Source organism: Faecalicatena orotica (assembly GCF_003149245.1).
Classification (GTDB): domain Bacteria; phylum Bacillota; class Clostridia; order Lachnospirales; family Lachnospiraceae; genus Faecalicatena_A; species Faecalicatena_A orotica.
The window spans coordinates 133,667-191,337 of sequence record NZ_QGDL01000011.1 but is presented as its reverse complement, the minus strand read 5'-3'; the positions used below and the strand labels follow the sequence as shown (position 1 = coordinate 191,337).

Sequence of the window (57,671 nt, the reverse complement as noted above, 5' to 3'; positions counted from 1 at the left end):
TTTGAGAAGACAGGCACAGACATCTATAAAATCATGAATGAGAATCTTTTGCCTGCATGTGAAGGTATCCGCTGCGGTGCGGACTGGAAACTGATTCCGGATTTTTCCAGAAATGATGCGTGGATGACGAGGCAGCTCGATCTTGTGAAACGGATACTGGACAAGTGTGAACCGGGACACTATACAATGGGGACACTCCACGGGATCGTGGCTTCCAGCCTGCACCTCATCGAGAAGACATACGGATACGATACGGGACGTCTGGTCATGCCGGAACATCTGCGGCAGGATAAAGACGCTGTGTTTGATGTATATAAACGGGTTGCCGATATCATGTGTGTGCTGGCCGAAGAATACATAAAGGCCGGGCTGGATTCTGTCTATTATGCGGCTCTGGGCGGAGAGTACCGTTACTATACGGATGAGGAATTCGAGACTTACATCGCACCTCTTGACAAACAGGTCATGTCAGCCATCAGGGAAAGCGGGGGTACTTGTTTCCTCCACATCTGCAAGGACAGACTGAATATGCAGCGCTATGCCGGTTATGGCAGGTACGCGGATGTTGTGAACTGGGGGATCTATGAGGCGCCGTTTACGATCGCACAGGCAAAGGAGCTATTTCCGGAGCCGGCTATCATGGGAGGCCTTGCAAACAGAAGCGGTGTACTCGTTGAAGGTACGGAGGAAGAGATCCGGACGGAGGTAAGAAAGATTATTCAGGAGAATGGAAAGACGGGCTTTATTCTGGGCGCGGACTGCACCATTCCTACAGAGATCGAGTGCTGGAGGGTAAAAGCGGCGGCAGAGGCGGCCAGAGAATAGGAGGAACGTGTATGTCATACAGATTAGCAGCGGATGTGGGCGGAACCTTTACAGATATTGTTTTGCTGAATGATGACACAGGCGTCTATGAGACAACAAAGGTGCTGACGACTCCGGACGCTCTGGAAAAAGGGATACTAAAGGGCTTTGATGAACTGGCCGGAGATAAGTACGGCCAGATAACCAGTATCGTACATGGTACGACATCAGGTTTGAATTCTGTAATCGAGAGAAGGGGCGCCCATTGCGCCCTCGTGACAACGAAGGGGTTCAGGGATGTATATGAGATAGCAAGGGCGAACCGGCCGGAGATCTATAATATCCGGTATCATAAGCCGGAGCCCCTGATACCGAGGAAAGATATCTATGAGATAGACGAGCGGGTTTCTTTTGAGGGGACGATTGAAAAGAAAGTTACAAAAGAGATGATGCGTGAAGTCATAGTGGCACTAAAAGGAAAATATGACTCCGTGGCGGTATGCCTGATCAACAGCTATGCAAATACGAAAAATGAGAAAGAGGTATGCAGGATTCTGGAGGAAGAGCTGGACGAAGGAACCATTATTACGGCGTCCCATGAGATCGCTAAAGAGTCAAGGGAATACGAGAGAGTCAGTACTTCTGTACTCAACGCCTACGTTGCGCCGAGTACAAGGAGACATGTCTTTGCACTATCAGAGGAGCTTCTGAAAAGAGGTTTCGGTGGAACTCTCTATATGATGCAGTCGAGCGGCGGTGTGATCCGTGCAGAGATGGCATCGTCCACGGCGGTATACACCCTGATGTCCGGACCTGTAGGAGGCGCTATCGGGGCGAGTGTGATTGACCGGGAAAATATCATCGGTTTTGATATTGGCGGCACAAGCTTTGATGTGAGTATTGTAGTGAATAACCGGATGGAAACCACGGTAGAAGCAGAAATCGAGGGATTTCCGGTACTGGCGCCGACTGTAAATGTGTTCAGTATCGGTGCAGGCGGCGGGAGCATTGCATGGAATGAGGCAGGCGGAATGCGTGTCGGCCCGCAGAGTGCCGGGGCGGCCCCGGGGCCGGTGTGCTATGGCCGGGGCGGAGAGAAGCCGACACTTACAGATGCGAATCTTGTGCTGGGACATATGTCTCCGGAGCATTTTTTAGGCGGCAGGATGCAGATTGATGCAGAAAAGACAATGGCTGCTTTTGAAGCGTACGGCAGGCAGTTTGGACTGGATGCGGAGGCTGCGGCTGAAGGGGTATGTGAGATTGCGAATCATAAGATGGCGGATGCCATCCGGGAACTTACGGTAAAGAGGGGGATCGACCCAAGGAACTTCTCGATCCTCGCATTCGGCGGTGCAGGCCCGATGCATGCGGCACTGATTGCAGAGATGCTGGATATAAAAGAAGTCATCGTCCCGGCGAACCCGGGTGTATTTTCCGCATGGGGCATGCTGCACGCGGACATACGGCATGATACGGGGCACACGAAGGTATGCCTGCTGTCTTCGCTTACAGAAGAGGACTTCCACCAGAACTTTGCAGAACTGAAGAAGGAACTGGATGAGGTGCTTCTGAAAGAAGGGCTGCAGAATGAGGAGAGAAACTATATCTGTGCGCTCGATATGCGCTATTTTGGTCAGGAGTATACCATTTCCGTAGATATCCCGGATGAAACGGTATTTGACAGGGAAGAGATCGAACAGGCCTACAGTGACATTTATGAAAGACTTTACGGCCACCACTCTCCGGACAATATAGTGGAACTGGTGAATTACAGGATGACCGTACTCGTGCCGGTAAATAAGGCAGCGGTAAAGAGGCGCTTAAGTGACAGCCCGGCAGAACCGGTCGGGACACTGCAGGGATATTTCAGCAGCAAAAAGTATGACATTGATATATATGCAAGAGAATGTCTTGTGACAGGAAGAAAAATCTCCGGTCCGGCAATCGTTACAGAACTGACATCTACTACGATCGTGCCGCCGGGGTGGGAGTTAACGGTTGACGAGGCAGACAGCATGGTGATGAGAAGAGGAAACGGAGGTACAGAAGATGGCAGATAGAGTGAATCCGATTGTCGTAGAAATTATCCGCAATGCGGTAAATTCAGCCGCAAGGGAAATGAACAGCTGTCTGATCAAGAGTGCATTCGGACCCGGCATCTATGAGATGAAAGACTGCAGCGTGGGGATCTTTGACAGAGAGGCAAGGCTTCTGGGACAGTCTTCCGGGCTTCCAATCTTTCTTGGAAATCTGGAAATCTGTATCCAGATCGTGACAGATAAAATTGGGCTCGGGGGTTACAGAAAAGGCGATGTATTTGTCATGAATGATCCGTATCTGCAGGGGACACATGCCGCTGATATAACCGTGTTTTCGCCGATCTTCTATGAAGGCAGGCTGGAAGGATTTTCGGCTGTCCGTGCGGCGATGCAGGATATGGGCGGAAAGAACCCGATGGGGTGTTCGGACAGTACAGAGGTTTATCAGGAAGGCTTGAGAATCCCGCCGGTCAGGCTGTGTAGTGAAGGGAAGATATGTGAGGATGTCATGGACCTTCTGACGATCAACAGCAGATACCATGCCATGATGAGAGGAGATTTGAACGCCTGTATCTCAGCCTGCTATACCGGAGAGACAAGGATGGGGGAACTCTATAGGCGTTACGGCACAAAAACAGTGCAGGAGGCGGCACTTGAGATATTCCGGCAGTCCGAACTGCTGGACCGACAGGCCGTGGCGGCCATACCGGATGGGGAGTATTTTGCAGAAGGGTGTCTTGACAATGACGGAATTACACAGGAAGAACGTCCACTTAAGGTAAAAGTTACGATTCAGGGGGAAGAGATGACGATTGACCTAAGTGGAAGTTCAAAGATGGGAATCGGTCCGATCAACTGCGGCGAGGCGCAGACAATTGCAGCCTGCCGTGTAGGATATAAAGAAGTCATTAATCCGGAAAGCCAGGTATCAGGCGGAACCTTCCGCAACCTCAAAGTGATCGTTGAGAAGGGCAGTTTTCTGGCGGCGGAGGAACCCGCACCGTGCGGCTGGTATTTTACGGGACTGGGGCTTTTGATCGACCTGATCATCAAGGCGCTGGCACCAGTGATCCCGCAGCAGGCGGCGGCCGCACATTACGGTGATTCCAACGTCATCCTGTTCAGCGGCTATGACAGCATCCGTAAGAAACAGTTTGCAATCTGCGAGGCAACGGCAGGAGGCTGGGGAGCATATGATGGCGGGGACGGACAGAACGGAATGATCAATGTGGTGAACGGTGACCTGAAGAACTGGGGGATCGAATTTATTGAGAGTAAATACCCTCTGAGAATTCTGTCTTACAAGGTGAGGCCTGATTCGGAAGGCGCCGGGAAATACCGGGGCGGTCTTGGCCTGGAACGTACTTACCGTGTGGAAACCGAAGAGGAATGTAACCTGATGCTTTGGGTGGAACGCTCCAAAACTACGGCGTGGGGCCTCCTTGGCGGGCATGCGGCGCAGGCACCCGATGTGGTCGTGAATCCGGGAACACCCGAAGAAAAACATTATCTTAAGACAAACATGCTCCCTGTGAAGAAGGGGGACATCATAAAAATAAGTACAGGCGGAGGAGGTGGATACGGAGATCCGGGAGAGAGAAGCCAGAAAGCAATTGAGTCAGATATTGAGAATGGATACCTGACACTGGAACATGTTCAGAGATTGTACAGGAGGTAAGTTTATGAAAAAGAATTTGAAGAAGGCGGCTGCATTTGTTGTAATACTGACTATGCTCATGAGCCTTGGAGCATGCGGTAAGTCTGAGGATAAAAAGGAAGACAAAAAAGATTCCACGAATGCGGTCAGTGATGAAGACAAAACATTTACCGCAGCATTAGGTGTCATGCCATCCAATTTTGACCCGACGAATCTGGTAGGGGCCGGTGATATGAATGCATCCAGAACCTGTTACGAACCCCTCGTCGAGGAAGTGCGCGGGACGACAGAACTGGAACCGTGGCTGGCAGAGAGTTACGAGGTGCCGGATGCGAAGACATACATATTCAAGTTGCGTGAAGGTGTGAAATTTGCTGACGGAACAGATTTAAATGCAGAAGCAGTCGTATATTCCTACAATCGTGCGATGGCATTTGTAAGCTCCATATCGACTCTGGTACAGGAGATAGAGAGTGTAGAAGCGACTGATGATATGACAGTTACTATCAAATTAAAAAGCGATAACTCAGGATTTTTGTACAACGTAGCAAAAATCGGGATCATTTCCCCGACCTGGTGCAAAGAGAACGAATCTGACGGCGACTGGGCACAGGCATATTGTGCACGCCATTCCTGCGGTACGGGCGCATACCAGATTTCCGGTTATGAGGAAGACCAGTATTATACGATGGAAAAATTCGAGGATTACTGGGGCGGCTGGAAAGATAACCAGATCGACACGATCCAGACATTGATCGTAAAAGACAATGCGACCCAGATTCAGATGCTGAACTCCGGTGAAGTAGACAAACTCCAGATTCCCATCACGGAAAATCTTGACATTCTGGAAGCGAATGAAAATATCGACGTGCTGACAGAAGAATCACTGCAGACGAATATCTTTACATTTAATACGAAAAAAGCTCCTTTTGATAACCTTCTGGTGAGGCAGGCCGTGACTCTTGCAATGGATTATGAGGGCGTAAAAGATAATGTTTATAATGGAAAGGCTACGGTTCCAAGCGGATTCATGCCGGCAAAATTTGCAGAACATGATGACAGTATCCCACAGCAGTCCCAGAATCTGGAGAAGGCGAAAGAACTGATGGAGCAGTCAGGCGTGGGTGAGTGTAATATTTCGGTACATCTGTGTGAAGGAAGTGACGACCAGGTCCAGATGGCCCAGATTCTTCAGGCTAATCTGGCGGAAATCGGAATTACTCTGGAAGTAAAAGTAATGCCGTGGCTTTCTATGGTAGAAGAAAACTCTTCACCGGATACTGCACCGGAACTATCAGCGCTTAACATGGGTGCTTTTACAGGGGATTCTGTCTTCTTCCTGAAACAGAATTTCCACAGTATGTACAGCGGCCAGCCGTACAACTGGAGCTTTTATGAAAATCCGAAATTTGATGAGGCAATTGATAAGGCAACAGCAACCGTAGATGAAAAAGAAAAACAGGAATATCTGAATACGGCCCAGAATATCCTCGTGGATGACTGCGCGGCACTTTATATCACATCCCCGGATTCAGTAGAGGCTATTAACAATAAATATCAGGGCTTTAAGATTCATCCGCTGGATTACTATTATTCCATCCGGTTCTACCAGATCAGTATCGGAGAATAATACATACTCATCCGGAAGGTTAAGGGGGCAGGTTATGGCTAAATTTTTGGCGAAAAGGGCGTTATCCTTAATATTCGTCGTAATCGGAATTACGTTAATTGTGTTCATAGCGACACACTGTCTTCCGGCTGATCCTGCGCGGGCGGCTGCCGGGCCGTCCGCTTCAAAGGAACAGGTTGAAGAAAAGAGAGTGGAGCTGGGACTGGACCGGCCCGTATACGTCCAGTATCTGGATTATATGAAAGGGCTTCTGCATTTTGATATGGGTAAATCCTATAAAAGTAAACAGCCGGTCACACAGGAAATATCTTCCAGACTGGCAGCCACAATGGAGCTTACTGTTTTATCCCTGATTATATTCTTTATCATCGCACTCTTAATGGGAAGTATTGCGGCACTGAAACGAAACAGGGTGATCGACCATATCATCCGTTTCCTTTCGGTCGGCAGTATGGCTGTGCCGCCATACTGGCTGGCCCTGCTGCTCCAGTACTTTCTATATTATAAAGCACAGTGGTTCCCGTCAGGCTACAGGCTCCCGGCAGGAATGGCCGGCCCGGATACCGTGACCGGATTTTACCTTCTGGACAGCGCGATCCAGGGGAACTGGACACTGTTTGCATTGTCCGCGAAGCATTTGTTCCTCCCGGTATTGAGTCTGGTCATCGGCTACTGCGGCATTACTACAAGAATGATGCGCACACAGCTGCTTCAGGAACTGCGTCAGGATTATATCCGGACGGCCAGGTCAAAGGGCATTCAGGAACGTACTGTAATCAGGCGCCATGCCATGAAAAATGCAATCTCCCCGATTCTGACGATGCTGGGAATGCAGGCGGGAGGCATGATCGGAGGAACAGTCCTGATTGAGAAGATATTCAGCTGGCCGGGACTCGGTTCTTATGCACTGGAGGCGATCATGTCTATGGACCTGCTTGTCATAGCGGGAATTACGACGGTAATGGCTGTCATTTTCATACTAATTAACCTGATTGTAGATATTTCCTATGTACTCATAGATCCGAGAGTGAGGTTATCATGATGAAAACGATAAAAAAATACTTTTTCAGAGATATTCCATCTGCAATGGGAACTGTGATATCGCTGGGAATCCTCCTGTTTATGATCATAGGGCCTTTTGTAACGAAATTTGACCCGCTGACTGTGGATATGGGGGCAAAACTCGTGAAACCGGGAAGTGCACATATTTTCGGGACGGATGAAATGGGGCGGGATATCTTCTCAAGGCTTGCATACGGGGCGTGGTATTCGATGGGAACCGCACTGGCGGTTGTTCTGCTGGCCGCACTGGCAGGAATCATCATTGGAGGGATAGCCGGATATGTGGGAGGCTGGTTTGACAATCTGGTCATGCGTATCTGTGACGTGTTCCTGTCATTTCCGCAGGTATTTCTGGCTATGATCATCGCGGCGGCAATAGGCGCCGGCATCGGGCCCACGATTTTTGCGCTGGCCGTTTCCTGGTGGCCCAATTATGCCAGAATGGTACGGGGGATGGTGATCGTAATCAAGGAAAAGCTGTATGTGGAATCGGCGAAATCCATTGGGATGCATCCTTTAAGAATCATTTTTACGATTATCATTCCGCAGACGATGTCGATGGTAATCCCCCAGATTACGATGGGGATCGGCAATGCGCTGATTGCGGCGTCCGGGTTTTCTTTCATAGGGCTGGGGGCACAAATGCCTACGCCGGAGTGGGGGGCAATGATATCGCAGGGCAGCAGGTTTATATTTAACGCACCGTATTATGTTATTATTCCGGGAATCTTCATTTTCCTTGCAGTGCTGGGGTTCAGTCTTCTCGGGGATTCCCTGCAGGAAGCGACGAACCCGGAATTGAAAAATTTGTAAACATCCGTTAGGAGAACAGTTATGGATATTACTAAAAAATTCGAAGAAGCAAGAAGTATCATGAAAAACTGTGGGAAGGACTGTATCGTACTGGCCCCTTCCACCGATCTTTCCTATCTGACCGGATTCCGTGGAATATCACTGGAACGCCCTATCTTTCTGGCGCTGACACAGCAGAAGGCATTCTTTGTTCTTCCGGAATTCGAGCTGGATAATCTGGACAGGGACCTGAAGGCCGCCGTAGTTCCGGTGCCCTGGAAGGAACAGGAAGACCCGTACGAAAAAGCCGCACAGGTGCTCTCTTTAGAGAAGGTCAGCCGTGCAGTCTTTGGCAATCAGATGCAGGCGGTTATGTTTTACCGGCTGAGAGAAACATTTCCGGACTGGCAGTGGGAACCGGCCGGAACCATTATGGCCCGCCTTCGTTCCATAAAAGATGAAGAAGAGTACCAGTGTCTGAAAACAGCACAGAAACTTTCCGGCCAGGCGCTGCTGTCCCTTTTAAAAGAGGGGCTTTCCGGAAAAACAGAACTGGAGGCTGCCCTGAGGCTTAATGACCTCATGAGGGAAGCGGGACTAGAATGCCCCGGGACGCCGCTGGTGGCGGCGGGCGCAAATGGTGCACTGCCACATCATGGTGCAGACAATACAGTTATCCAAAAAGGGGATACTGTTATTATAGATTTCGGAGGCTGTTACAAAGGATATTACGCAGATATTACGAGGACAGCTGCGGTCGGGGACATACCAAAACAATTTGCAGAGATTTACCAGATTGTGAGGGCGGCCAATGAGGCTTCCGCTAAAGCGGCGAGGCCTGGCATGACCGGAGAAGCGCTGGATGCAGCGGCGCGCAGTGTCATTGAAAAGGCCGGGTATGGAGCATTTTTTACGCACCGGCTGGGGCATGGGATTGGAATGGATGTCCATGAAGAGCCGTATATCGTAAAAGGAAATCAGGTTCCGCTTTCCAGTGGAAATGTGTTTTCAAACGAACCGGGAATCTATCTTCCGGGAAAATTCGGCATCCGGCTGGAAGACGTGCTTTTCCTGAGGGAAGATAAGGCTGAATGCCTGACAGAGCTTACACATGATATTCTGACGACAGAGTAGGAAATACGTTACTGTTCACAGTCATGCCTGTAAACAGTAACGGAAATACTCTTGGAAAGAGGTGAGGAATATGTCTAAAGAAATACTGCGGGTGAACAATCTGGTCACGGAGTTCTGGGGGGAAGACCATCCTACAAAGGCTGTGGACGAAGTTTCCTTCCATGTAAATGAAGGCGAGGTTCTGGGAATCGTAGGGGAATCCGGCTGCGGAAAAAGTGTGACATCCATGTCTGTCATGCGTCTGATTCCTGAACAGGCCGGAGGAGTAACCGGCGGTGAGATTCTATTTGACGGGAAAGATATTCTTTCTATGGGCAAAAAAGAGTTCTCAAAAATTGTAGGAAAAGATCTGACTATGATATTTCAGGAGCCGCTATCTTCGCTCAACCCGCTGCTTACCTGCGGATATCAGATTGTAGAATCTATCAGGTACCATGAAAAGATCGGGAAAAAAGAGGCATGGGCAAAGGCAGAACAGCTTCTTGAAATGGTCGGGATTCCATTGCCGGAAAAACGTGTGAAGGAGTACCCGCACCAACTCTCCGGGGGAATGCGCCAGAGAGTCATGATTGCGATGGCGATAGCATGCAATCCGAAGCTATTGATTGCGGATGAACCGACCACGGCACTGGATGTGACAATACAGGCGCAGATACTGGACATTTTGAAGAAGCTCCAGCGGGAAAGAAACATGGCGGTTATGTTTATTACCCATGATATGGGGGTGATTGCAGACATTTCTGACAGAGTGATTGTAATGTATGCGGGAAACGTGGTAGAGGAAGCTCCGGTCAGACAGTTTTTCAGGAATCCACTCCATCCATACACAAAAGGGCTTCTGAAGGCCATCCCCAGACCGGATACAAAGAAGGAACGGCTGTATATGATCGAGGGGACCGTGCCGGGGCCGGAAGAACAGTATAAGATGAAGGGATGTAAATTCTGCGACAGGTGTGAGTATGCACTTCCAAGATGCAGGGAAGAAAGACCGGGAATGAAAGATATGGGAGACGGGCAGAAGACTGCGTGCTGGCTTTATGCGAAAGACTGACCGGACGCGTCTGACACCGGGAGAGGAGTTAGAGAGAATGGAACCACTTTTTGATATTCGCCATATTTCCAAATATTATTCTGCCAAATCCGGAGCATTTTCACTGGACAAACGGGTGGTCAAGGCTGTGGATGACATCAGCTTTCAGATTTTCAGGGGAGAGACGATAGGAGTGGTCGGTGAGTCCGGCTGCGGAAAGACAACTCTCGGGAAACTGATCCTGCATTTGTTTGAACCTACATCCGGGGAAATTCTGTTTCAGGAACAGGATATTCTGAAATTAAAAGGAAAGGAACTGCGCCAGTTCAGAAAACATGCCCAGATCGTCTATCAGGACCCTTATACATCTCTGAACCCAAGGATGAGGATTGGTGAGATCATCGGAGAGCCATTAAAGATACAGAACCTTGGCAGTAAAGAAGAGATCAGGAAGAGAGTTCTTGAAATGCTGGATGTTGTCGGGCTCGTAAGGGATTTCTACGGGAAATACCCGTTTGAATGTTCGGGAGGCCAGCGGCAGAGGGTCGGGATCGCCAGGGCACTTATTCTGAAACCAGAGCTGATTGTGTGTGACGAGGCGGTTTCGGCTCTGGATGTTTCCACACAGTCGCAGATTATCAACCTCCTTGAAGATATTCAGAAAGAATTTGGCCTGACTTACCTTTTTATTTCACATGGCCTGTCGGTTGTAAGGCATATCTGCAGCAGGGTCATCGTCATGTATCTGGGACAGGTTGTGGAGATGGCAGACTGTGAGGAGCTGTATGAAAATCCTCTGCATCCTTATACGCAGGCGTTGTTTTCTGCGATTCCGCTTCCTGATCCGGAGCAGGAAAAGAACAGGATCATGCTGGCGGGTGATGTCCCGAACCCGGTAAATATACCGAAAGGGTGTGCATTTCATACAAGGTGCAGGTATGCAACAGATCGTTGTAAAACGGAACGGCCGAAACTGAATGATGTGAAGAATGCCCATCTGGTATCCTGTCATTTGGCTGAAAACCGCGTATTTCCGAAAGAGGAATGAACTTAATTGAGCAGATTTGTATATGAGGGAGAAATATGGATATAAAGAAAATAAGAGAGGATACCCCCTGCGGCAATATTTATATGAATCACGCATCGACTTCGGTTCCGCCGCTTCCGGTGACAGAAGCCGCGCAGGAATATTACAGGATGATCATGAAATATGGGGCGACCAGCCGGCAGGCGGAAGAGATGACCGCATGTATATGTGGGCGTGCCGTGCAGAACATGGCAGAATTTCTTCATGCGGACGCAGAGGAAATCATGTTCGTGCCTAACGGTACTGTGGGGATCGATATGGCAGCCAGGGGGCTGCGCTTTAAAAAGGGACAGAATATCCTGCTGGATTCTATGAGTTTCGTCAGTAATGCAGCCCCCTGGATAGAGGCGGCCGGACTGTATGGGCTGGAGATCCGTTATATACCGGCTGTATTGCCGGGATATCTGGATCTGGAGGAACTGGAGCATTTGATCGATGAAAATACGGCATTAATCAGTGTGACCCATGCAGCCAATAGCCTTGGTGTTCTTCAGGAGGTCGAAAAGATCGGTGAACTGGCACAAAAATATGGGATCCCCTATCTGGTTGATGCAGCGGGGACGATGGGCGCGGTTTCTCTGGATGTGAAGAAAATAGGATGTGATTTTCTTACTGCCTCCGGCAGGAAATATCTGAGGGGGCCGTCCGGGACAGGCATCCTGTATGTGAAAAAGGAAATGACAGAGAAGTTAAAAGGATATGTGCCGGCGTGGAACAGCGGGAACTGGGATTATCAAAGAAATGAGTTTACATTTCACGGGGATATCCGTAAGCTGGAGTTCGGGGAGAAAAACTTTCCGGGGATATTCGGACTTTCGAAGGCTGTTGAATATATAGGTGAAATCGGTGGAATGCAGGATGTTGAAGCAAGAATCCGTAAACTGACGTGTTACCTGTTCGAAAAACTGAAGGTAATAAAGGGTGTACGGATCATCGGACCGGAGGATGCGTCATGCCGATGCGGAACACTGGGATTTGTCATGGCAGGGAAAATGTGCGGGGAGATCGCGGCTTATTTGAATCAAAACGGAGTCGGAATGATGGGCCACCACTTTTTCTGCCCCGGTGTTACAGAGCTCTTTGGTATAGAAGGGACGGCGCGGCTGTCGGTCCATTACTGGAACACGGAAGAGGAGATTGACTTGGTAACGGAGCTGTTGGAAAACATGCAGGGTGAATCATATGGAGAGACATAATCAGCAATATATCAGGCTGTTGGAAAAAGAACTGGTCCCGGCCCTCGGGTGTACAGAGCCGATCGCCATTGCCTATGCAGCGGCGTACGCAAGAGAAGTACTGGGGGCAATGCCTAAAGAAGTTGACGTTAAGGTCAGCAGCAATATTATTAAGAACGTAAAAAGTGTTACGATACCGAATACGGGCGGAATGAAGGGAATAGAAGCTGCTGCTGCGGCCGGCATCGCGGCCGGGGACCCGCAGAAGAAACTGGAAGTAATCTCGGCTGTCACTGAAGAACAGATTCCTTTCATCAGAAAATATTTAGAACAGGTGCCTGTCAGGGTATCTGCGAGCGAAAATGATGAGGTCTTTGACATCAGGGTTTCCGTAAAAGACAATGAGAAACAGGCGCTTGTCCGTATTGTCAGAGAGCATATGAATATCGTATATGTGGAAAAAGACGGGAAGACTGTATTTCAAAAAACGGAAGAAACAGGGCTCGAAAACACGGAGACTGCTCTTACAATCGAGCAGATTGTTGAATTTGCGGACGAGGCAGCAATCGATGAAATCAGACCCCTTATCCGCAGGCAGATAGATTTTAACATGGCAATTGCCAGGGAAGGAATTGCACACGAATATGGAGGCTCTGTGGGTCGGACCATATTGTCCCATTCTGCACAGACACCGGCAGATAAGGCGAGGGCCTATGCAGCGGCCGGGTCGGATGCACGGATGAGCGGCTGTACACTTCCGGTCATTATCGTGTCGGGCAGCGGGAACCAGGGGATTACTGCTTCTGTTCCGATTGCCGTATATGCGGCAGAAAAAGGATTCGATGAGGAGAAGATGATCCGCGCGGTTGCACTTTCGGACCTGCTTACCATATATCAGAGGCAGTTCATTGGCAGGCTGTCGGCCTACTGTGGTGCCGTCAATGCAGGGTGTGCCAGCGCGGCAGGGATTGCATATCTGGAGGGCGGGGGCTTTGAGGAAGTCGCCCACACCCTGATTAACTCACTGGCTGCGGTATCCGGCGTGATCTGTGATGGGGCAAAACCCTCCTGTGCGGCCAAGATCGCGGCATCAGTCGAGGCAGGCCTGCTCGGATATGATATGTTCAGGGATAAGAAAGAATTTGTCGGCGGTGACGGCATTGTAACGTGTGATGCGGATGAAACGATCAAGAACGTAGGTATTCTGGGGAAAGAGGGAATGAGGCAGACTGACCGCAAGATTATCGAAATCATGCTGCAAAGGACAGAAAGCAGAAATCACCGCTGTGCACGGGGAACCTGTGAATAGAAGTAAGAAATCAGATGCAGGAGACTTCCAAAATATGGTATACTATTTGTATTTACCACCTCAAATATAATAGATCGGGGAGAAACTTATGGCGGAAACGATAAAACTGAAAGACCAGATATATGAGAAGGTTTTGAATGAGATTACAGAAGGTTATTATCAGCAGAATGAAATTATCACGGAGCGGGAATTGATCGAAAAGTATGGAGTCAGCAAATCTCCGGTCAGGGAGGCACTGATTGAACTCTGTAATGAAAAGGTTTTAGAAAGCCGTCCCCGTATGGGCTACCAGATACGTCCCATTTCGATGAAGGAGATATCCGATATCGTGGAACTGCGTGTGATTCTGGAGCTGGCGGCACTGCGAAAGACATTTACGATTCTGGACGAGCACCATATCCGGCTGCTGAAAGAAAATATTTCTGAGGCGAATGAGATCCATGAAGGGAAAAACATGATGAAGCACTGGAAAAGCAACATCAGCTTCCATCTGCTCCTATGCAGTTTCTGCGGAAATACACAGATCACCACAGAGGTAGAGAGGGCCCTGAAGTTTTCCTACCGCGGAGCGATCCAGTACTTTTCCGTGTCATGGAACCGGCGTCATGATACGAAGGCACAGCGGCACAAGAAACTAATTGAGGCGATGTCAGAGCGTAATCTGGAACTGTCTCTGGATATCCTGAAAGAAGATATTGAAGATCTGAAGCGGGAGATTATCGAGGAATTCAGGTAAGAGGAGCTTGTCCGGTGTATGGAAATGGCTTAAGGGGAACCGGCGTGGCACAGGTCACGCCGGTTTTGCCATGTCCGGGCTGCTGTATTTGAAATTTGGGTGGATGTAATCTGTGAAAAATCGTATAATGGTAAAAAGGGATTTCATTGCGGGAGGCTTTTCACGCAGAGAAAGAAGGAGCGCTTTATGCGGATAACCAGTTTAAGAATCCGGAATTTTAAATCAATTCAGAACATGTATCTGGATGACATTGATAATGCCCTGATTCTCGTGGGTCAGAATAATACAGGAAAAACGGCGGTTCTGGACGCTATACGTGCAGTCGGGGGATCCTACTGTATCCGGCCGGAGGATTTTCAGGAAAATTTTCCGAATATTGAGGTGTTTGTGACGCTGCAGTTCGAGGAGCAGGATTTACTGCGCCTGCATGAGCGCGGGATTGTGAGCCAGTACAGGCGGCTGGAGGCATGGCAGAAGGATTTTAGGAGGAAACTGCCCTCCTTTGACGACAAGGGGGTGCTGTCCTTTGAATTTTCTGCAAATAAAGACGGGCGCATCCGGTATCATGACGGGGTTCAGAAAAATAACCCCTATATTAAAGAAGTGTTTCCACAGATTTACTATATGGATACGCAGAGGGACTTAGACCAGCTCCAGGAGGATCTGCTGATGCTTCAGGAGGATGAGCTTCTGAAAAAAATGAGGCGTGACTGCTGTATATTTGACCAGTCAAAGACATGCAACCACTGCTTTGCCTGTATCGGGCTGATTAACCAGAAAAAACCCGAAGAGCTGGATGCATTTGAGACGGCGAAGCTTTTGGACTATAAGCTTTACCAGCTGAATCTGGGTGATTTTGCGAAGCGGGTGAACGAGAATTTTAAGAAGAACGGCGGGCAGGAAGAGATCATTTATTCCATGAACCGGGATGTAGAACGGATGCTCCTTGTTACTGCGGAGATCAGGAACCGGGAGAAAAGCGCCACTCGCCCGATCGGCCAGATGGGAAAGGGCATGCGCAGTGTCTATATGCTGTCCCTTCTGGAAACCTATGCTGAGGGGGAGGACCGGGTGCCAAGTATTATCATGGTGGAGGACCCTGAGATATTCCTCCATCCGAGGCTTCAGAAAGTGTCCGGGGAGATCCTTTACCGCTTGTCGAGGAAAAACCAGGTTATATTTTCGACACATTCACCGAATCTCCTCGCCAATTTCAGCAGCAGGCAGATCCGGCAGACCGTGCTGGATGAAGAGGGATTTTCAACGGTTCGCGAAAAGACCGACATCAGTGCAATTCTGGATGATCTGGGATATACGGCAAATGATCTGATGAACGTGAACTTTGTCTTTATAGTCGAAGGCAAACAGGATAAGAGCAGGCTCCCGCTGCTGATCAGGAAATATTACTCGGAAACATTTGACGAGGAGGGCAACCTGTTCCGAATCGCGATTATCACTACAAACAGCTGTACGAATATCAAGACTTACGCGAATCTGAAATACATGAACCAGATATATTTAAGGGACCAGTTTCTGATGATCCGCGACGGGGACGGTGATGACCCGGAAAAGTTGAAGCACCAGCTCTGCAGGTATTATGAGGAGCGGAACAAGGAAGATATTGATAAGCTTCCGCGGGTCATGCCCCAGAATGTCCTGATCCTTCACTACTATTCTTTCGAAAACTATTTTCTGAACCCGAAGATTATGGTACAGCTCGGGGTGATTGGGTCGGAAGAGGAATTTTATGAGATTTTTATTCAGAAATGGAAAGAATATCTTTACAAGATCAGAAGCGGCAGGCATCTGCGTGAGGTTCTGGGGAAGGATCTTGAGACGGCCGGGGACGTGAAGATGCATATGGAAGAGATCCGGGTCTATCTGCGCGGGCATAACCTGTATGATATATTTTATGGAAGATATAAGGCGCAGGAACAGGAACTGCTGACGAGATACATCGAACTGGCGCCGAGGGAGGATTTTAAAGATATACTCGACTCCATTGACAGATTCATTTATTTCGAGAGCAGAAAAAAACAGAAACTTTAGGAGGAGAAAAGGGATGCTGACATGTACTTATATAGTAGAAAGAATTGACGGCGATTATGCTTTGCTGCGAAGGACGGATGAGACAGACCCGAAAGCGGAGCCGAAGCTGGTGGCGAGGGTGCTTTTGCCTATGGAGATTAGGGAGGGCAGTAGGCTGTTGTACGAATATCTCCAGTACAGCATTATTGATTAGTACACCCCATGTTAGAGGGAGGAATGGTAAAAATGGCAGATAGACAGGGTGCAGACAGGGACGTGGCAGCGTTTTGTGATTGGTTTCAAAGGAACAGCGGGGAGATGATACGGACGGCGGATGATATTTTCCGGCATCCGGAGCTTTCCGGGGAGGAGGTTTATTCTTCCAGACGTCTGGCGGATTTCCTTGAGGAAAGAGGGTTTGAGATCAGGTGGAATGTTGCAGGATTCGAGACTGCGTTTATCGCGGAGTGGGGCAGCGGGAAGCCGGTGATCGGATTTCTGGCTGAATACGATGCTCTCCCCGGACTGGGACAGGAACCGGTGGCTGAATACGAGCCGTCCGGCGGGCCGGGACACGGGTGTGGCCACAATCTTCTTGGTACGGCATGTGCCGGGGCCGCCTGTGCACTAAAAGAGCAGATGGAAAACAGCGGTACTGCTGGAACGGTCCGGGTGTATGGATGTCCGGCGGAGGAAATCGTAATCGGTAAGATTCAGATGAATGAGGCCGGTGTATTTGATGACCTTTCCGTGGCTGTGACATGGCATCCTTTTGACAGGAACCGGGTGAGCTACGATATCTGGCAGGCGCAGGATGTAAAAAATTATAAGTTTTACGGGACGGCGGCCCATGCGTCAAAACATCCCGAGCTGGGGCGCAGCGCGCTTGACGCGGCTGAACTTATGAATGTGGGCGTGAATTATCTGCGGGAACATGTGGCAGATGATGTGCGGATGCACTACACGTACACAAATACAGACGGACCAGCCAACATTGTCCCGGATTATGCTGCAACAAATTATTTCATCCGTTCCGGCAAACGTTCCCGGACGGAAAATGCGTCCATGCGTGTGGATGACTGTGCAAAGGGCGCGGCACTGATGACCGGTACGAGAGTGGAAATCGAGCTTGTGACGAGTAATAAAGAAATGAAGGTGAACCGGACACTTTCGGAAATATTTTTCCATGTTATGGAGCAGGTTCCGGTACCGGAGTACACGAAGGAGGAAGTTCAGTTTGCAAAGAAGGTAAGCCAGGCGGCAGGCCTTGAGAATGACGGTGTCTATTTTTCGGGGCTGGAGCCTCTGGAGGAGGAACCGGTATTGCTGTCTATCGGAACCGATGTTTCTGATGTGAGCCATACCGTGCCGACGGTCATGTTAAGCGCCCAGGCGATGTGCAAGGGGACGCCGCTCCACCACTGGTCCGCTGCGGCTCAGGCCGGGATGGGCATCGGGCAGAAGGGGATGCTGTATGTGGCGGAGTGTATGGCACTTGGCAGCTGGATTCTGGTGAAGCATCCCGAAAAAATCGAAGAAGCGTGGAAGGAAATGTAAAGGACAGATACTCTCGATTCATTATTCACAAAGGAGGTCATGTTATGGGGATTACTGCAGCATTTATGGTACCGCATCCGCCGCTGATTGTGCCGGATATCGGGCGGGGGGAAGAGCAGAAGATTAAAAGGACAATTGATGCTTACCGGAAGATTGCGGAACGGATCGGGCAGCTCCAGCCGGAGACGATCGTTTTGACAACACCGCATCAGGTTATGTATGCCGATTATTTCCACATTTCCCCGGGAAAAGGTGCGAAGGGAGATTTCGGACAGTTTGGCGCAGGGCATGTTAAAATGGAAGTCCGGTATGACGAAGCGTTTGTGGAACATCTCTGTGGACTGGCCGATGCACATGACCTGAATGCGGGGACGCTGGGGGAGCGGGACAAACGTCTGGATCACGGAACGATGGTACCGCTTTACTTTGTAAATCAGTTCTGGAAAGAATATAAACTTGTCCGGATCGGTTTATCAGGCCTTCCTCTCACAAAGCACTATGAACTTGGACAGTGTATCAAAGAAACAACGGAGACACTGGGGAGAAACGTCGTACTGATAGCAAGCGGTGATTTATCACACCATCTGAAGGAGGAAGGACCTTACGGATACAGGAAAGAGGGACCGGAATATGATGCGCGGATCATGGAGGTAATGGGGCGCGGAGAATTCGGGGAACTGCTGGAATTTTCGGAAGATTTTTGTGAGAAGGCGGGAGAGTGCGGACACCGGTCGTTTACTATTATGGCCGGAGCGCTGGATGCGGCCGAAGTGGTTGCAGAGAGGCTGTCTTATGAGGGCCCGTTTGGTGTAGGATATGGTGTCTGCGGTTATGCAGTCTGCGGAAGAAATCAGGAACGGAATTATAAGGATCAGTATGAAAAGAAGGAGCGGGAGCGTGTGCTTGCCGGACAGAAGAAAGAGGATGCTTATGTGCAGCTTGCGCGCAGGACGATTGAGGCGTATGTGCGTACAGGGGAAATGATTCCGGTTCCGGAAGGGCTGCCGGAGGAAATGTACAGAAAGAGGGCGGGAGTATTTGTTTCGATCAAGGAGGAGGGTCGGCTGAGGGGCTGTATCGGAACAATTCAGGCGGCGCAGCCTTCCCTTGTGCAGGAGATCATTGAGAATGCAGTCAGTGCATGTTCGCGGGATCCGAGGTTTCCTGCGATAGGACGGGAGGAGCTGGATAAACTGTCAATCAGCGTGGATGTCCTCGGAGATACAGAAAAGATCAGTTCTGCAGAGGAACTGGACGTAAAGCGCTATGGCGTTGTTGTGACCAGAGGGTATAAAAGAGGGCTCCTGCTTCCGAATCTGGACGGTGTGGATACGGTTGAGGAGCAGATTGCGATTGCAAAAAGGAAAGCGGGGATCGGAGAAAATGACGGGGTGAAGCTGGAACGTTTTGAGGTTGTACGGCATTACTGATTTGAAAAGGGGGATGAATGGACGATGAAAGTAATCTGTCAGGTATGTATGCACCACTGCCAGCTTGAAGAAGGCAAAAGCGGTATCTGCAAGGCAAGAAAGAACGAAGGTGGAAGTATCGTTTGTTCAAACTATGGGCAGGTGACATCACTTGCCCTTGACCCGATTGAGAAGAAGCCCCTCCGTATGTTCCGTCCCGGGACGATGATTTTGTCGGCCGGAAGCTACGGATGTAATCTGCGGTGTCCGTTTTGCCAGAACCATGAGATATCAATGGCTGGGGAAATAGATTCAGAGACTTTGTACCTCTCTCCACAGGATCTGGCAGATAAGGCGGCGGAATACAGATCAATCGGCAATATAGGAATTGCCTACACATACAATGAACCACTGGTCGGCTATGAATATGTGCGGGACACGTCCAGACTGGTAAAGGAGGCGGGGATGGTAAATGTTCTGGTAACCAATGGTTCTGCGAGCCTTCCGGTGTTGGAAGAGATTCTTCCATATATCGATGCCATGAACATCGACCTGAAGGGTTTTTCACAGGAATATTACCGGAAACTGGGCGGTGATCTTGAGACGGTAAAGAACTTTATCGAACGGTCCGCACAAACCTGCCATGTGGAACTCACGACGCTGATCGTCCCGGGGGAGAATGACAGCACCCGTGAAATGGAAGCAGAAGCCGGGTGGATCGCCTCCCTGAATGCAGAAATCCCCCTCCACGTGACACGTTTTTTCCCGCAGTACCATATGAAAGACCGCCCGGCGACTGATGTCGAAAGGGTATATGAGCTGGCGGATACGGCACGGAAGTATTTGAAACATGTATTTGTAGGGAATTGTTAAAGAAAGGTGGAAAATGAAGATCATCGTAGACGCAGATGCCTGCCCGGTGGTAGGCATCGTTGAGAAAACCGCTGAAAAAGAAAACATACCGGTTATATTAGTCTGTGACACGGCGCATATCTTCCAGACTTCATACAGTCAGGTAGTAACCGTAGAAAAAGGAGCCGATTCCGCAGACTTTAAAATCGTTACCCTGTCAGAAAAAGGAGACATCGTAGTCACCCAGGATTACGGCGTAGCCTCCATGTGCCTTGGAAAAGGCGTGTTTCCTATACATCAGAGCGGAAAGTGGTATACACTGGAAAACATAGACCAGATGATGTTTGAACGCCATATCGCGAAAGAAGTCCGCAGGAAGTCAAAGAAAAATCACTTAAAAGGACCAAGGAAACGAACGAAGGAAGACGATGAACATTTTGAAGAATCACTAATCCGGCTGATCGGAAAAGTTCAGAATATTCAGAAAACGGACCGCAAAAGGGTCTGACCCCTTTGCGGAAAACAGCCGTTTTAGGCAGAGAGGAATTGAAAATAGGGATGGAATTGTTTGATATTACGAGAGAATTGTTCAGTTCAAGGGTTTATCCGGGAGACCCGGCCCCGGAGTATGACAGGATTATGGAAGTGAAGAATGGGGATGCCTGTAATCTGACTTATCTGAAAATGTGCGCGCATAACGGCACGCATATGGATGCACCGAGGCATTTTCTGGATGAGGGGAAATCGATTGATGAGTTGCCGCTTGAGCAGGTGATGGGTGCCTGCCATGTGCTAAGGTATGATGGAGAACTGGATGGGGAAACTGCAAAAATGCTAATATCGGGCAGGGGGAAGAAAATTCTCTGGAAGGGAGATGTGGTTTTTTCGGAGGATGCAGCCGGGGCATTTGCGGAAGCGGGACTTGAACTGGTAGGAGTTGAGAGCCAGACTGTGGGACCGGTGGACGATACGGAAGGCGTGCATAAGATCCTGCTTGGGGCCGGTATGGCTATTTTAGAAGGACTTGATCTGGAAGAGGTGGAAGAGGGAGCATATTTCCTGTGTGCCCAGCCGCTGAAATTAGCGGGATGCGACGGGGCGCCGTGCAGGGCGGTGTTGGTCAAAGAATGATGAGCGGCAGGTGTGCCCGCCGCTCTATAGTGTAAGGTCCTCATCCTTTTTATCTTTGGTTTTCAAAAATATGTATTCACTGTCATTGGAAAGGTCTTTCGAAAATGCATAGCCGAGCCGGTCAAATTCCCGGACGCCGGTTATTTTAGTTACTTGATTTTCGGCCATCCAGCGCACCATCTCCCCGCGGGCCATTTTTGCCTGGGTTCCCTTTACTTTTACTTTCCCGTTTGTCTCTTCGCCGAATATGCAGGTGACGCAGGATACGGGGGGAGCGATATAAGGAAGGACTGCCTTGCTGTATTCAGCGGATGCCAGATTGAGTATCTGGAGATCACTGGCGTCTGTATCTTGTACCAGTTTGTCGTAAATCTTATTTTCCCAGAATTGATAGAGATCTTTTTTATCATCTGTCTTTAACTTTGCCTGCATTTCCAGACGGTAGGGAATGACTCCGTCCGTGGGAGCGAGGATTCCGTAGAACCCGGATAAAATGCGGAGATGTTCAGAGACGTAATTCCATTGTGCATCTGAAAAGATGTGGGGTGCCATGTACTGGTACTGAATCCCCTCGTAGGCAATAAGCGCCGGGGTGAGGTTTTTGTTCAGATTGTATGTATGGAGGCGCTCATAATTTAAGTCGGCCAGCTTATCGCTGCACTGCCATAACTTCTTCAGGTCTTCGCGCGCCATTTCCTTCAGCATGCTTTGGATCAACCTTGTCTCTTCCATAAATACCGGCAGGGTAAGCGTACAGTCATATTCGTCGATGATATTCATTTTTTTGGCAGGCGAAATAATAATTTTTATCATAAGTTTATCCTTTCTCTTTGTCAGTCCTCATCGGGCAGTCTTCTATATATTCCAGAATATCTCCGGGCTGGCACTTAAGTTCTTTACATATGGCTTCCAGCGTTGAAAACCGGATTGCCTTAACCTTGCCAGTTTTTAAATTGGACAGATTTACATTGGTGATCCCTACTTTTTCAGCAAGCTCTTTTAAGGAAATCTTCCTGTCAGCCATGACACGGTCTAATCTTAGTATAATTGCCATAGGTATTTCTCCTTATAACGTTTCATCAGATTCCTGTTGGAGGTAACATCCCCTTGCAAAAATATCCGCCAGAAGAAATGTAAATATTCCAGCCAGAATCCAGCTCGGTTCATATGGATTCACACAGTTGAACCGGTGGAGGTTAACAACATTTACGCTCACCTGTATAAGCAATTTGCTTAATGAACCCATACAAATCATAATAATCCCTATTTTCTTAATGCAGGATGTCGTTCCGGCAGTAAACGGCGTATAGGAACCTTTCAGATTTTTGAATAGGATTCTCCCCAGATTTATGATCACGAGTAAAGGGATATCTTTAAACAGGAAGCCGGCAATAGTTATGGAAAGTGCAAACAGTTTACCGTTGGTGATTCCGTCATATACTGCCAGATAATCAAAGGGAATTCTGTAGTAACCAAAGAGTCCCGGGAAAATATAACGACTTTCATTAGCCGATACTTGAATGGCGGAAGCCGGCTGTGATGCAAAGTAAATGATATTTACAACACTTGCAAGAGTTCTGTACACAAAAAATATGAAAAGAAAGCAGAACAGAACGCGGGCGAGACTAAGATGCCATAGAGGCGGAGGGGATATGGTTTTATTTTCACTCATTATAGAAAGCTCCTTTCTTTAAAAACGGCAGGTATAGGCTGCGATTCTTTAATAAATCATATTGGCAGGGTTCCTTAATTAAAGTATATGTGAGTGGTTATAGAAAGCCAATAATTTATTAATGATAAACGATAATATTTTATCCTTGACATAACGATATTGTAGTATCAAGAGAAGTCATGGTACAATAGCACTATAATGTCGGGGTAAAAGAAGTTTTGTCTCTGACACCATATTATTGAAATAAGAGAGGACATTTTACAATGAAGAAAATAATACTTGCCTCCGCCTCTCCGCGCCGCAGAGAACTGCTATCGCAGATTGGGCTGGAGTTTGAAATCGTGATAAGCCATAAAGAGGAAAGCTATGAAAGTACCAGGCCGGAAGAAATCGTGAAAGAACTGGCACTGATGAAAGCAGAAAATGTGGCTTCCGAATTGAGGGAAAAAGGGGGACTGGAAGACACCGTTGTGATCGGGGCAGATACGATAGTAGCTTTGGACCAACAGATACTGGGCAAACCAAAGGACGAAGAAGATGCATATCAAATGCTCACCAGCCTTCAGGGAAGGTCCCATCAGGTATTCACCGGCGCAGCCATCCTGGATTTTGACCAGACCGGAAACTGTCAGGTAAGCAGCCATGCTGTGGAGACCAGAGTGTACGTACATGAGATGGACAGACAGGAAATACTCTCATATATAAAAAGCAAAGAACCAATGGACAAGGCCGGGGCATACGGAATACAGGGGAAATTTGCCGCCTATATTGATAAAATAGAAGGAGACTATTATAACGTAGTTGGACTTCCGGTTTCGTATATATACCAGCAATTAAAGAAAACCGGAATTACCCAATCACCGAAAGGGGCAGCAGATAAATGAAAAAACGTGAGGCATCAAACTGCGAATATTGTATGAACTATGAATATGATGAAGATTACGAATGCTACATCTGTACACAGAATCTGGATGAAGATGAAATGGTGCGGTTTGTGAAGGGGGACTTTCATGAGTGCCCCTATTATCGTGGTGGAGACGAATATAAAATCATCAGGAAACAGATGTAACTTATAGGGGTCAGACCCCTTTGCGGCCCACTTTCAGAATATTCTGGAATATGAAATAAAAAAGTTTCTAAAATGCTGAACTGTGTCTATCATCTACACAACAGTCCAGAGGGAACGTCCGTTATCACGAAGCCATTTCTGAGATTTTTTATAGTCGGGGAGTATAGACTTCACGATTGCATAAAATGCCTGAGAGTGATTCATTTCTCTGCGGTGGGCAAGTTCATGGACCACAATATAGTCCAGAACTTCCTCAGGAGCAAAGATCAGTCTCCAGTTGAAGTTTAAGTTTCCTTCGCTCGAACAGCTGCCCCAGCGGGTTTTCTGCTCACGGATAGTGATACGGCCATATGTTACATTCAGAATGGAAGCATAATAAGCCGTTTTCTGCGTAAAAATATCCCGGGCAATTTTAATATAGCGGTTTCGTTCCTGTACAGAAAGAAGATTTTTCATAACAGGCGGATTTTGCATGGCCTTATTAACATGCTTAAGAATCCAGGATTCTTTCTCATTGAGAAAGCATTCAATTGTAGATTTAGGGCAGCGTTTCGGGGCGCGGACCTTTACACTGCCATTCGGTGTGATTTGAATGGCAAGAGTCTTGCGGCTGCTGTAAATAATTTCGTATTTAAACGGATGTTTCATAAATATCACCTCGTCAATATTTTAACAGGGGACGTAGTAAACTTCAAGAAGGCTACGTCCCCAATAAGGAGGTTTTTGGGTGAGGGTTTTGGTTATTGAGGATGATGTTGCTCTTGCGGAAGGGCTAAAACTGAATCTGGAGCTTGCCGGTTACCAGCCGGATGTTGTGTATGGGGTTAAGGAGGCGGAGAGATTTCTTGACGAATGTCAAGTGGATCTGCTTCTTTTGGATGTGAATCTGCCGGACGGGAATGGGGTTGTTTTTGCAAGGGAACTGCGCGGCAGGATGGATATTCCGATTATTTTCCTGACGGCGAGGGATCTGGATGAGGATATGATTGTCGGGTTTCAGGCAGGCGCGGATGATTATATTACGAAGCCTTTTAATGTACAGGTGCTGATTCAGCGGGTGAATGCCGTGCTGCGGAGGTATCAGGCGGTTCAGGAGGAAGCGGCGCGTTTGTCGGTGGGGAATCTGGTGATTGATTTCGAGAGTTATACGGTAATGAAAAATGGAGATGTATTATCGCTGACGCCCACGGAGTTTAAATTGCTTGTTAAGTTCTGCCAGAATCCGGGGATTGTTTTGACGAGACAAGTACTGCTCGACGAATTGTGGGATAAAGAGGAAAACTATGTGGATGAGCATACGCTGACTATTTTTGTGAGCAGGCTCAGGTCGAAGATATCTGATGAAACGTATTCCTATATTAAGACGGTGTACGGGACAGGGTATCGGTGGATCGGCGAGGAGATCTGATTAGAGAAGGCGGGAATGGAAGATGAGTAACGGTCTGGTTCTGGCAATCGCCGCAGTTTTACTGTGTGCGGTTTGTATTTGGGCGGGTGTCTGGATTTATATGAGAAGGAAATATGTGGATTTTACAAATGCGGTCTGTGGCTCCATCGATCAGATTTTGTCAGGAGAGGGAACAGGGGACTTTGATTTTGATGACGAAAGCCTCCTTTCTAAGATTCAGATGAGACTGGAAAGTCTTGCGGATATTACTGAGGCTGCGGCCCGTGAGAGTGAAGAGCAGAAGAAGCAGGTGCAGAGTATTGTCTCAGATATTTCCCATCAGTTAAAAACGCCGATCGCCAATATTACGATGTATTCTGATACGGCTTTGAGGCCGGAGCTGTCTGAGGAGACAAGGCAGCAATGCCTCAGGACTCTGAAAAATCAGGTGAGAAAACTGGATTCGCTGATCCAGTCTCTTCTTCAGATGTCGCGTCTGGAGAATGAGATTATTGTACTGCATCCCCGGGAAAATGTGCTGAAGAATACATTGTTCGAAGTGGCCGAGAGTATCCGGCTGCGTGCACAGAAGAAAGGAACGGAGGTTACATTGGAGTGTCCTGAAAATCTGCACGTATATTATGATGAGAAGTGGACTGCAGAAGCAATATTTAATATTGTGGATAACTCCGTCAAATACACAGGCGACTGTGGAAAAATCAGGATCTGTGCGGAGCCCTTGGAAATTTATACGAAAATCACGGTAGAGGATAACGGCACGGGGATAGCGCCGGAGCATATAAATGACGTATGCAGGCGGTTTTTCAGGGAAGAAAAATCAAGCAGTATAGAGGGGGTTGGAATTGGCCTGTATCTGACAAGAGAAATTATAACGAAACAAAACGGATATCTTAAGATAAAGTCCGAAGAGGGAAAGGGGACAAGCGTATCTGTATATCTTCCGAATCAGGGAAAATAGGGGGATAAAAGAAAACTAAACAATTCTTTGTTTTTTCGAGAGGTTTTTGAAACAATTCTCTGTTATTCTTATTTCAGGTCGAAAATACAGACAAAGGAGTGTGTAACATGAGTATACTGAAAACGGAAGATCTGAAAAAGTATTACGGGGAAGAACCGAATATTGTGCGTGCGCTGGACGGCGTGTCACTGGAGATAGAAGAAGGTGAGTTTGTCGCGGTTGTAGGAACATCGGGAAGCGGAAAATCCACCCTGCTTAACATGATGGGCGGACTGGATAAGCCGACGGAAGGGAAGGTCATCATTGGGGGGAAGGATTTATCCGGGATGGACGATGAACGGCTGACGATTTTCCGGCGCAGGAGGATCGGGTTTGTCTTCCAGAATTACAACCTGATTCCCATTCTGAATGTCTATGAGAACATCGTACTTCCGGTGGCGCTGGACGGCGAGACACCGGACGGGACATATATAAATAAGATCATTTCCCTGCTGGGCCTTGAGGAAAAGCTTGGGGAAATGCCAAACAATCTGTCAGGAGGACAGCAGCAGAGGGTTGCAATCGCCAGGGCTCTGGCATCAAAGCCGGCGATCATACTTGCTGATGAACCAACCGGAAATCTGGATTCCAGAACCAGTCAGGATGTACTGGGCCTGATCAAGATGACGAGCAGACAGTTCCACCAGACCGTTGTTATGATTACCCACAACGAAGAAATTGCACAGCTTGCAGACCGGACGATCCGCATTGAGGATGGCCGGATCAGGGAAAGCAGGTGGAATGCATGAGCCGTAGTGTGAAAGGAAAAATAGCCGGTAATAATAACGGGAAGACTGTATGGGAGCTGGCAGTCAACAGTGTGAAGAGCAGCAGGCTGCGTAATTTCTTTATTATAGTTACCATCACGCTTTCCGTCAGTCTGCTGATGGTCATGTCTTTATTTTATGCTTCCATGAATACGGAACGTTCACGTCAGGTCGCAGAAATGCAGCATGTGGTTTACTATGGTCTGGACAGAGAACAGATTCAGGAATTTGCACAGGATAAACGTACGGAATTCGTCCTCGGGATGAAACGTGGACAGAGTATGGAAGTGGACGGGAAAATGGTTCAGCCGGTATGCTACGACAGTAAACCGGCAAAGGATGAGGGAGTTCACATAAAGACCGTGACTCCGGTAAAAGGACACGAACCGCAGAAAGCAGACGAGGTAATGCTTTCGGATGCACACTGCAGGGCACTTGATATAGAAGATAAGCCGGGGGAAAAGGTTTCCTTTACGTTTCTGGACGGGACGACGGAAGAGTTTGTCATATCAGGTATCTATCATGTGGATGGAAATCCAAAGCTTTTCAGCATTATACTTTCACAGACATATGGCGAAAGCGGTTCTCAGCTGAAAGATATGACATATGACGGCATTGTAAGGATTCATGGTGCGGATAAAATGAACCAGTCGGGATTTCTTGACACAATCCGTGCGATGGGTTCCGATTATAAAGTAGAAAGAAAAAATATAAACGAGAATAACTACTTCCTGAATACCCTGCCAGGCGGTGATATGGAAAGGCAGCAGAACATCATGGTTATCTGTGTTGCCATCGGAATCTTGTTTGTCAGTGTACTCGTGATCTACAGTGTCTTCTATCTGGCAGTGGTTGGGAGAATCCAGCAGTTCGGACAGCTGCGGACCATCGGAATGACAAAGAAACAGATCCGCAGGATGGTGCGCTATGAGGGGCTGGTTCTGTGCAGTGTCGGAATTCCGGCAGGTCTGCTGATCGGAAGTACGGTCAGCTACTTTATCAAACCTGCAGGCTGGAGCTGGAAAAATACTCTGCTTATAGGGGCCTGTGTAGTAGTGGCGGATATCATAACGGTACTTCTTTCGATCAGGAAACCGGCGCTGATTGCATCCTCGATTTCACCTGTCGAAGCAAGTAAGTTTTCCGGAGTAGAGGAAAAAAGAAAAAAGAAACAGAGTCAAACTGTAAAACCCCGGACTGCAGGCAAAAAATTGTACCGCAAAATTACTCCTGTCAGCATGGCATCAATGAACCGCAGCAGGAATAAGAAAAAAACAGTACTGACAATGGTTTCTCTCGGAATAGGCGGGGTTCTGTATATGCTGGCGGCTTTTTTTACGATAGCTACAGATCTGGAAGAATATGCCCGGCAAGGGTCCTATAAATACGGAGAGTTCGTCATCAACCTATCCTATAATCTGGCAGAGACAGCGGATCATGGATATACAGACATCCAGATGAATAATCCGATTAATGAAGACCTGATGCAGAAAGTACAGGCGATTGATGGCGTAGAAAAGATAAGAATCGGCCAGAAAGCAAGTACAAAGTGGGAAGCAAAAGGAGATAACGATGAGGACAGCATGGCATCTTTCACCAGAGAAGAAACAGATAAGCTCAGTACTATGCTTGAGGAAGGCAGCATTGACTATGATACCATGCTGAAAGGTGATTCTGTTCTTATACAGTATAATGAAGTACAACAGGAAGTATTCGGATGGGGCTATCAGGTCGGTGATAAGGTGAAACTGTCATGGTATGATGGCCAGACAGAGAAAGAAAAAGAATTTACTGTTGCAGGGATTCTCAATACAAATGACTATGTAAATTACAGCAATAATTTCTCCGCTTTTATTTTGCCGGAAGAGATACTTGCAGAAATGACGAACGGAATGAACCTGAACCATGAAATGATCGTGAAGGTTGACCAGACAAAAGAAAGTGAGGTTGAAAAGCAGCTGGACGCTGTTCTTGAGGATTACCCTGCCCTTACAATGGGGACCCTGCGGGAGATAGCAGCAGAAGGGGAAAGTTCATTCGCCATACTCAATTCAGTTATGATCGGACTCAGCATCTTTATTGTGGCATTCAGTATCCTGAATATGCTGAATACGATTATTACCAATATTCTGACAAGAAAAAGAGAGTTTGCCATGCTGCAGTCTGTAGGAATGACAACAAAACAGCTGTTTCACATGATTCAGGCCGAAGGGCTGATGCTGACGGCTGGAAATCTGGTGATCACACTTATACTAGGAACGGCAGCCGGGTATGCAATGGTGCGGATAATGCAGTATTTTGGGGCAGACTATATGCACTTTCACTTTCCGTGGCTTATGTTTTTTGGATATGCCGTATTCACCGCAATCGTACCGGTCATTGTATCATCCGTAATGCTGCGTGGATTCCGCAAAGAAGCGCTGGTTGACAGATTAAGATAAATTCCTTGCATAAATCAGTAAATGTCCCTATAATAGGAGGATAAATGTGGACTGATTTTAAAGGAATGGTATGAAATGAAAAATAACGACAAAAGGGAAAAACACTTCTTCCGCAACATGTGGAAGGCTCTGGGCATGGAACTTCGGGAGCATAAAAGCTCCTTCATAGTGTATTTTATTTTACGCCTGCTGGTCATCATCATGATGATCCTGCAAATATTCAACAAAAATTATGAAAATGTGTTTTTATGCATTTTGACGCTGCTGCTTTTAGTTGTTCCCAGTCTTGTACAGGTGACCATGAAAATAGAACTCCCGACGACGCTTGAGATCATTATCCTCGTGTTTATCTTTGCGGCGGAGATTCTGGGTGAGATTCGGGAATTCTATATTGTGTTTCCTTTCTGGGATACGGTTCTGCATACGCTGAACGGGTTCCTCGCGGCTGCAATAGGTTTTTCCCTTGTTGACCTCCTCAACAGGAGTGAAAAGATGGTTTTCAAGCTTTCGCCTCTGTTTACGGCAATTGTCGCTTTCTGCTTTTCCATGACAATCGGCGTCATCTGGGAGTTCTTTGAGTTCGGAATGGATCAGATTCTGGGATATGACATGCAGAAAGATACGGTGATCCATACGATCCGCTCGGTTATGTTAGACCCGGCGGGGGGAAATAATGTCGCCGTTATCGATAATATAAAGAATGTGACAGTCAATGGAAAGGACCTGGGGCTTGGCGGTTATCTGGATATTGGCCTGGTAGATACGATGAAAGACCTTATGGTAAATTTTGTCGGGGCGGTCGTCTTTTCCGTAATTGGTTTCTTCTATGTGAAGAACCGCGGGAAAGGATCGGTTGCCAGAAGATTTATCCCGCGCAAGAAAAAGGCGGAGAGGGATTTCCTGAAGATTGTAGAGGCTGAAGAGGTAGAAAAAGAGAATCTTGAGAAAAAGAGTACAGGCACCCCTCAGAATTGAGGATGCCTGTACATTTTTTTTGTATGTTTATGCAAAATAGTATAATCAGTTTTTACTTTCAATGCCTGAAAAAATGTTGATAACAACGGGCAGCCAGGCGCCAGATGTGAAAAAGGATGCATGCCCCGAGAATGGTTGTGAGGATATACAGGATGATTGCCGGAATATTACCAATATAGCCGGCCAGTGTGGAAAAACCGATCTGCTGCATTTCATAATCCGGGTTGATATAGAACATATTGATATCTCCGAAGCGGTCAAACAGCAGATTGATTCCTGTGGCGACTGCACAGCAGCCCAGGTAGATAAAAGTACTGTTTCTAAACAGCCGGCGGCCGGGCATATGGTTTTCTGCAATACACGCAGCGCCGGCGGCGATCCCGGTTATGATTAGAAGGACGTGCCACAGATAGGAGTGGACCGTCAGTGCCGGAACCGGATAGTGGAGTCCGCTTGTATCCGCAAAAACGGCTGTCCCGCCAAGCAGGCTGTAATTCATTAAGAATGACAGCAGGGCAGGGCGTATATGTGTATTCTTTACCCAGGGAAGGACCAGCAGAACATACATGGCGATACTGCAGAGCTGGAAAGGGAAATACCACCAGTCATAGACCCCCCTGTTGACGATGAAGGTCAGACAGCACTGCTTCCATACTTCGCTGAATGCCATAATCATGCCGCAAAAAAAGAAAAAGCGGTTGAATTTAATACTGGTTTTGTTTTTCGTTTCAAACGTACTCATTTTTATCTGCCCCCTGATGCCTTCAGTCAGGCGTCGTTTAACCTTTTGTCTCTGGCATTATTATAATTCAAATATGATAAAAGTGCACATCAAATCTGCGGCATAAAGGAATGTTCTTCATATTCATTTTTACCGCTGCCACATAAAACTATTTGCTATTTTAATATATAACAGGAATAAAGAGGAAGATTGGCAGTATAATGTAGAAATAAGGGCCGGGGGATTAAGAAATTGCTAAAGTTTCCATAACCATTGTGAAAACATAGACATAGTGATGGATATAATGACGAAATGTATTGGGACCATCAATATCGCATTTGTGCAAAATGACTTTGAAATTATTTTGGAAATGTAAAAAATAAAAAAATAAAGATTAAATTTATATAAAAATCATAAATTTCGAGATTTAAAAGAAGGAAAATTTGGATAAAAAAGGTCAATGTGGGTCGACAAATAGCATCATTTTTTTATCGTTGACAAACGAAAAATTTGGGCGTAATCTTTATTTAACTTTTAAGAGAACAAAATCTTAAGAGTGAGCGGCGGTGAGGGAATTTCAGGTGAAGAAATTCTTTTTTTATGCAAGAAATAATCATGGGTGAAAGAATTACCGCTGCATTAAATATTTAAAAGAAAGGGAGGGAGCGATACGGAAAGTTTAACAGAGAAGTTGCTGGAGGAGCTGAACTGTGAGACCGTGTTTACAATACCTATATTCGGGGGAATCGGCGTATCAGAAGCGGTAGTCGTAACATGGGTGATCATGGCTGTGCTGGTCGGGCTGTCAATTATCTTCGTCCGGAACCTGAAGGTTGAGAATCCGGGCAGGAAGCAGATTGTGCTGGAGTCGGCTGTTGGATGGGCTTCGGACTTCTTCGAGGGCATCATAGGGAAAGAGAATAAGAGATATATTCCTTATCTTATTACAATAGTTCTCTATCTGGGTGTTTCCAATATTATCAGTCTGTTTGGGTTCAAGCCGCCTACCAAGGATTTGAACGTGACAGCGGCGCTCGCGATTATGAGCATGTTCCTGATTGAATATTCAGGCATACATAAAAATGGAGTAAAGCATTGGATGAAGCATTTTGCAAAGCCGGTGCCTGTAGTTGCACCGATTATGATTCTGGAGATTGTAATCCGTCCGTTGTCTCTTTGTATGCGGTTATTCGGTAATGTGCTCGGAGCATTTGTCATTATGGAGCTTTTAAAAGCCATTGTGCCGGTTTTGGTGCCTATACCGTTTAGTTTTTATTTTGATATATTTGACGGTCTTTTGCAGGCATATGTGTTTGTATTCCTTACGGCATTGTTTATGAATGAAGAACAAGAGTAGAGGAATTCTGAAAGAAATTTTTGAAAGAAAAGGAGATTTGTATTATGGGAACAATTATAGCTATTGGAGCAGGAATCGCAGTTTTAACAGGTGTAGGAGCAGGTATCGGTATTGGTATTGCAACAGGGAAAGCAGCAGATGCAATTGCAAGACAGCCAGAGGCTGAAAGCAAGATTAGCAAGACACTGATCCTTGGATGTGCGCTCGCCGAAGCAACTGCTATTTACGGTTTTATTATCGGTTTGCTGATTATTTTACTTTTGAAATAATAGATCACAGGTGTATCCGTTCATATTTCTGAACAGATACCATAAAAACAGGAAAGGCAGGTGGGACAGGTGCTGCAATTAAATGTGAACCTTCTCTTTACCATAATAAACCTTGTTGTTCTTTATCTTTTGTTGAAAAAGTTTTTGATCAAACCGGTAACTGATATCATGGAAAAGCGTGAGAAACTGATTGCGGACGGCTTAAACGAGGCAAGCAGTGCCAGGGAAGAAGCCGCAAAGCTTAAAGTTGAGTATGAAGCAGCCCTTACGGGTGCCAGAGACGAGTCTGTGAAGATCGTGGAAAAGGCACAGACGCAGGCAAAGGCCGAGTATGAGCGGATTGTAAGCGAAGCCGGCGTAAAAGCAGGCGGCATGCTGGATTCTGCGAAGGCACAGATTCAGTTAGAACGGGAGCAGACAATGAAGGCCCTGCAGTCAGAGATTGCAGGACTTGCGATGACAGCAGCTGCCAGAATTGTAGGCGAAAAGACAGAGAATCAAGGAAATCAGGACATATATAATCAGTTTCTGGAAGAAGCAGGTGACGCTCATGAAGACACAGACAAACACTAACATCCAGTACTGCCCGCAGGCGGCGGTAAGATATGCAAAAGTGTTGTATGAGTTGAATATTTCCAAAGAAGCCATACAGAAAGCAAAGGATATATTCACAGAAGTTCCCCAGTTAAACGATGTGTTCGTAAATCCGACTATCAGAGAGGAACAGAAACTGAGAGTGATCGACCAGGTATTTCCCGAAGAAATCAGGAATTTCCTGAAGGTGACATGCCAAAATCAGAGGATGGACCTGATCGGGGATATTTTCGTATCATATGACAGGTACTGCGATGAACAGAACAGGGTTCTGAATGCAGTGCTGACTTGTGTAGAACCTCCAAGTGAGGTACAGCTAAAAGAAATGAAGGCGTTTCTTTGCAGGAAATATAATGCCGTTGAGGCAAATATTGAAATCAGGACGGATCACGCTCTGCTGGGAGGCTTTGTGTTAACGGCCGGCAGTGATGAGTATGACTGGAGCCTGAAAGGACGCCTGAATAGATTAGAACAAAAATTGACCTGGAGGTGAACAAGGTGAGTTCAATCAATTCAGATGAAATTATTTCTATTCTGAAAAATGAAATAGAAAATTTTGATACAATCAGCAAGGACAGTGAGGTCGGTACGGTTATTACTGTAGGAGACGGTATAGCCACTGTTTATGGAATTGATCACGCCATGTACGGGGAGATTGTGACTTTTGAAAACGGGCTGAAGGCGATGGTTCAGGATATCCAGAAGGATTCTATCGGATGTATCCTCTTCGGACATGATACCGAGATTAAGGAAGGCACAAAAGTGACCCGGACTGGGAAAAAAGCCGGAGTTCCGGTTGGTGATAAATATATAGGAAGAGTTGTTAACTCTCTGGGTGCGGCGATCGACGGGAAGGGCGAGATCGAGGCTGATGATTACAGGCCGATTGAGCAGGAGGCACCGGGAATTATAGACAGGAAGTCAGTCAGTGTGCCGATGGAGACAGGTATTCTGTCAATCGACGCCATGTTCCCGATCGGGCGTGGACAGAGAGAACTGATTATCGGAGACAGGCAGACGGGAAAGACTTCCATTGCCCTGGACACGATTATCAATCAGAAAGGAAAAGATGTTGTCTGCATTTATGTTGCGGTCGGGCAGAAGGCATCTACTGTAGCCAAGGTTGTGAATACGCTGACGACGAATGGCGCTATGGATTACACAATTGTTGTTTCCTCAACTGCAAGTGACTGCGCTCCGCTCCAGTATATCGCACCTTATGCAGGAACTGCGATGGCGGAACATTTTATGCATCAGGGGAAAGATGTCCTGATCGTTTATGATGATTTATCAAAACATGCGGTTGCATACCGTGCATTATCCCTTCTGCTCGGACGTTCTCCGGGACGTGAGGCATATCCGGGAGATGTATTCTACCTTCATTCAAGACTGCTGGAGCGCTCAAGCCGGCTGAGTGATGCATTGGGCGGAGGTTCCATCACGGCTCTCCCGATTATCGAGACGCAGGCAGGTGATGTATCTGCTTATATACCGACCAACGTAATTTCCATCACAGACGGCCAGATTTTTCTGGAGAGTGATTTGTTCTTCTCGGGAATGAGGCCGGCGGTCAACGTAGGTCTGTCCGTATCCCGTGTCGGCGGTGCTGCCCAGACGAAGGCGATGAAAAAGGCTTCAGGAAGTATCCGTATCGATCTGGCGCAGTACAGAGAAATGGAAGTGTTTACACAGTTCAGCTCTGACCTTGACGCTGCCACAAAAGAGCAGCTGGAATACGGCGGCGGCCTGATGGAGCTTTTAAAACAGCCTCTGTGCCATCCGCTTTCCCTGCATGAAAAGGTTATCACCCTCTGTGTAGCTACACATAAGGTGCTGCTTGGTATTGAAAAGAAGAAGATCAAACAGTTTCAGGCAGATATGTTAAGCTATTTTGATACACAATATCCGGAGATCGGGAAAGAGATAGAAGAAACAAAGGCCCTGACCGACGAGCTGATTGGAAAGATCGTGGAAGCAGCGAAGGAATTTAAGAAGAGCAGGTGTTAATATGGCAAATATCAGAGAAATACAGACCCGTATAAACAGCGTAAAGGATACGATGAAGATTACGAACGCTATGTATATGATTTCTTCTTCCAAAATGAAACAGGCAAAGAAGAAGCTGTCTGATACAGAGCCGTATTTCTATGGCCTGCAGGGTGAGATTTCCAGAATCCTGCGCCATGTCCCTGATATTGAACATCCGTATTTTGACTTGAGGGAGAAGATCCCCGCTGAAAAGAGGAAGATCGGCTCCATTGTCATAACTGCGGATAAAGGACTTGCAGGGGCATACAACCATAATATCATCAAGCTTGAAGAAGAACTGCTTAGCGGGCCCGGGGAACATAAACTATTCGTTGTCGGAGAACTGGGAAGACACTATTTTGCCAAACATAAGGTGGAAATTGATACAAACTTCCAGTATACAGTCCAGAAGCCGACGATGCACCGTGCTAGAAATATCTCATCCGTCATTCTGGACCAGTTTGAAATGGGGCAATTGGATGAAGTATACATGATTTACACCCGCATGGAAAACTCTGTGCAGTCAGATGCTGAAAAAGTAAGACTTCTCCCGTTGGAGAGGGCTTCCTTTAATAAGATGATTATGCCTCTGAACATGTACAGGGAAGAAATAGAACTCTATCCATCCGCCAAAAGCGTCATGGACAGCATCATTCCGAATTATATAACAGGTATGGTCTACGGCTGTCTGGTAGAGGCCTATGCCAGCGAGCACAACGCCCGTATGATGGCAATGAAGGCTGCAACAGACAGTGCCGAGAGTATCATCAAAGATTTATCTACCTTATATAATAGGGCACGGCAGGCTGCCATCACCCAGGAAATTACCGAGGTATGCAGCGGGGCAAATGCCCAGAAACGGAAAAAGTAAAATATTCTGACAATGGAGTGCAAAGGGGTCAGACCCCTTTGCACTCACAAATAAGGAAGTGAGAACGATTATGAATAAAGGACGAATTGTACAGGTCATGGGACCTGTCGTTGACGTAGTATTTGAAGACGGCAATCTTCCTTTTATCAAAGATGCGCTTGAAGTTGAAAATAGTGGTAAGACGTGCATCATGGAGGTCGCACAGCATCTCGGGAATAATGAGGTGCGCTGTCTGATGCTTGCTGCCAGCGAAGGGCTGCATAAAGATATGGAAGTGACTGCTACCGGGGAAGGCATCAAAGTACCGGTTGGAGAGCAGACACTGGGCAGATTGTTTAATGTTTTGGGGGAAACCATCGATGATGGCCAGCCTCTTGAAACGAATCAGAAATGGGTGATCCACAGAGATCCGCCGAGTTTTGAGGACCAGAGCCCGGTTATTGAAATTCTGGAAACAGGTATCAAGGTTATTGACCTTCTGGCGCCTTATGCAAAAGGCGGTAAGATTGGCCTTTTCGGTGGTGCCGGTGTAGGTAAGACCGTACTGATTCAGGAATTGATTCGTAATATTGCTACAGAGCACGGCGGTTATTCTATTTTTACAGGAGTCGGTGAGCGTTCCCGTGAAGGGAATGACTTATGGACGGAGATGAAGGCTTCCGGGGTTCTTGAGAAGACTGCCCTGGTATTCGGACAGATGAACGAGCCGCCCGGAGCACGTATGCGTGTTGCGGAGACAGGGCTTACAATGGCTGAGTATTTCAGGGATAAAGAGCACCAGAACGTGCTTCTGTTTATTGACAATATTTTCCGTTTTACCCAGGCTGGTTCCGAGGTATCCGCACTTCTCGGACGTATGCCTTCAGCCGTAGGCTACCAGCCGACCCTTGCTACAGAAATGGGTGAGCTGCAGGAGCGTATTGCATCGACAAAGAACGGTTCCGTTACATCCGTACAGGCCGTATATGTGCCTGCCGATGACCTGACTGACCCGGCCCCGGCCACAACGTTTGCACATCTGGATGCGACAACAGTATTGTCCAGAAAGATCGTAGAGCAGGGGATCTATCCTGCAGTCGATCCTCTGGAATCCAACTCCCGTATTCTGGAGGCTGATATTGTCGGAGAGGAACACTATGAAGTGGCCAACCAGGTAACGGCAATCCTCCAGAAATACAAGGAACTGCAGGATATCATTGCAATTCTGGGTATGGAAGAACTGTCAGATGAAGATAAAGCGGTCGTTATGCGTGCAAGAAAGATCCAGAGATTCCTGTCACAGCCATTCTATGTTGCTGAGACATTTACCGGAATCCCGGGTAAATACGTGCCGCTCAAAGAGACAATCCGCGGTTTCAAAATGATTATCAGCGGCGAGATGGACCAGTATCCGGAATCTGCATTTTTCAATGTAGGAACAGTTGAAGATGTCATTGAGAAAGCAAAGGCGGAAAGTGCCGCAGAATAGAGGTGTATGCATATGGATACATTTGGGCTGAAAATAATAGCCAGCGACAGGGTGTTCTACGAAGGCCGCTGCAGAAAGCTGACTCTTCCGGCTCCCGACGGGGAGATGGGAATTCTGGCGAATCATGAGAACATGGTAATTGCCGTAACAGTCGGGGATGCCAGAATGGAGATCGAAGAAGGAAACTGGGTGGACGTTGCAGTTGGCGCGGGTTTTGCCGAGGTCGTGAACAATCGTGTTACGGTGCTCGTGGACACTGCCGAGCGCCCGGAAGAGATCGATGTGCGCAGGGCCGAGGAAGCAAAAGAGCGTGCCGAGGAGCAGATGCGGCAGAAGCAGAGCATTCAGGAATACTACCGGACCCAGGCATCACTGGCGCGGGCAATGAACCGGCTGAAAGTGTCACAGGGACAGAAATGGAATTTGTAGCAAAGGGGTCTGACCCTTTTGCGGATCAAAGACAGAATATTCTGAAAACGGAGGGCAAAAGGGTCAGACCCCTTTGCGCCTCCGTTTTTTGCTTCTTGCAATTTAAATAAGATTATACTACAATAATCATATCTGTACTTTAGTCAGTCCAGATGGTATTTATAACTGTTATCTAGTGAAATCAGGGGAGAAGAATCCATGAGTGAGAAGTATAAACAACGTTCTATCATTGAGATTATGAACGACGTATTAAGCACGATACGCGACTACTATGATTCGGAATATGTTTATTATATAGAAAAAGAAGAGGATGATATCCTCGCAATCTATGAGTGGTGTGCAGAGAATGTTCCGTGGCAGAGAGACCGTATCAAGATGCTGGATGCTGATCAGCTGCCGAGGTGGATCAGGCAGGAGATTACAGATACAACCGAGGCGGACTACAGTGTATTCCGTCCTTTAGATGATGATGTGACGGCTGTATTGGCAGCGGTTGGAGTACACAGGGGGGGATGCGACCTTTCGCTTATGCGTGCGGTCATTCCGTATATCTCTCAGGCGATCGTGCTCCAGAAGATGCAGAAGCAGCAGGAATATCTGAGTTACCATGATGACCTGACAGGTCTTTTGAACCGCAACAGTTTTGTCGGGTATCTGGCAGAGGTAAAGCAGGAGGAACTTAAGTCGCTGGGTGCGCTGTCCGTTGATATTAATGGGCTGAAGAATTTCAATAAAGAGTTCGGCCGGGAATACGGGGATGAGGTTGTCATCCGTGTCGGTGAAGTTCTGGAAGAGTACTTCCGCGGGGCGATGGTGTTCAGGCTGACCGGTGATGAATATCTGGCGATTATGGAAGACGTCTCTTACGAGGACTTTATGAAGCATGTTCACGGCGCGCATAATAAGCTGGAGAATATCAGTCTCGGACTCGTAACGATGGGGTATGCATGGGAGAAGGTTGACATCGATGTGGACAGCCTTGTTGCACATGCCGAGAATATGATGCGCGAGGAGAAGCAGAAGTACTACAAGCATCTGAAAAAAGGCCATCACGAGCCGATCATTAAGCAGGACCTTCTGGAAGACATTGAACATGGCAGCTTTATCGTGTGCTTTGTCCCCAAAATGGATGTAATGACAGAGGAAGTCGTCGGGGCCGAAGCGGTAGTGCGCTACCACCATAAGGATCTTGGGATCGTAGACCCGGGAAAATATATTACACTTCTGGAAGAGACGAAGCTGTCACACTTCCTTGACTTATATGTGTTCGAACAGGTCTGTAAGACCTTGAGGAAATGGGAACTGGAAGACATGCCAATGCTTCCTGTTTCTGTAAACTTTGCGGGGGCCACACTCCGTGAGGAAAGTGTTGCCGAAAAGATGCTTTCCCTGGTAGAAAAGTACCGGGTTTCCTGCGAATATCTGGAAGTAGAGGTTTCCGAATCCTATACGGATATGAATCAGGAGATGCTGGCCGAGACCAGCAATAAGATAAGAAAAGAAAATGTAAGGGTTGTTCTGGATCATTTTGGAGCAAAAGATTCCAGCTTTTCCATTCTTTCCATTATGGAGTTTGACGGGCTGAAGCTGGACAAGAGTCTGGTTACCAATATTGTGGGGAATAACAGAAGCCAGATCGTTGCGAAAGCAGTGATCGATGTGTGCCGCCAGCTCGGCGTGCACGTGGCGGCGGCCGGTGTGGAGACACAGGATCAGCTGAATGTATTGAAAGAGCTGGGCTGTGATTATGCACAGGGAACTTTATTTAATAAGCCTATTACCATTGATACATTTGAAGTACGGTATATGAAGGGATAAGGCGATGATTAGAACCTGGATTGCCGACATCACACCGTTATATGATGAAGCACATTACCGCAAGTATTACAGGCAGCTTCCTAATTTCCGGAAAGAAAAGGCTGACCGTATGCGGTTTCAGGAGGGGAAGGCGCAGAGCGCCGGAGCCTGGACACTGCTTCAGAGTATCAGAAAAGAATATGGAGTGAAAGAACAGGCAGCATTTAATCTCTCGCATTCGGGGGATTTTGTGCTGTGTTCTGTTGATACAGACGGAGGCCTTAATACTCAGGTCGGATGCGACATTGAGAAGATAAAGGAAGCAAATATGAAAGTCGCGGGCCGATTCTTCTGCCCGTCGGAATATGAAGAGATCCTAAGGCAGGAGAGCGCGGCAGAAAAAAGTGATGTCTTTTACCGTTTCTGGGTGCTGAAGGAAAGTTTCATGAAAGCAACGCGTCAGGGAATGGCGCTTGATATGAAAAGTTTTGAAATTGGGCTCGGCTGCCCGCCCGTTCTGAAGCGAAAGCCGGATGAGTTTCCGCGCAGCTATTATTATTGCGAATATAAGCTGGACGGGGTACCTTATAAAATAGCAGTTTGTTCCACAGAGAAAAAGATAGATACTGAAATACATACAGAACTGAGATTTGACTAGAAGAGTCGTGTCTCATGTTTTGTAAATCAAGTGAGCAGTGGTATATGACGGCTCATTAGGAGGCAGATTATGAGTGTGAAGATGAACCGAAAGATAAAGAGGGCCCTGGCATTCGGGGCGGTTGCGGGTGCCGCACTTGGCGTGCTGATTACATTTGCGGCTGCAAGTAAGGCGGTCGATAAGAAGGCAGAAGCTTTCGCCAAGACTGAGAAGACATTGAAAAAAGAAAAAAAGGCTCTTGAGGAGCAGGTCGAAAAGCAGAAGTCGATAGAGGCTGCGGCCACTCTGTCAACAAAAGGCACAGATGACTGGGAGCTTTTGCTGGTGAACGATAACTATCCGTTGGATCAAAAGTATGAACCAGAGCTGGAAGAGATAGCAGAGGGACGTTCAGTTGACGCAAGAATTGCGGAAGACACAAAAAAGATGCTTTCTGACGCAAAGGAAGCCGGCCTGAAGATGTATGTCCTTTCTGCTTATCGTAACTATGAAGATCAGAAGACGGTGTTCAATGAAACGATGGGGGACTGGATCAATCAGGGCAGCACCTATCTGGATGCCTATGAGGAGACTAAGAAATCTGTAGCAATACCCGGATATAGTGAACATGCAACCGGGCTGGCAATGGATATCGTTTCCGAAGATTATCAGGACCTGGATGACAAACAGGCTGATACAAAGGAATCCAAATGGCTTGCAGAAAACTGTTACAAGTACGGTTTTATCCTCCGTTATCCGTCTGACAAGTCCGACATCACAGGGATCGTGTACGAGCCGTGGCATTACCGCTATGTGGGTAAAGAGGCAGCAAAAGAGATTATGGAAAAGAATATCACACTCGAGGAGTATCTGGGGGTTGCATAAGCGCATAAATTGTCGTTGACGGGTTCTGGTGTATTTGCTAAAATGAAGAATAGGGAAAAAGATAGGTTTATGAAGCAATTAATTTGTTTCTCACATACCGATTCATAGGGAGCCTGTGTAAAAAACAGGATGTGGATGGGGACGTGTTAGAACTACGGAGTATAAGTTGAATTCAATAAGGAGGTATACGAAGCATCATGGAAGATCTTACATTCGGAGAACAGGTCAAGATTATTTTAGGCCGAAAAGGCATGACGATTAAAGAACTGGCAGAGATTATTGAGGAACGTACGGGAATGAAGATGTCCAGACAGAACCTGACACAGCGCCTGGGCAGAGACAACTTTCAGGAACAGGATATGCGCATGATTGCGAATATTCTTGGCTGTCCTTTTCATTTGAGCATATTATCAGGAGAAGCACCGCCGACGGCAGCAGTAGTGGCAGCAGAAGCAGAGGCGGCCCCGGTGAAGGAGCAGAGGAAACAAGAGTCAAAGTATGAGCAGAAGCCTTCCGGACTTACAGTAGACCGGCAGCCGGCAGAACAGCCGCAGGAGGCGGAAGAACTGCTGGATGTAGAAGATGCTGAAGATATAGAAGAGACAGCAGAATCTGTTGAGATCAAGGAAGACGCCGAAGAAGTTGATATGACCATTGGCGAACTCTATGAAATACATGAGGAATTATCTGAACTGGAAAAGAGTGCAGAGGAAGAATCACCTCAGGACACAGCCCCGTCAGCTGTGGTAAACGGTACAGAGAAAGAAAAGCCCAAGAAGGAAAAGTTCCGCACCGGAGGCATTTTCCTGCGAAAGAAGGGCGTCACACCGGAACCGGACAGAGAAGAAGCGATCAGCAAAGAACCAATTGTACAGGAGACAAAGACAATAGAACCATTGCCTGACCCGGAAGATTTCGAGCCGGTCATCAAACATGATGATGCGGAAGAAGATCTGGTGCAGGGCGATATCAATCCATATACAGGACGTGAGTTCCAGTCTAACAGCGTGCGCATGCATCCGAACAGGATCGGTTATGTGCAGGTCTATGACCGCAATACACATAGATGGACAGATATGACGGAATGGGCTTTCCTCGGGTATCAGGAGAGGAAGAAGGCACTGCTTGGAAAAGATTATGAGCCGCCGATTTATTTAGATTAAAGAATGGTGAAATTAATATGGAATGGAATACACTGCTTTCTACCCGGAGAATGCGCGGAAGCGCCTCAGGTGCAAGGGTAAAATCAACAGATTTAAGAAGCGAGTTTGAAAAGGATTACCACAGGATCATAGGCAGTGCGTCTTTCAGGCGCCTGCAGGACAAGACACAGGTATTTCCTTTAGATAAGAGCGATTTTATCCGTACCCGCCTTACGCATTCACTGGAAGTATCTTCCTTTGCCAAATCTCTCGGCCAGAATATCGGGGAGAACATTATCACTCATAAAAGAGACCCCGGGTTCACACCGCAGATGAAGGAGGATATATGTCATATTCTTCAGTGCGCCGGTCTGATCCATGATATAGGGAATCCTCCTTTCGGACATTTCGGTGAAGATGCAATCCGCGAGTGGTTTACGCGGCACCTTTCCACACTCACCTTCTTTGACAGGAGTGTAGAGGAGATGCTCACGCCCCAGATGAGGGAAGATTTCTACCATTTTGAGGGAAACGCGCAGGCACTCAGGCTTGTGACAAAGCTGCATTATCTGGTGGACGAAAACGGAATGAACCTGACATATGCACTGCTCAATACAATCGTGAAGTATCCGGTACCATCCACGGGCATTGACAAAAACACCGGGAACATCAAAGATAAGAAGATGGGATACTACTACGCAGACCAGCAGATTTACGAGGAGATCGCCGCAGATACAGGGACGACAGGTATACGACATCCCCTGACCTATATACTCGAGGCGGCGGATGATCTGGCATACAAGACGGCGGATATAGAGGATGCATTCGTCAAAGGGTTTATAAGCTACTATGATCTGGAGCGGGAACTGGAGCAGCTGCAGGAAACCTATCCGGATTCCAATTTCAATGCACTTGAGAAGCTTCACACATATTATGAAAGAGGAAAACAAAAACAGTCCGGCAGCCCGGAATCTTATGCAGTGAAGAACTGGATCGTCCGTGTGCAGGGATATTTGATCAGCTGTGCAACTTTTGGGTTTACATCGAACTATGAAAGTATCATGAATGGGACTTTCAAAAAAGATATCTTCTTCGGGACCTTTGGAGAACAGCTTATGGAACTGCTGGGGGATATGGCATACAGATACGTGTTTTCCTCCACGGCCATCTATAAGATGGAAGTGACAGAAGCCGTGATACTGGACTTTCTCATGAACAAACTGGTACATGCCGTACTGTATTATGATACAGATGCAAAATTAAATTCCATCGACAGCAGGGTAATTTCCTTTATTTCCGATAATTACAAGAATGCATACAAATATCAGGCTGAAGGGAAAAGCGAAGCGGAGAAGTTATATCTCCGCCTGCTGCTTGTAACAGATTATATATGCGGCATGACCGACAGCTATGCCAAACGGCTGTATCAGGAAATGAACGGCCTTGTATAGCAACAGCCAGAAGGCCGGAGTGTTTACTCCTTTTCTGCCTCGCAGATCCGGATGAATTCTTTCGGAGAGCATCCGAAGTTTTTCTTGAAACATTTGCTGAAATAAAATACATCTGAGTAGCCAATTGCTGCCGCAACCTCGGACACGAGATAGTCCCCGGTTGCGAGCAGCTTTTTTGCGGCCTCCATCCGGGCTTTTGTAATATACTGTAAGATTGACTGGTCCCTGACATTTTTAAAAATCGTGCCCAGATAGGAGGCATTCAGCTGGAAATGCTCCGCTATGGATGAGACAGTGAGGTCCGGGTTCATATAGTTTTCATCAATATAGGCCGTAATCTTCCGGCAGTAGCTGACATCGGACGGCGGTGTTTTCTTCAGACTCATGCACTGGTTCCCGTAATGCAGGACCTCCTCTTTCAGCCGTCCGCAGTCGTGCTCCTCTTCAATCATATCTGAAATAAAATCGGAAATACTGCAGTCCAGATTCGCAGGAATCTTATAATGAATCTGGAAGGTGATAAACAGTTCGTTGAGGAACGAAAAAAGCAGGTCAATATTTTTCTTCTGCATAATGGTGTCAAAGGACTTTTCGATAAAACTCTCGAAATTCTTTACATCACTTAAGTTCAGGTACTCCATGACAGTCTGCCTGAGTTTTACAAGGTCAAGTTTTTCATTTCCCTGTTCTTTATGCTTAAATTCCATAAAGAGATCTGAGGACGGATGGAAATACCGCTGGTTTAAACTGGATGTAATCCGCCGGTAGTATGTTCCCCAGTCTTCCTCGAGAGAAAAAACATGATTGGCAGTGAGGAAAATGTAGTTGGGAGATTCCGCAACAAAACCAGTCAGGACACTTCCGAGGTGGCTGATATCAGAGCCGGTGCTGAAAAACAGCTGGATCACATAAATGTGCCCGGATTCCTGAAAATGTTCGCAATTGAGCCCCAGTTCACTCTGGATCAGATCCGTAAGCCCGAAAACGCCTGCGGGCGTATCATCCATAGTATAGATACCGATATATGCAGAATACCGGTACTGTGAAAAATCAGGATACTTAAGGCAGACTTCTGCATAACTGATCTTTTTATCACGGACGTCAGCCAGCGCATTACTGCGTATATGCCGGTCAAAGGATTTTAACTTGGCGGTTGTCTTCTGCCTTTGTGAAATTTTCTCTATGCAGTTTTCAAGGGAAGAGCGCAGTGCAGACGGGTCAACCGGTTTCAGCAGGTAGTCGCTGACTCCGTTCTGAAGTGCAGAGCGTGCGTATTCGAATTCGTTATATCCGGAAAGGATGATCACCTGTGTATCCGGGAAGTTCTGCCGGATATGCAGCGCCGTCTCTGTCCCGAGCATCTTGGGCATACGGATATCCAAAAGTACGATATCCACGTGCTGCTCGTTTAAAATATTAAGGACCTCGACCCCGTTTTCTGCCTCACCTGCCAGCTTTAAATTCAGCGCCGTCCAGGGGATGATTTTTTTCAGGCGCTGGCGGATAAAATATTCATCATCCGCGATCACTAATGTTGTCTGCATTGTTTACTGCCTCCTTCTTAGGAATTGTAATTGTTGTTATACAGCCTCCCGTGGGCCTGTTGGACATGATGAGTCCATATTCTTCGCCATAGTAGAGCTGGATTCTCTGATGGATGTTCTTGACACCGAAATGGTCACTGCATTCCCATATCTTCTGATAAGCCTCCTGGGTAAAACCCACACCGTTGTCCTGGACAATGATCAGAATATTTTCATCCTTCTCCTGTATCCGGATTTCCAGCAGCCCCTTGGATTCCATTTCCTTGATTCCGTGGTAAATACTGTTTTCCACGATGGGCTGTAAAAGAAGTTTAATGCAGGAATACTGTTTCAGCTCGTCGGGACACTCAATTGTATAATCGAATTTATGAAAATACCGGATCTGCATGATATGCAGATAGGCAGTTGTAATCTCCAGTTCATCCCCGACCGTAACGCGGAACTTGCCGCTGCTTAAGCCGACCCGGTAAAACGTGGACAAGCTCATAACAATATCGATCAGGGTCTGTTTTTCATCCAATTCAGCGAGAGAACAAATGTTATCCAGTGTATTGTAAAGAAAATGTGGGTTAACCTGCTGCTGGATCAGATCAAGAGAAATCTTATTCTTCATCTTAGTCGTTTCCAGAAGGTTGTCCTTCAGCTGTTCCTGTGCCTGGATCATGGCGTTAAACTCTGTAAAGAGCAGAGCGATATCCTGATCGTCACAGGGAATGTTGTCGATGGTGGACCAGTCCCCCTGTTTGATCTTCTGTGTATGGTCGATCAGGCTGTAAATAGGGGAGGTAATCGTTTTGGACAGTTTGCGTGATATAACGAAACAAATCCCGGCACAGAATATCGCGGCAAGCACGCTCAGCAGCAGTACCTGCACCAGCGGACGGAAAAAGGTGGCAAACGAAATACTGTTCGTAATATACCAGTCCAGCCGTGACAGGTGCCTTGTAAATGTAATATAACTGGTGGAGAGGTCTCTTGTTTTCGTTGTAAAGTCTGCATAATCTGATTCCAGCGGAAGGCTTCCGTCAGTACTTTTAACGATGCCCTCCCCGTCAGTTATATAAATATGCCGGTTCTCGTCCGTATTGCCGGAATAGATGTCTGAGATTGTGCTCTCCGGTATGGAAATCTCGATATAGCCCAGCAGTCCCCCCGTCGCGATGCTGTACACCGGCTGAACCATCGACAGTGTGTAGAGGGTAGTATTTTTATTGTTGTTGGAATTCTTGGGCTGGAGGAACCAGACCCCCTTCCCGGAGGCCATGACATCGGCCATGTCCCTTCCCGGATAATACTCTGTCGTAGCTACCCGTTTCCGGTCTCCTGAATAAAAAGTGACAGAGTGGATAAACGGGGTGGACTGTATCGTATGATTAATGCTGTCCTTCATCAGCATCTTATCGATGGCAGAAAAATGTTCATGGTCATTTTTAAACTTCATCAGGCCCTTTTGTATGGTATCATCTGTCATAAGTGCCAGAGAATAATTCGATACAGAATCCATATAATAATTGAGCTGCCCGGCAATATAATCGAGCTGCGCCAGAGAGGAATCCGTGGTGCTCTTAATAAAATAATTATAGTACATAAAAGATGTAGCCAAAGTCAGCAGGAGTATCAGACACGCTGCAGTCAGTGTCATGCTCCGGAATATTTTAGAACGGATAGAAAGGCTTGTTTTTGTGTTTTTCATGTCGGTAACCTCCATATGTTTATTCTATATGAATCATGAAAAAAAGTCTATGCGGGCGGGGCAAGGCGGTTCAAGTCATGTGGGAAATCTCCAGAAAATCTAGAATATGACCATTTGGTTTCTAGAAAAATTGCAGTATATTGTGTTTAGCAAAGGAAACACCCGGGACAGTAAGAACAAGATGGACCGGGGACGCAAAAGCAAAAAGGAGGAAAAATTTATGAAAGCAAAAAGATTGATTGCACTTGGTCTTGCGGGAATCATGTGTGCAGGGCTTCTGGCAGGCTGCGGCTCATCAGGTGGAGACAAAGACTCCAAGAAGAGCGGAAAGGACGGAAACATCACAATCCGCCTTCTGACAAGAATGGCAGGAACATCTCCTCAGGTTGGTATCTATAATGATATTCTTGACGAATTCAAGGAAAAACATCCTGAAGTAACAATTATTGACGATTCCCAGAGTGATGAATCAGCATTCAACAACATTCTTTCAACAGACATTGCTTCCGGAAATATGGCAAATATCTTCCGTATCCAGGGTGTTGCGAATCTGGGTGAGTACATCGACAACGGACTGCTCCTGAATGTTCAGCCATATCTGGATGAAGACAAAGAGTGGGGCGGCGGATTCACAGAAGGAGCGCTTTCCTACTATCAGGTTCCCGGACACGAAGGAACCTATGCAGTTCCGATGGAATCAGGCCTGATCGGTGTTTACTATAATGAAGACTTATTCAAAAAAGCAGGAATCGACAGCTTCCCGGAAACATGGACAGAACTGCTTGATGCAGTTAAGAAGTTAAAAGATTCAGGTGTAATCCCGATTGCAATGGGAGCACAGACAACATACATGGCAGGACATCTTCATGATCAGATCTTCTACAAATGGGCAGGAACAGAGGCAGCTAAGAAATTAGGAAGCCGTGACATGAAGTGGACAGATCCAGAAGTAGTTGAGACTCTTCAATATGTAAAAGACCTCATTGATGCAGGCGCTTTTGACGAGAGTGCAGCCGGAATCCAGGACAACATCGCTATGAGCCAGTTCCAGCAGGGCGAAGCAGCTATGGTCATCACAGGACCGTGGAACATCAGTACATTTACAGATCCTGCTGAGACACCTGTAAAAGACAGCATCAAAGTAGCTAAATTCCCATATTTCGAGGAAAAACCGGAATTCAAGAACGAAGATATGCAGACACTCAGCCCGTACATGATCAGCGGAAAGCTGGAAGGCGAAGAGCTGGATCTGACAATAGAACTTGTAAAAATGCTGACAAATAAGGATGCAGCAAAGAGATTTGCAGAGGAATGTGCATTCCTGATCCCGAGAACAGACATCGACCTTGACGAGAGCAAGTGCGAACCATTATTTATCGATAACATGGAACTCGGTGGAACATCTACTGGTATCGGTGTTGACGTATTCGACTTTGACCCATTGACTTCTATGCAGGACAGAACGAGAAACTCAATCGTAAGCATGTTCACAGGAACTTCCGCAGAAGATGCTGCAAAAGAGATTCAGAGCGAAATAGACAACGCAGAGTAAAAAAATACTGCCGGGGATGTGATCTCCGGCAGTTTACGATTGGAGTGAGAAGATGATTAAAGTTAAGAATAATAAGATGAGGATGACACTGGCGTTGTTTTTGCTTCCGGCCTTATTGATTTACATTCTGTTCCAGATTGTGCCGCTTATCGGCGCTGTATTCTTTTCCTTTATGGAATGGAACGGGATCGGGGGATCGGCGCTTCAGTTTGTGGGTGTGAAAAATTACATAGGTGCATTCCAGAACCCAGATTTCATACTTTCGCTGAAAAACATGTTCAAGATGGTTGTTTTCAGTGTACTGTTCCATACACCGATCGCGCTTGTGATGGCAGCCGTGATTAACACGAAATGTAAGGGATACCGTATCTTCAAGGCGCTGTTCTTCGTGCCGACCGTATTCCCGCTGACAGCAGTCGGCCTGATGTGGTATTTCGTATTTATGCCGACAGGAGTGTTCAATTCCTTCCTGAAGGTAATCGGTTTAGGCGGGGTGGCACAGGCATGGCTTGTAAATCCGGCAACTGCGATGAACACGATCGTATTTGTAAATATCTGGGCCGGCGTCGGGTACTATATGGTTATCCTGCTTGCAGGGCTGACGACAATCTCAGAAGATGTATATGAGGCTGCGGCGATTGACGGGGCGAACAAGCTGCAGTGCTTTTTCCAGATCACGGTCCCGATGCTCAAACCAACTATCGCAATGTGTATCCTGATGGATATTATAGGTTCCGTAAAAGTATTCGACCTTGTATTTGCCATGACAGGGGGCGGACCGAACGGTCTGACGAACCTGCCGACGACTTTGATGTACAACGAGGCGTTCAAGTACAGTCACTATGGCCTCGGAAGTGCGATCGGTATCATCATCATGGTAATCTGTCTTGCCGGAACAATGCTCAGTAATAAGCTGACGAGCAAGAAGAATGACGAGTAAGGAGGAAAGGTGAGTACTATGAATAAAAAAGCGAAAGTAAAACAGAATCCCGGCGGAATTGTGGCTAAATACGCATTTCTGCTTGTCATGGCATTTGTATTTGCGATGCCGATGGTATTTACTCTGCTTTCATCCGTAAAGACAAAGACAGAGATTTTTGCAAAACCGTTCGACCTGCCCGCAGTTTTCCAGTGGGGCAACTACATAGAGGCATGGCAGGCGGCCAACATGAGCAGATACTTCATCAACAGTATCATTCAGGCAGGTGCGACAGTCATCGTTCTTGCGCTTGTGTCTTCAATGGCTGCATATGTACTGTCCAGATTCCAGTTTAAGGGAAATAAGTTCCTCGTGCTGTTCTTCATGCTGGGAATGATGGTGCCTATGCATACCGTACTGGTTCCGGTATCTTATATCATCGGTACCCTGAACCTGAAAAACAACATACCGGCGCTCGTACTGATTTATGTTGCATTCAGCCTTCCATTCAGTATTATGGTCATGAGCAACTTCATGCGGGGCGTAAACCACTCCCTCGAGGAGGCGGCGCTGATCGACGGGGCGACTTATTTCCAGATTTACAGAAAAGTAATGCTGCCGCTCTGTGTGCCGGCTATTTCCACGATTTCAATATTTAACTTTTTAAGTGCATGGAACAACATCCTGTTCCCGCTTCTGTTTATCAATGATAAAAACTTAAAACCGATTGCGCTTGGACTTCTGAACTTCAACGGTGAGCGCGGAAGTGACTATGGCCCTCTGATGGCGGCAATTGTAATTACGGTAGCAGTACCGCTTGTTATGTACCTGCTCTTCCAGGAGAAGGTAGAAGGCGGTCTGGCAGCAGGAGCAGTAAAAGAATAAGAGCGCAGGCTTTTAAACAAAAAGGAGAAATTATATGTCATCTATATCTTACCGTCAGGTACATCTTGATTTTCATACAAGCGAGTTTATTCCGTCTGTCGGGGAAGACTTCTCTATGGAAGAATTCGGAGATACCCTTAAAAATGCAGACGTAAATTCAATTACGTGCTTTGGGCGCTGTCACCACGGCTGGCTCTATTATCCGTCAAAAAGATTCCCGGAGCTGATCCATCCGAATCTGAAAAACAGAAATCTTCTGCTTGAACAGATAGAAGCCTGCCACAAAAGGGGCATCCGTGTGCCGATTTATACAACGGCCCAGTGGGACGGCCGTATCATGAGGGAGCACCCTGAATGGCTGTCCCTCGATGAAAACGGAGAGTACATCGATACACAGCATGTGCCGGAACCGCATTTTTACAACACGATCTGCTTAAACAGCGGCTACCGCCAGTTTTTCAAGGAACATCTGGAGGATATGATCGAGGTGACAGGGCCGGAAAATGTGGATGGAATCTTTATTGATATTCTGTTCCACGTAGACTGCAAGTGTCCAAATTGTGTTGCAAAGATGAAAGAATTGGGTATGGACCCGGAAGATAAGGCTGTCAGGCTGAAATATGCAAGCCGCATGCTGGATGAATTTAAGGAAGAAATCACCGCATTTATCCACAAAATGGCCCCGGAAGCAACCGTTTTTTATAACAGTTCACATATAGGGCCGGCCTATAAGAACAGTTTCAAGGACTACAGCCATCTCGAACTGGAATCACTCCCGAGCGGCGGATGGGGATATGACCATTTCCCGGCGACCAGCCGTTATGCGCGTATGCTCGGAAAAGAGATGATCGGCATGACCGGAAAATTCCATACCTACTGGGGGGATTTTCATTCCCTGAAAAATAAGGCCGCGCTTGAGCTGGAGTGTTTCAGCATGCTGGCGATGGGAGCAGGATGCTCCATCGGGGATCAGCTCCACCCGTCAGGAAAGCTCTCAAAAGGTGCCTATGACCTGATCGGAAGTGTGTACAAAAGTGTGAAGGAAAAAGAACCGTACTGTTATGACGCAAAGGCAAAGACAGAGATCGCGGTACTCAACCCGGAAGAATTTTATCCGGAAGATTCCTATGACCTGAGTATTTCCCCGTCACTGATAGGGACCGTGCGGATGCTGCAGGAAATGTGCTACCAGTTTGACATCATTGATACAGACATGGATTTTTCAGCCTATAAAGTACTGATTCTGCCGGACTGCATCTATGGGAATGAAAAACTGGACGGACTGCTGAAAACATATCTGGAAAACGGCGGAAAGATTCTCGGCTCCTATGAGTCCTGCCTGAAAAAAGATGGTTCTGCCAGCATTTACGGCGTAAGGTTCAAACAGGAATCACCGTATTACCGTGAATTTGTAATGCCGAATGAGAAGATTGGCAAAGCACTACCGAAGGAAGAATTTGTTATGTACCTGCGTGGAATCGACGTGGAGACGGACGGGGCAGAGGTACTGATGGACAAGATCGAGCCTTATTTTGACAGGGCTGGGGAAAAATTCTGCTCCCACCAGCACGCACCGTCATCCGGGAAGGCTGGATACCCGGAAGTGACAATGTACAACGGTGCCATGTACTTCTCCCATCCGGTATTCAGATGCTACAGGAAGAATGCGGCGGCATGGTGCAAGGCAATGGTGAAGGATGCGCTGGAGATCCTGCTTGAAGATAAACTGGTATCCCATAACGGACCTTCCACCATTCTGGCAGCAGTAAACCGTCAGGAAAAAGAAGGACGCGATATCCTGCATATCCTGCACTACATTACAGAAAAACGTTCTGAGGACATTTACACAGTAGAGGACGTGATTCCGCTTTACCATACAGAATTTAAGATCTATGTAGGTGATGCAGAGGTCAGCAGTGTGGAAAATGTCATCAGGAAAGAGAATCTTGCATTCACCCGTGAAGGTGCATATATCAAATTTGAAGTACCTTTGATCGAAGGGCATGAAATGATTGCAATTCAGTAAATAACAATTACAGAGGAGGAACAGTATGATCAGGATAGCTGCCGGGACAGACATTCGTACGGGCATCCTGTTCTTCTCGAAGGAAGCGGCTTTCGGGCTGTATAACGGGGAAGGGGGCATATTCCGTGGGGAATATCTGCAGACCTTCCCCCGCATGTCTTCCGGGGGAAAACAGGAGTACTGTATCGGGCTTGGCGAAAAAGCTCTGACAAAAAGAGAAGTCATGGAGGCGGCCGCATGCGCGGCATCCTGCATGCTTGAACATAAAATCTATCAGTTTTATGTAGATACAGCGGGGATAGAGACATTTCTGACAGAAGATAATTTCCCATACTTTATCCAGGGATTATATCTGGGGGGATATGAACCGCCGCAATTTGGGAAACATACAAGGAAGCAGGCCGATATCACACTTCTTCCGGCAAAAGAGGGATGCATCGCAGGATTATCCCAGAAGCAGGCAGAAGCGGCTGTGGAACAGGGGATGCATATGGCAGAAGGTATTCTGTTTGCCCGCGATATGGTAAATTATCCGGGAAATCTTCTTCGCCCTGCTGACTTTGCAGAATCCATATGCAGGCAGATGGAAGGTCTGGATGTCGAGGCTGAAATCATTGACAAAGACCGTCTGGAAAACATGGGGATGGGCGGGCTTCTGACCGTCGGAGGCGGCAGTGCATTCCCACCTTGTATGATCGTTCTGAGATATCGGGGCGCGAAGGATAAAGACGGCGAAGTGCTTGGGATGATCGGGAAAGGTGTTACCTGCGATACAGGGGGCTACTGTCTCAAACCATCCGGGTCAATGGCCGGAATCCGCGGTGACATGGCCGGAGGAGCGGCAGTTGCAGGATGTATTTATGCTCTTGCAAAAAACCGGGTTGAAGCAAATGTGACCGGTGTGATTCCCATCTGCGAGAACCGGATTTCCCCAGACAGTTATCTGCCCGGGGACGTGATCACTATGTATGACCAGACAAAAGTGGAAATCTGCAATACAGATGCAGAAGGCCGGCTGATTCTGGGAGATGCGGCGGCCTATGCGGTGGAATGCGAAGGTGTCAGCCGGATGGTTGATATCGCTACGCTGACCGGTGCGGTCGTGAATCTGTTTGGATTTTCTGTGGGCGGGGTCCTCAGCGATGACGAGGAGCTTTATGCACAGTTTGAACGTGCCGGTACCGCTTCACAGGAACAGTATGCGAGGATTCCTTTTTACAGCGAACATGAGGAAATGCTGAAAAGTATGGCGGCAGACCTGAAGAATCTGGGACCGGATTACTGCGGGACAATCACGGCAGGGCTGTTTATCCGGCATTTTGCGAAGGGAAAACCCTGGCTTCATATGGATATCGCAGGTACGGCATGGGTGGATACCCCCATCTGGAAGTTCCAGAGTAAGGGGGCGACAGGTGCCGGAGTGACAACGCTATATGAAATGTGTAAGTAAGTACTGTTTACAGGCATGCCTGTAAAGAGGGGCGTGTGAACAATCATACAGATAGATGGAGGGAAGAATGAAGGATTTTATGCTTGAGGTCTGTGTGGATTCTGTGGAATCCGCAGTTGCGGCCCAAAATGGAGGAGCGCTGAGGCTGGAGCTGTGCAGCAATCTGATCATCGGGGGGACGACCCCGACGCCGGCTCTTTTTCGCGCAGTGAGAGAAGCCGTGGATATAAAGATACATGTGCTGATCCGTCCCAGATTCGGGGATTTCTGTTATACGGATGCCGAATTCCAGATCATCAGGGAGGAAGTCAGACAGTTCCGGTCTCTGGGAGCGGACGGCGTGGTGATTGGAATCCTGTGCCCGGACGGTTCCTTGAATATAGAGCAGATGGAAAGTCTGATTGAAGAAGCAAAAGGGATGCAGATTACAGTACACCGTGCCTTCGATGTGTGCCGGGACCCGATGCAGACGCTGGAAGAATGTATTTCACTGGGTGCACATACGATTCTGACATCCGGGCAGGAAGCAAATTGTCTGGCAGGGGCAGAACTTTTAAGAAAGTTAAAAACTGTGGCTAATGGCAGGATTCATATTCTGGGAGGCGCGGGGGTAAGTGCGGCAAATCTGGAGGAACTGTGCCTTGTTACCGGACTGAACCAGTTTCATATGAGTGGGAAAAAGGTACTGGACAGTTCGATGGAATACCACCGTGAGGGCGTCCCGATGGGGCTGCCGGGAATCAGTGAATTCAGTATCTGGCAAACCGATGAGGAAGAAATAAGAAAAGCAGCAGAAGTGCTGGAGCGTGTATGATGAACATCAGACACGCTTTGGGGTGCGCCTGAGTGATCAGGTTTGCCCGGGAGAGGAGGTAAAATGTTTTCTGAAAAATTTACAGCAAAAATAGGGGAACTATATACAGACAGAAGCAGCAGGATGCCTGCATTGTTTTCTGACATAGATGTAAAAATCGGGGCATGTGCGCCTGATACGCAGGTTTTGCTTCGGTATTTATACGGGAATATGCCTGTTTCTGATGCGGCGGGGTATCCCTTTGAAACCTTTCTGGATTACGCAGAACACGGCGCTTTCCTGTGGGAGAACGGGCCGTTTAAAGGACAGGTAAAGGAAGAAATATTCTGCCAGTATGTGGTATACCACAGAATCAATACAGAGGATATCAGCCCGTGCCGCAGCTTTTTTTACGGGAAAGTAAAAGAAGAGGCAGGCAGTCCTGATACGATGGAAGAGGCAGTTCTGGCCCTGAACTACTGGTGTGCAGGGGAAGCGACATACCGGGCATCGGACGACAGAACAGCGTCACCGATGACGGTGTACAGAAGTGCACACGGAAGATGTGGGGAGGAGTCCACATTTACAGTCAGTGTACTGCGAAGCATGGGAATACCCGCAAGGCAGGTCTATGCACCCCGGTGGTCCCACTGTGATGATAATCACGCATGGGTGGAGGCATGGTGTGACGGGGCATGGCATTTCCTCGGTGCATGTGAACCCGAGGAAGTGCTGGACAAAGGCTGGTTTCTCCATGCATCCTCCAGAGCGATGCTGATCCATTCCAGATGGTATGGAAGTCTTGAACTGGCGGGAGATGCCATAGACACAAAGAATCTGGTATGTACGCAGGGAATGACTACGGAATTGAATGAAATTGCTACTTATGCGAATACAAAACGGATAAAAATAACGGTTCTGGATGAGGAAGGAAAGCCGGTTCAGGGTGCAGAGGTCAGGGTAGAAGTCCTGAACTATTCGGAATTTTTCCCGGTAGCGGTTATGGAAACGAAAGAAGCGGGTAATGCGGAGATCGAGCTTGGACTCGGAAGCTGCCGCATCAGCGCCGCCAAAGGAGACATGGAGAGCTCTGAGATTGTCGATGTGAGGGAATGTGCAGAAATCGTGCTCAAACTAGAGAAAAAATCCAGTGGGACAGAAAGTGTCGTGTTCGAATGTTTTGCGCCTCAGGATGCGGTCATTCACAGCGGGTTTGTGACCGAGGAACAGAGAAGGCAACAAAAAGAGAAGCTGGCCTTTAGAACGGCACACAGGCTGAATAAGAAAGGAACAGGCAATGAGGGAGAAGTGGAAGCATTTCTCCGCGGTGCGACGTATTCCGAATACAGAAGCCAGTTATTAGATACCTTGTCTGAAAAAGACCATATGGATTTGAAAGCAAGCGTACTGGAGGCTCATTTAAACCATGCCATGCAGTATGCGGACAGATATCCATCGGATATTTTTGTGAACTACGTTCTGGCCCCCCGTATTTCGACGGAACTGCTGACGGATTACAGACAAAGGATAGAAGGTCTTCTGGCAGAAAACCAGAAGGAACTGTTTCTCAGCAGTCCGGATTCAGTCTGGAGTTTTATCGAAGAACATGTCAAAGAGCAGCCCGGGGAGGAGTACGATGCACTGCTGACTCTGCCCGTGCCGTGTCTGAAGTATGGAATTGGCAGCAGGCAGTCAAAGGAGATACTCTTCGTGGCAATTTGTCGGACACTCGGTATACCTGCCAGGCTGAATCCTGTAGACCATGCAATGGAATACTATAAAGACGGCCGCTTTTTACCGGTGATTGCGCTAGAGACAGTCGGAAAACTGAAAGTCTGCGGTGAGGCATCCCAGAATTTCGTTTATTTTCAGAATTGGGCGGTTACGAGAAAACATCCGGGCGAAAGAAAACTGCTGGATTTAAGCGATTTAAGAATTGACCAGAACCCGGAAGTGAGTGTGCCGGCCGGGGTGTATGAAGTGGTCACAGCTAACAGACTGCCAAACGGCAATATACTCGGGCGTGTGGAAGAAGTCACGGTAGAGCCCGGAAAGACTGTCGTTACAGAACTAAAACTGGAAGAGGCAGAACTCAGCCAGATGCTGGAGTGTGTAGCGATGCCCCCTTTTGAGGTAGAAGATTTAAACGGTGTAAAAACAGGCATAACAGATATTCTGAAAGGCAGTGCGAACCTGACAGTGTGGCTGTCAGAAGGACAGGAGCCGACAGAACACATTCTGAACGAATTGTGTGAAAGAGCGGAAGAATTCAACCGCGGGGAGGCTGGAGTCGTTTTCCTAGTGAATAACGGCGAAGCACTAAAACAGCCAACCCTTCACAAAACAATGCAGCTGCTGGACCATGTACAGGTCTTCTGTGACTGCGTAGAAGAAAG

53 protein-coding genes (2 of these 53 running past the window's edge) are annotated in these 57,671 nt (G+C 47.4%); 46 read left to right on the top strand and 7 right to left on the bottom strand.

All coding sequences use genetic code 11. The features are described from left to right. The 19 genes from A8806_RS18080 to A8806_RS17990 form a co-directional block, all read left to right on the top strand. Nucleotides 1-825 carry the 3' portion of a uroporphyrinogen decarboxylase family protein gene (locus A8806_RS18080; protein WP_109732558.1) on the top strand. It extends 132 nt beyond the left edge of the window, so only the last 825 of its 957 coding nucleotides appear in the window; the start codon falls outside the window, past its left edge; its stop codon occupies nt 823-825. A gap of 11 nt (nt 826-836) precedes the next feature. Further along, on the top strand, nt 837-2,867 hold the full coding sequence (locus A8806_RS18075) for a hydantoinase/oxoprolinase family protein (RefSeq protein ID WP_109732557.1): 2,031 nt from the start codon (nt 837-839) through the stop codon (nt 2,865-2,867). Then, the gene (locus A8806_RS18070) at nt 2,857-4,524 is read left to right on the top strand and encodes a hydantoinase B/oxoprolinase family protein (RefSeq protein WP_109732556.1); all 1,668 of its coding nucleotides are present in this window, start codon (nt 2,857-2,859) and stop codon (nt 4,522-4,524) included. Before A8806_RS18075 ends, A8806_RS18070 begins: the two co-directional genes overlap by 11 nt. A 4-nt stretch (nt 4,525-4,528) precedes the next feature. Continuing rightward, a complete protein-coding gene (locus tag A8806_RS18065; RefSeq protein ID WP_181368773.1) occupies nt 4,529-6,133 on the top strand; it encodes an ABC transporter substrate-binding protein in 1,605 nt (534 codons plus the stop codon). A gap of 34 nt (nt 6,134-6,167) precedes the next feature. Then, a complete protein-coding gene (locus tag A8806_RS18060) occupies nt 6,168-7,175 on the top strand; it encodes an ABC transporter permease (protein WP_109732554.1) in 1,008 nt (335 codons plus the stop codon). Then, nucleotides 7,172-8,008 (top strand): ABC transporter permease, encoded by an 837-nt coding sequence (locus A8806_RS18055; protein WP_109732553.1) that lies wholly within the window; start codon nt 7,172-7,174, stop codon nt 8,006-8,008. The genes A8806_RS18060 and A8806_RS18055 overlap by 4 nt, the downstream gene beginning before the upstream one ends. Nucleotides 8,009-8,029: 21 nt before the next feature. Further along, nucleotides 8,030-9,121, top strand: coding sequence for a M24 family metallopeptidase (locus tag A8806_RS18050; protein WP_109732552.1), 1,092 nt, complete (start codon nt 8,030-8,032; stop codon nt 9,119-9,121). 70 nt (nt 9,122-9,191) lie between these two features. Continuing rightward, a complete protein-coding gene (locus A8806_RS18045; RefSeq protein ID WP_109732551.1) occupies nt 9,192-10,172 on the top strand; it encodes an ABC transporter ATP-binding protein in 981 nt (326 codons plus the stop codon). A gap of 37 nt (nt 10,173-10,209) precedes the next feature. Then, entirely contained in the window at nt 10,210-11,199 is a 990-nt protein-coding gene (locus A8806_RS18040; protein ID WP_109732550.1) for an ABC transporter ATP-binding protein, read from the top strand. Nucleotides 11,200-11,234: 35 nt separating this feature from the next. Next, on the top strand, nt 11,235-12,434 hold the full coding sequence (locus A8806_RS18035; RefSeq protein WP_109732549.1) for an aminotransferase class V-fold PLP-dependent enzyme: 1,200 nt from the start codon (nt 11,235-11,237) through the stop codon (nt 12,432-12,434). Then, nucleotides 12,421-13,722 carry an L-cysteine desulfidase family protein gene (locus A8806_RS18030; RefSeq protein ID WP_109732548.1) on the top strand — a complete coding sequence of 434 codons (1,302 nt, stop codon included), beginning with the start codon at nt 12,421-12,423 and terminating at the stop codon, nt 13,720-13,722. Before A8806_RS18035 ends, A8806_RS18030 begins: the two co-directional genes overlap by 14 nt. 88 nt (nt 13,723-13,810) lie before the next feature. After that, complete coding sequence (locus A8806_RS18025) at nt 13,811-14,458, top strand: GntR family transcriptional regulator (RefSeq protein ID WP_109732547.1); 648 nt, start codon at nt 13,811-13,813, stop codon at nt 14,456-14,458. A 186-nt stretch (nt 14,459-14,644) separates the two neighbouring features. After that, nucleotides 14,645-16,507 carry an ATP-dependent nuclease gene (locus A8806_RS18020; RefSeq protein ID WP_109732546.1) on the top strand — a complete coding sequence of 621 codons (1,863 nt, stop codon included), beginning with the start codon at nt 14,645-14,647 and terminating at the stop codon, nt 16,505-16,507. A 13-nt stretch (nt 16,508-16,520) separates the two neighbouring features. After that, complete coding sequence (locus tag A8806_RS18015; RefSeq protein WP_109732545.1) at nt 16,521-16,700, top strand: chorismate--pyruvate lyase; 180 nt, start codon at nt 16,521-16,523, stop codon at nt 16,698-16,700. A gap of 32 nt (nt 16,701-16,732) precedes the next feature. Further along, the gene (locus A8806_RS18010; RefSeq protein WP_109732544.1) at nt 16,733-18,043 is read left to right on the top strand and encodes an amidohydrolase; all 1,311 of its coding nucleotides are present in this window, start codon (nt 16,733-16,735) and stop codon (nt 18,041-18,043) included. Between the two features lie 44 nt (nt 18,044-18,087). Continuing rightward, nucleotides 18,088-19,473 carry an AmmeMemoRadiSam system protein A gene (amrA, locus tag A8806_RS18005; protein WP_109732543.1) on the top strand — a complete coding sequence of 462 codons (1,386 nt, stop codon included), beginning with the start codon at nt 18,088-18,090 and terminating at the stop codon, nt 19,471-19,473. A gap of 24 nt (nt 19,474-19,497) precedes the next feature. Next, on the top strand, nt 19,498-20,325 hold the full coding sequence (gene amrS / locus A8806_RS18000; RefSeq protein WP_109732542.1) for an AmmeMemoRadiSam system radical SAM enzyme: 828 nt from the start codon (nt 19,498-19,500) through the stop codon (nt 20,323-20,325). Nucleotides 20,326-20,338: 13 nt separating this feature from the next. Beyond that, nucleotides 20,339-20,812, top strand: coding sequence for a YaiI/YqxD family protein (locus A8806_RS17995; protein WP_109732541.1), 474 nt, complete (start codon nt 20,339-20,341; stop codon nt 20,810-20,812). Between the two features lie 38 nt (nt 20,813-20,850). Beyond that, on the top strand, nt 20,851-21,435 hold the full coding sequence (locus A8806_RS17990; RefSeq protein ID WP_242996171.1) for a cyclase family protein: 585 nt from the start codon (nt 20,851-20,853) through the stop codon (nt 21,433-21,435). A 24-nt stretch (nt 21,436-21,459) separates the two neighbouring features. Here the strand turns inward: A8806_RS17990 and yaaA are convergent, their stop codons facing one another. From yaaA to A8806_RS17975, 3 genes are read right to left on the bottom strand one after another with little or no spacing between them, the layout of a single operon-like run. After that, nucleotides 21,460-22,248 carry a peroxide stress protein YaaA gene (gene yaaA / locus A8806_RS17985; RefSeq protein ID WP_109732539.1) on the bottom strand — a complete coding sequence of 263 codons (789 nt, stop codon included), beginning with the start codon at nt 22,246-22,248 and terminating at the stop codon, nt 21,460-21,462. 4 nt (nt 22,249-22,252) lie between these two features. Continuing rightward, nucleotides 22,253-22,489 carry a helix-turn-helix domain-containing protein gene (locus A8806_RS17980; RefSeq protein ID WP_109732538.1) on the bottom strand — a complete coding sequence of 79 codons (237 nt, stop codon included), beginning with the start codon at nt 22,487-22,489 and terminating at the stop codon, nt 22,253-22,255. Nucleotides 22,490-22,501: 12 nt separating this feature from the next. After that, nucleotides 22,502-23,107 carry a hypothetical protein gene (locus A8806_RS17975; protein WP_109732537.1) on the bottom strand — a complete coding sequence of 202 codons (606 nt, stop codon included), beginning with the start codon at nt 23,105-23,107 and terminating at the stop codon, nt 22,502-22,504. Between the two features lie 263 nt (nt 23,108-23,370). On the opposite strand from A8806_RS17975, the gene A8806_RS17970 reads away from it, so the two are divergent. Continuing rightward, entirely contained in the window at nt 23,371-23,991 is a 621-nt protein-coding gene (locus A8806_RS17970) for a Maf family protein (RefSeq protein WP_109732536.1), read from the top strand. Next, entirely contained in the window at nt 23,988-24,176 is a 189-nt protein-coding gene (locus A8806_RS17965; protein ID WP_109732535.1) for a DUF6472 family protein, read from the top strand. Before A8806_RS17970 ends, A8806_RS17965 begins: the two co-directional genes overlap by 4 nt. A gap of 93 nt (nt 24,177-24,269) precedes the next feature. Here A8806_RS17965 and A8806_RS17960 read toward each other — a convergent pair whose 3' ends face one another. Further along, nucleotides 24,270-24,824: a M48 family metallopeptidase gene (locus A8806_RS17960; protein ID WP_109732534.1), complete on the bottom strand. Its 555-nt coding sequence runs from the start codon at nt 24,822-24,824 to the stop codon at nt 24,270-24,272. Between the two features lie 79 nt (nt 24,825-24,903). Here A8806_RS17960 and A8806_RS17955 point away from each other — a divergent pair, with 79 nt between their 5' ends. The 5 genes from A8806_RS17955 to A8806_RS17935 all read left to right on the top strand — a co-directional run bounded on the left by A8806_RS17955 (nt 24,904) and on the right by A8806_RS17935 (nt 30,764). Next, nucleotides 24,904-25,584, top strand: a complete 681-nt coding sequence (locus A8806_RS17955; protein ID WP_109732533.1) for a response regulator transcription factor — start codon at nt 24,904-24,906, stop codon at nt 25,582-25,584. A gap of 22 nt (nt 25,585-25,606) precedes the next feature. Further along, a complete protein-coding gene (locus A8806_RS17950; RefSeq protein ID WP_109732532.1) occupies nt 25,607-26,542 on the top strand; it encodes a sensor histidine kinase in 936 nt (311 codons plus the stop codon). A 107-nt stretch (nt 26,543-26,649) separates the two neighbouring features. Further along, entirely contained in the window at nt 26,650-27,330 is a 681-nt protein-coding gene (locus tag A8806_RS17945; protein ID WP_109732531.1) for an ABC transporter ATP-binding protein, read from the top strand. Continuing rightward, nucleotides 27,327-29,789, top strand: a complete 2,463-nt coding sequence (locus A8806_RS17940) for an ABC transporter permease (RefSeq protein WP_109732530.1) — start codon at nt 27,327-27,329, stop codon at nt 29,787-29,789. The genes A8806_RS17945 and A8806_RS17940 overlap by 4 nt, the downstream gene beginning before the upstream one ends. Before the next feature lie 75 nt (nt 29,790-29,864). After that, on the top strand, nt 29,865-30,764 hold the full coding sequence (locus A8806_RS17935; protein WP_109732529.1) for a DUF2238 domain-containing protein: 900 nt from the start codon (nt 29,865-29,867) through the stop codon (nt 30,762-30,764). Between the two features lie 58 nt (nt 30,765-30,822). Here A8806_RS17935 and A8806_RS17930 read toward each other — a convergent pair whose 3' ends face one another. Next, on the bottom strand, nt 30,823-31,506 hold the full coding sequence (locus tag A8806_RS17930) for a TMEM164 family acyltransferase (protein ID WP_109732528.1): 684 nt from the start codon (nt 31,504-31,506) through the stop codon (nt 30,823-30,825). Between the two features lie 673 nt (nt 31,507-32,179). Here A8806_RS17930 and A8806_RS17925 point away from each other — a divergent pair. From A8806_RS17925 to A8806_RS17865, 13 genes are all read left to right on the top strand, one after another. Next, on the top strand, nt 32,180-32,842 hold the full coding sequence (locus tag A8806_RS17925; protein WP_109732595.1) for a F0F1 ATP synthase subunit A: 663 nt from the start codon (nt 32,180-32,182) through the stop codon (nt 32,840-32,842). A 44-nt stretch (nt 32,843-32,886) separates the two neighbouring features. Next, nucleotides 32,887-33,111 (top strand): ATP synthase F0 subunit C, encoded by a 225-nt coding sequence (gene atpE / locus A8806_RS17920; RefSeq protein WP_109732527.1) that lies wholly within the window; start codon nt 32,887-32,889, stop codon nt 33,109-33,111. 69 nt (nt 33,112-33,180) lie between these two features. After that, on the top strand, nt 33,181-33,684 hold the full coding sequence (gene atpF / locus A8806_RS17915; protein ID WP_109732594.1) for a F0F1 ATP synthase subunit B: 504 nt from the start codon (nt 33,181-33,183) through the stop codon (nt 33,682-33,684). Beyond that, nucleotides 33,662-34,198 carry an ATP synthase F1 subunit delta gene (gene atpH / locus A8806_RS17910; RefSeq protein ID WP_109732526.1) on the top strand — a complete coding sequence of 179 codons (537 nt, stop codon included), beginning with the start codon at nt 33,662-33,664 and terminating at the stop codon, nt 34,196-34,198. Before atpF ends, atpH begins: the two co-directional genes overlap by 23 nt. A 5-nt stretch (nt 34,199-34,203) precedes the next feature. Beyond that, nucleotides 34,204-35,712 (top strand): F0F1 ATP synthase subunit alpha, encoded by a 1,509-nt coding sequence (gene atpA, locus A8806_RS17905; RefSeq protein ID WP_181368772.1) that lies wholly within the window; start codon nt 34,204-34,206, stop codon nt 35,710-35,712. 1 nt (nt 35,713) lies between these two features. Further along, entirely contained in the window at nt 35,714-36,604 is an 891-nt protein-coding gene (gene atpG / locus A8806_RS17900) for an ATP synthase F1 subunit gamma (protein WP_109732524.1), read from the top strand. Nucleotides 36,605-36,674: 70 nt separating this feature from the next. After that, the gene (gene atpD, locus A8806_RS17895; RefSeq protein ID WP_109732523.1) at nt 36,675-38,072 is read left to right on the top strand and encodes a F0F1 ATP synthase subunit beta; all 1,398 of its coding nucleotides are present in this window, start codon (nt 36,675-36,677) and stop codon (nt 38,070-38,072) included. Nucleotides 38,073-38,084: 12 nt separating this feature from the next. Beyond that, the gene (atpC, locus tag A8806_RS17890; RefSeq protein WP_109732522.1) at nt 38,085-38,501 is read left to right on the top strand and encodes an ATP synthase F1 subunit epsilon; all 417 of its coding nucleotides are present in this window, start codon (nt 38,085-38,087) and stop codon (nt 38,499-38,501) included. Nucleotides 38,502-38,699: 198 nt separating this feature from the next. Next, entirely contained in the window at nt 38,700-40,319 is a 1,620-nt protein-coding gene (locus A8806_RS17885) for an EAL domain-containing protein (RefSeq protein WP_109732521.1), read from the top strand. A gap of 4 nt (nt 40,320-40,323) precedes the next feature. After that, complete coding sequence (locus tag A8806_RS17880; RefSeq protein ID WP_109732520.1) at nt 40,324-40,956, top strand: 4'-phosphopantetheinyl transferase family protein; 633 nt, start codon at nt 40,324-40,326, stop codon at nt 40,954-40,956. 69 nt (nt 40,957-41,025) lie between these two features. Beyond that, complete coding sequence (locus A8806_RS17875) at nt 41,026-41,820, top strand: M15 family metallopeptidase (RefSeq protein ID WP_109732519.1); 795 nt, start codon at nt 41,026-41,028, stop codon at nt 41,818-41,820. A gap of 197 nt (nt 41,821-42,017) precedes the next feature. After that, nucleotides 42,018-42,983, top strand: coding sequence for a hypothetical protein (locus A8806_RS17870; protein WP_109732518.1), 966 nt, complete (start codon nt 42,018-42,020; stop codon nt 42,981-42,983). 17 nt (nt 42,984-43,000) lie between these two features. Beyond that, nucleotides 43,001-44,413, top strand: coding sequence for a deoxyguanosinetriphosphate triphosphohydrolase (locus tag A8806_RS17865; protein WP_109732517.1), 1,413 nt, complete (start codon nt 43,001-43,003; stop codon nt 44,411-44,413). Nucleotides 44,414-44,436: 23 nt separating this feature from the next. Here A8806_RS17865 and A8806_RS17860 read toward each other — a convergent pair whose 3' ends face one another. Together A8806_RS17860 and A8806_RS17855 are read right to left on the bottom strand one after the other, a co-directional pair. Further along, entirely contained in the window at nt 44,437-45,957 is a 1,521-nt protein-coding gene (locus A8806_RS17860; protein ID WP_109732516.1) for a response regulator transcription factor, read from the bottom strand. Continuing rightward, nucleotides 45,929-47,650, bottom strand: a complete 1,722-nt coding sequence (locus A8806_RS17855; RefSeq protein ID WP_181368771.1) for a sensor histidine kinase — start codon at nt 47,648-47,650, stop codon at nt 45,929-45,931. The genes A8806_RS17860 and A8806_RS17855 overlap by 29 nt, the downstream gene beginning before the upstream one ends. 220 nt (nt 47,651-47,870) lie before the next feature. Here A8806_RS17855 and A8806_RS17850 point away from each other — a divergent pair, with 220 nt between their 5' ends. From A8806_RS17850 to A8806_RS17820, 7 genes are all read left to right on the top strand, one after another. Continuing rightward, complete coding sequence (locus tag A8806_RS17850) at nt 47,871-49,202, top strand: ABC transporter substrate-binding protein (protein WP_109732593.1); 1,332 nt, start codon at nt 47,871-47,873, stop codon at nt 49,200-49,202. Between the two features lie 52 nt (nt 49,203-49,254). Then, entirely contained in the window at nt 49,255-50,142 is an 888-nt protein-coding gene (locus tag A8806_RS17845) for a carbohydrate ABC transporter permease (RefSeq protein ID WP_109732514.1), read from the top strand. A gap of 18 nt (nt 50,143-50,160) precedes the next feature. After that, nucleotides 50,161-51,006, top strand: coding sequence for a carbohydrate ABC transporter permease (locus A8806_RS17840; RefSeq protein WP_109732513.1), 846 nt, complete (start codon nt 50,161-50,163; stop codon nt 51,004-51,006). Between the two features lie 34 nt (nt 51,007-51,040). Then, complete coding sequence (locus A8806_RS17835) at nt 51,041-53,032, top strand: beta-galactosidase (RefSeq protein WP_109732512.1); 1,992 nt, start codon at nt 51,041-51,043, stop codon at nt 53,030-53,032. Between the two features lie 25 nt (nt 53,033-53,057). Continuing rightward, a complete protein-coding gene (locus A8806_RS17830) occupies nt 53,058-54,482 on the top strand; it encodes a leucyl aminopeptidase family protein (protein ID WP_109732511.1) in 1,425 nt (474 codons plus the stop codon). A gap of 67 nt (nt 54,483-54,549) precedes the next feature. Then, the gene (locus A8806_RS17825) at nt 54,550-55,296 is read left to right on the top strand and encodes a copper homeostasis protein CutC (RefSeq protein ID WP_109732510.1); all 747 of its coding nucleotides are present in this window, start codon (nt 54,550-54,552) and stop codon (nt 55,294-55,296) included. 63 nt (nt 55,297-55,359) lie between these two features. Further along, nucleotides 55,360-57,671: the 5' portion of a transglutaminase-like domain-containing protein gene (locus A8806_RS17820; RefSeq protein WP_109732509.1), read on the top strand. 157 nt of this gene lie beyond the right edge of the window; only the first 2,312 of its 2,469 coding nucleotides appear in the window; it begins with the start codon at nt 55,360-55,362; its stop codon lies off the right edge, out of view.

Coding starts and splice junctions, on each gene's coding strand:
- A8806_RS18075 (WP_109732557.1), top strand. CDS start 837: ATGTCATACAGATTAGCAGCGGATGTGGGCGGAACCTTTACAGATATT.
- A8806_RS18070 (WP_109732556.1), top strand. CDS start 2,857: ATGGCAGATAGAGTGAATCCGATTGTCGTAGAAATTATCCGCAATGCG.
- A8806_RS18065 (WP_181368773.1), top strand. CDS start 4,529: ATGAAAAAGAATTTGAAGAAGGCGGCTGCATTTGTTGTAATACTGACT.
- A8806_RS18060 (WP_109732554.1), top strand. CDS start 6,168: ATGGCTAAATTTTTGGCGAAAAGGGCGTTATCCTTAATATTCGTCGTA.
- A8806_RS18055 (WP_109732553.1), top strand. CDS start 7,172: ATGATGAAAACGATAAAAAAATACTTTTTCAGAGATATTCCATCTGCA.
- A8806_RS18050 (WP_109732552.1), top strand. CDS start 8,030: ATGGATATTACTAAAAAATTCGAAGAAGCAAGAAGTATCATGAAAAAC.
- A8806_RS18045 (WP_109732551.1), top strand. CDS start 9,192: ATGTCTAAAGAAATACTGCGGGTGAACAATCTGGTCACGGAGTTCTGG.
- A8806_RS18040 (WP_109732550.1), top strand. CDS start 10,210: ATGGAACCACTTTTTGATATTCGCCATATTTCCAAATATTATTCTGCC.
- A8806_RS18035 (WP_109732549.1), top strand. CDS start 11,235: ATGGATATAAAGAAAATAAGAGAGGATACCCCCTGCGGCAATATTTAT.
- A8806_RS18030 (WP_109732548.1), top strand. CDS start 12,421: ATGGAGAGACATAATCAGCAATATATCAGGCTGTTGGAAAAAGAACTG.
- A8806_RS18025 (WP_109732547.1), top strand. CDS start 13,811: ATGGCGGAAACGATAAAACTGAAAGACCAGATATATGAGAAGGTTTTG.
- A8806_RS18020 (WP_109732546.1), top strand. CDS start 14,645: ATGCGGATAACCAGTTTAAGAATCCGGAATTTTAAATCAATTCAGAAC.
- A8806_RS18015 (WP_109732545.1), top strand. CDS start 16,521: ATGCTGACATGTACTTATATAGTAGAAAGAATTGACGGCGATTATGCT.
- A8806_RS18010 (WP_109732544.1), top strand. CDS start 16,733: ATGGCAGATAGACAGGGTGCAGACAGGGACGTGGCAGCGTTTTGTGAT.
- amrA (WP_109732543.1), top strand. CDS start 18,088: ATGGGGATTACTGCAGCATTTATGGTACCGCATCCGCCGCTGATTGTG.
- amrS (WP_109732542.1), top strand. CDS start 19,498: ATGAAAGTAATCTGTCAGGTATGTATGCACCACTGCCAGCTTGAAGAA.
- A8806_RS17995 (WP_109732541.1), top strand. CDS start 20,339: ATGAAGATCATCGTAGACGCAGATGCCTGCCCGGTGGTAGGCATCGTT.
- yaaA (WP_109732539.1), bottom strand. CDS start 22,248: ATGATAAAAATTATTATTTCGCCTGCCAAAAAAATGAATATCATCGAC.
- A8806_RS17980 (WP_109732538.1), bottom strand. CDS start 22,489: ATGGCAATTATACTAAGATTAGACCGTGTCATGGCTGACAGGAAGATT.
- A8806_RS17975 (WP_109732537.1), bottom strand. CDS start 23,107: ATGAGTGAAAATAAAACCATATCCCCTCCGCCTCTATGGCATCTTAGT.
- A8806_RS17970 (WP_109732536.1), top strand. CDS start 23,371: ATGAAGAAAATAATACTTGCCTCCGCCTCTCCGCGCCGCAGAGAACTG.
- A8806_RS17965 (WP_109732535.1), top strand. CDS start 23,988: ATGAAAAAACGTGAGGCATCAAACTGCGAATATTGTATGAACTATGAA.
- A8806_RS17960 (WP_109732534.1), bottom strand. CDS start 24,824: ATGAAACATCCGTTTAAATACGAAATTATTTACAGCAGCCGCAAGACT.
- A8806_RS17950 (WP_109732532.1), top strand. CDS start 25,607: ATGAGTAACGGTCTGGTTCTGGCAATCGCCGCAGTTTTACTGTGTGCG.
- A8806_RS17945 (WP_109732531.1), top strand. CDS start 26,650: ATGAGTATACTGAAAACGGAAGATCTGAAAAAGTATTACGGGGAAGAA.
- A8806_RS17940 (WP_109732530.1), top strand. CDS start 27,327: ATGAGCCGTAGTGTGAAAGGAAAAATAGCCGGTAATAATAACGGGAAG.
- A8806_RS17935 (WP_109732529.1), top strand. CDS start 29,865: ATGAAAAATAACGACAAAAGGGAAAAACACTTCTTCCGCAACATGTGG.
- A8806_RS17930 (WP_109732528.1), bottom strand. CDS start 31,506: ATGAGTACGTTTGAAACGAAAAACAAAACCAGTATTAAATTCAACCGC.
- atpE (WP_109732527.1), top strand. CDS start 32,887: ATGGGAACAATTATAGCTATTGGAGCAGGAATCGCAGTTTTAACAGGT.
- atpH (WP_109732526.1), top strand. CDS start 33,662: ATGAAGACACAGACAAACACTAACATCCAGTACTGCCCGCAGGCGGCG.
- atpG (WP_109732524.1), top strand. CDS start 35,714: ATGGCAAATATCAGAGAAATACAGACCCGTATAAACAGCGTAAAGGAT.
- atpD (WP_109732523.1), top strand. CDS start 36,675: ATGAATAAAGGACGAATTGTACAGGTCATGGGACCTGTCGTTGACGTA.
- atpC (WP_109732522.1), top strand. CDS start 38,085: ATGGATACATTTGGGCTGAAAATAATAGCCAGCGACAGGGTGTTCTAC.
- A8806_RS17885 (WP_109732521.1), top strand. CDS start 38,700: ATGAGTGAGAAGTATAAACAACGTTCTATCATTGAGATTATGAACGAC.
- A8806_RS17880 (WP_109732520.1), top strand. CDS start 40,324: ATGATTAGAACCTGGATTGCCGACATCACACCGTTATATGATGAAGCA.
- A8806_RS17875 (WP_109732519.1), top strand. CDS start 41,026: ATGAGTGTGAAGATGAACCGAAAGATAAAGAGGGCCCTGGCATTCGGG.
- A8806_RS17870 (WP_109732518.1), top strand. CDS start 42,018: ATGGAAGATCTTACATTCGGAGAACAGGTCAAGATTATTTTAGGCCGA.
- A8806_RS17865 (WP_109732517.1), top strand. CDS start 43,001: ATGGAATGGAATACACTGCTTTCTACCCGGAGAATGCGCGGAAGCGCC.
- A8806_RS17860 (WP_109732516.1), bottom strand. CDS start 45,957: ATGCAGACAACATTAGTGATCGCGGATGATGAATATTTTATCCGCCAG.
- A8806_RS17855 (WP_181368771.1), bottom strand. CDS start 47,650: ATGAAAAACACAAAAACAAGCCTTTCTATCCGTTCTAAAATATTCCGG.
- A8806_RS17850 (WP_109732593.1), top strand. CDS start 47,871: ATGAAAGCAAAAAGATTGATTGCACTTGGTCTTGCGGGAATCATGTGT.
- A8806_RS17845 (WP_109732514.1), top strand. CDS start 49,255: ATGATTAAAGTTAAGAATAATAAGATGAGGATGACACTGGCGTTGTTT.
- A8806_RS17840 (WP_109732513.1), top strand. CDS start 50,161: ATGAATAAAAAAGCGAAAGTAAAACAGAATCCCGGCGGAATTGTGGCT.
- A8806_RS17835 (WP_109732512.1), top strand. CDS start 51,041: ATGTCATCTATATCTTACCGTCAGGTACATCTTGATTTTCATACAAGC.
- A8806_RS17830 (WP_109732511.1), top strand. CDS start 53,058: ATGATCAGGATAGCTGCCGGGACAGACATTCGTACGGGCATCCTGTTC.
- A8806_RS17825 (WP_109732510.1), top strand. CDS start 54,550: ATGAAGGATTTTATGCTTGAGGTCTGTGTGGATTCTGTGGAATCCGCA.